General features: G+C 65.7%; 42 protein-coding genes. 17 read left to right on the top strand and 25 right to left on the bottom strand.

Annotation, left to right across the window (positions count from 1 at the left end; genetic code table 11):
* Positions 1–217: 217 nt before the first annotated feature.
* Entirely contained in the window at positions 218–1864 is a 1647-nt protein-coding gene (locus tag NTCA1_RS23345) for a Na+/H+ antiporter (RefSeq protein ID WP_201282581.1), read from the bottom strand.
* A gap of 212 nt (positions 1865–2076) precedes the next feature.
* Here NTCA1_RS23345 and NTCA1_RS23340 point away from each other — a divergent pair, with 212 nt between their 5' ends.
* Positions 2077–2784: a glutamine amidotransferase gene (locus tag NTCA1_RS23340; protein ID WP_255490582.1), complete on the top strand. Its 708-nt coding sequence runs from the start codon at positions 2077–2079 to the stop codon at positions 2782–2784.
* 37 nt (positions 2785–2821) lie between these two features.
* On the opposite strand, the gene NTCA1_RS23335 is transcribed toward NTCA1_RS23340, so the two are convergent.
* The 12 genes from NTCA1_RS23335 to NTCA1_RS23280 form a co-directional block, all read right to left on the bottom strand.
* Entirely contained in the window at positions 2822–3871 is a 1050-nt protein-coding gene (locus NTCA1_RS23335; protein ID WP_159831987.1) for a nucleotidyltransferase family protein, read from the bottom strand.
* A gap of 46 nt (positions 3872–3917) precedes the next feature.
* A complete protein-coding gene (locus tag NTCA1_RS23330; protein ID WP_133085327.1) occupies positions 3918–5153 on the bottom strand; it encodes a hypothetical protein in 1236 nt (411 codons plus the stop codon).
* 83 nt (positions 5154–5236) lie between these two features.
* A complete protein-coding gene (locus NTCA1_RS23325; protein WP_159831986.1) occupies positions 5237–5638 on the bottom strand; it encodes a hypothetical protein in 402 nt (133 codons plus the stop codon).
* A gap of 176 nt (positions 5639–5814) precedes the next feature.
* Positions 5815–7224: a cardiolipin synthase gene (gene cls / locus NTCA1_RS23320; protein ID WP_133085328.1), complete on the bottom strand. Its 1410-nt coding sequence runs from the start codon at positions 7222–7224 to the stop codon at positions 5815–5817.
* Between the two features lie 63 nt (positions 7225–7287).
* On the bottom strand, positions 7288–7629 hold the full coding sequence (locus NTCA1_RS23315; protein WP_159831985.1) for a (2Fe-2S) ferredoxin domain-containing protein: 342 nt from the start codon (positions 7627–7629) through the stop codon (positions 7288–7290).
* Between the two features lie 177 nt (positions 7630–7806).
* Positions 7807–8352 (bottom strand): VOC family protein, encoded by a 546-nt coding sequence (locus NTCA1_RS23310; protein WP_133085330.1) that lies wholly within the window; start codon positions 8350–8352, stop codon positions 7807–7809.
* A 13-nt stretch (positions 8353–8365) separates the two neighbouring features.
* Positions 8366–9796 (bottom strand): 2-oxo acid dehydrogenase subunit E2, encoded by a 1431-nt coding sequence (locus NTCA1_RS23305; protein WP_133085331.1) that lies wholly within the window; start codon positions 9794–9796, stop codon positions 8366–8368.
* Between the two features lie 13 nt (positions 9797–9809).
* Positions 9810–10823: an alpha-ketoacid dehydrogenase subunit beta gene (locus NTCA1_RS23300; RefSeq protein WP_133085332.1), complete on the bottom strand. Its 1014-nt coding sequence runs from the start codon at positions 10821–10823 to the stop codon at positions 9810–9812.
* A 16-nt stretch (positions 10824–10839) separates the two neighbouring features.
* Complete coding sequence (locus NTCA1_RS23295; protein ID WP_133085357.1) at positions 10840–11829, bottom strand: thiamine pyrophosphate-dependent dehydrogenase E1 component subunit alpha; 990 nt, start codon at positions 11827–11829, stop codon at positions 10840–10842.
* 46 nt (positions 11830–11875) lie between these two features.
* Positions 11876–13084, bottom strand: coding sequence for an acyl-CoA dehydrogenase family protein (locus tag NTCA1_RS23290; RefSeq protein ID WP_133085333.1), 1209 nt, complete (start codon positions 13082–13084; stop codon positions 11876–11878).
* Between the two features lie 5 nt (positions 13085–13089).
* Entirely contained in the window at positions 13090–14262 is a 1173-nt protein-coding gene (locus tag NTCA1_RS23285; protein WP_133085334.1) for a thiolase family protein, read from the bottom strand.
* The gene (locus NTCA1_RS23280) at positions 14259–14657 is read right to left on the bottom strand and encodes a Zn-ribbon domain-containing OB-fold protein (protein WP_133085335.1); all 399 of its coding nucleotides are present in this window, start codon (positions 14655–14657) and stop codon (positions 14259–14261) included. Before NTCA1_RS23280 ends, NTCA1_RS23285 begins: the two co-directional genes overlap by 4 nt.
* Positions 14658–14796: 139 nt before the next feature.
* On the opposite strand from NTCA1_RS23280, the gene NTCA1_RS23275 reads away from it, so the two are divergent.
* Positions 14797–16431, top strand: coding sequence for a GMC family oxidoreductase (locus tag NTCA1_RS23275; protein WP_133085336.1), 1635 nt, complete (start codon positions 14797–14799; stop codon positions 16429–16431).
* A gap of 352 nt (positions 16432–16783) precedes the next feature.
* Here NTCA1_RS23275 and NTCA1_RS23270 read toward each other — a convergent pair whose 3' ends face one another.
* A complete protein-coding gene (locus NTCA1_RS23270; protein WP_086492239.1) occupies positions 16784–17122 on the bottom strand; it encodes a hypothetical protein in 339 nt (112 codons plus the stop codon).
* Between the two features lie 76 nt (positions 17123–17198).
* Positions 17199–17972 (bottom strand): LuxR C-terminal-related transcriptional regulator, encoded by a 774-nt coding sequence (locus NTCA1_RS23265; RefSeq protein WP_086492238.1) that lies wholly within the window; start codon positions 17970–17972, stop codon positions 17199–17201.
* Between the two features lie 152 nt (positions 17973–18124).
* Between NTCA1_RS23265 and NTCA1_RS23260 the strand changes: the two genes are divergently transcribed.
* The 4 genes from NTCA1_RS23260 (at position 18125) to NTCA1_RS23245 (ending at position 22598) form a co-directional block, all read left to right on the top strand.
* Positions 18125–19243 carry an acyl-CoA dehydrogenase family protein gene (locus NTCA1_RS23260; RefSeq protein WP_133085337.1) on the top strand — a complete coding sequence of 373 codons (1119 nt, stop codon included), beginning with the start codon at positions 18125–18127 and terminating at the stop codon, positions 19241–19243.
* Positions 19244–19379: 136 nt separating this feature from the next.
* Positions 19380–20630 carry a putative DNA modification/repair radical SAM protein gene (locus NTCA1_RS23255; protein WP_086492235.1) on the top strand — a complete coding sequence of 417 codons (1251 nt, stop codon included), beginning with the start codon at positions 19380–19382 and terminating at the stop codon, positions 20628–20630.
* 2 nt (positions 20631–20632) lie between these two features.
* The gene (locus NTCA1_RS23250) at positions 20633–22060 is read left to right on the top strand and encodes a UdgX family uracil-DNA binding protein (protein ID WP_133085338.1); all 1428 of its coding nucleotides are present in this window, start codon (positions 20633–20635) and stop codon (positions 22058–22060) included.
* A gap of 298 nt (positions 22061–22358) precedes the next feature.
* Positions 22359–22598, top strand: coding sequence for a hypothetical protein (locus tag NTCA1_RS23245; RefSeq protein WP_133085339.1), 240 nt, complete (start codon positions 22359–22361; stop codon positions 22596–22598).
* A gap of 21 nt (positions 22599–22619) precedes the next feature.
* Here NTCA1_RS23245 and NTCA1_RS23240 read toward each other — a convergent pair whose 3' ends face one another.
* The 3 genes from NTCA1_RS23240 to NTCA1_RS23230 form a co-directional block, all read right to left on the bottom strand.
* Positions 22620–24335 (bottom strand): methyl-accepting chemotaxis protein, encoded by a 1716-nt coding sequence (locus NTCA1_RS23240; RefSeq protein WP_236549536.1) that lies wholly within the window; start codon positions 24333–24335, stop codon positions 22620–22622.
* 132 nt (positions 24336–24467) lie between these two features.
* Positions 24468–25553 (bottom strand): acyltransferase, encoded by a 1086-nt coding sequence (locus NTCA1_RS23235; protein ID WP_133085340.1) that lies wholly within the window; start codon positions 25551–25553, stop codon positions 24468–24470.
* Positions 25554–25557: 4 nt separating this feature from the next.
* Positions 25558–27039 (bottom strand): hypothetical protein, encoded by a 1482-nt coding sequence (locus NTCA1_RS23230; protein ID WP_133085341.1) that lies wholly within the window; start codon positions 27037–27039, stop codon positions 25558–25560.
* 171 nt (positions 27040–27210) lie between these two features.
* Between NTCA1_RS23230 and NTCA1_RS23225 the strand changes: the two genes are divergently transcribed.
* The 7 genes from NTCA1_RS23225 (at position 27211) to NTCA1_RS23195 (ending at position 36580) form a co-directional block, all read left to right on the top strand.
* Entirely contained in the window at positions 27211–28176 is a 966-nt protein-coding gene (locus tag NTCA1_RS23225) for a DUF4424 domain-containing protein (protein ID WP_133085342.1), read from the top strand.
* Positions 28177–28350: 174 nt separating this feature from the next.
* The gene (locus NTCA1_RS23220) at positions 28351–32067 is read left to right on the top strand and encodes a PAS domain S-box protein (RefSeq protein WP_201282580.1); all 3717 of its coding nucleotides are present in this window, start codon (positions 28351–28353) and stop codon (positions 32065–32067) included.
* Positions 32068–32071: 4 nt separating this feature from the next.
* Positions 32072–32461, top strand: coding sequence for a response regulator (locus tag NTCA1_RS23215; RefSeq protein WP_086492224.1), 390 nt, complete (start codon positions 32072–32074; stop codon positions 32459–32461).
* A gap of 115 nt (positions 32462–32576) precedes the next feature.
* On the top strand, positions 32577–33890 hold the full coding sequence (locus tag NTCA1_RS23210; protein WP_086492223.1) for an MFS transporter: 1314 nt from the start codon (positions 32577–32579) through the stop codon (positions 33888–33890).
* A 13-nt stretch (positions 33891–33903) separates the two neighbouring features.
* Positions 33904–34635 carry a DUF969 domain-containing protein gene (locus NTCA1_RS23205; protein ID WP_236549535.1) on the top strand — a complete coding sequence of 244 codons (732 nt, stop codon included), beginning with the start codon at positions 33904–33906 and terminating at the stop codon, positions 34633–34635.
* Positions 34632–35588, top strand: coding sequence for a DUF979 domain-containing protein (locus NTCA1_RS23200; protein WP_133085344.1), 957 nt, complete (start codon positions 34632–34634; stop codon positions 35586–35588). The genes NTCA1_RS23205 and NTCA1_RS23200 overlap by 4 nt, the downstream gene beginning before the upstream one ends.
* Positions 35585–36580 carry a DUF2891 domain-containing protein gene (locus tag NTCA1_RS23195; protein ID WP_133085345.1) on the top strand — a complete coding sequence of 332 codons (996 nt, stop codon included), beginning with the start codon at positions 35585–35587 and terminating at the stop codon, positions 36578–36580. The genes NTCA1_RS23200 and NTCA1_RS23195 overlap by 4 nt, the downstream gene beginning before the upstream one ends.
* 6 nt (positions 36581–36586) lie before the next feature.
* Here NTCA1_RS23195 and NTCA1_RS23190 read toward each other — a convergent pair whose 3' ends face one another.
* Complete coding sequence (locus tag NTCA1_RS23190; protein ID WP_133085346.1) at positions 36587–37423, bottom strand: LysR family transcriptional regulator; 837 nt, start codon at positions 37421–37423, stop codon at positions 36587–36589.
* A gap of 92 nt (positions 37424–37515) precedes the next feature.
* On the opposite strand from NTCA1_RS23190, the gene NTCA1_RS23185 reads away from it, so the two are divergent.
* A complete protein-coding gene (locus NTCA1_RS23185) occupies positions 37516–38988 on the top strand; it encodes an amidohydrolase family protein (protein WP_133085347.1) in 1473 nt (490 codons plus the stop codon).
* Positions 38985–40160 (top strand): amidohydrolase family protein, encoded by a 1176-nt coding sequence (locus tag NTCA1_RS23180; RefSeq protein WP_086492289.1) that lies wholly within the window; start codon positions 38985–38987, stop codon positions 40158–40160. Before NTCA1_RS23185 ends, NTCA1_RS23180 begins: the two co-directional genes overlap by 4 nt.
* A gap of 12 nt (positions 40161–40172) precedes the next feature.
* Here the strand turns inward: NTCA1_RS23180 and NTCA1_RS23175 are convergent, their stop codons facing one another.
* The gene (locus tag NTCA1_RS23175; protein ID WP_086492288.1) at positions 40173–41153 is read right to left on the bottom strand and encodes an aldo/keto reductase; all 981 of its coding nucleotides are present in this window, start codon (positions 41151–41153) and stop codon (positions 40173–40175) included.
* A gap of 68 nt (positions 41154–41221) precedes the next feature.
* On the opposite strand from NTCA1_RS23175, the gene NTCA1_RS23170 reads away from it, so the two are divergent.
* The gene (locus tag NTCA1_RS23170) at positions 41222–41617 is read left to right on the top strand and encodes a MerR family transcriptional regulator (protein WP_133085348.1); all 396 of its coding nucleotides are present in this window, start codon (positions 41222–41224) and stop codon (positions 41615–41617) included.
* On the opposite strand, the gene NTCA1_RS23165 is transcribed toward NTCA1_RS23170, so the two are convergent.
* The 3 genes from NTCA1_RS23165 to NTCA1_RS23155 all read right to left on the bottom strand — a co-directional run bounded on the left by NTCA1_RS23165 (position 41605) and on the right by NTCA1_RS23155 (position 44551).
* Positions 41605–42636, bottom strand: a complete 1032-nt coding sequence (locus NTCA1_RS23165) for an NAD-dependent epimerase/dehydratase family protein (RefSeq protein WP_133085349.1) — start codon at positions 42634–42636, stop codon at positions 41605–41607. The genes NTCA1_RS23170 and NTCA1_RS23165 overlap by 13 nt on opposite strands.
* 49 nt (positions 42637–42685) lie before the next feature.
* Positions 42686–43234, bottom strand: coding sequence for a TetR/AcrR family transcriptional regulator (locus NTCA1_RS23160; RefSeq protein WP_133085350.1), 549 nt, complete (start codon positions 43232–43234; stop codon positions 42686–42688).
* A gap of 162 nt (positions 43235–43396) precedes the next feature.
* Positions 43397–44551, bottom strand: coding sequence for a LysR family transcriptional regulator (locus NTCA1_RS23155; protein ID WP_133085351.1), 1155 nt, complete (start codon positions 44549–44551; stop codon positions 43397–43399).
* A 101-nt stretch (positions 44552–44652) separates the two neighbouring features.
* Here NTCA1_RS23155 and NTCA1_RS23150 point away from each other — a divergent pair, with 101 nt between their 5' ends.
* On the top strand, positions 44653–45744 hold the full coding sequence (locus NTCA1_RS23150; protein ID WP_305080997.1) for a 4-oxalomesaconate tautomerase: 1092 nt from the start codon (positions 44653–44655) through the stop codon (positions 45742–45744).
* Positions 45745–45899: 155 nt separating this feature from the next.
* Here the strand turns inward: NTCA1_RS23150 and NTCA1_RS23145 are convergent, their stop codons facing one another.
* Together NTCA1_RS23145 and NTCA1_RS23140 are read right to left on the bottom strand one after the other, a co-directional pair.
* Positions 45900–46181 carry a hypothetical protein gene (locus tag NTCA1_RS23145; protein WP_133085352.1) on the bottom strand — a complete coding sequence of 94 codons (282 nt, stop codon included), beginning with the start codon at positions 46179–46181 and terminating at the stop codon, positions 45900–45902.
* Between the two features lie 201 nt (positions 46182–46382).
* On the bottom strand, positions 46383–47285 hold the full coding sequence (locus NTCA1_RS23140) for a glycosyltransferase family 2 protein (RefSeq protein WP_133085353.1): 903 nt from the start codon (positions 47283–47285) through the stop codon (positions 46383–46385).
* Positions 47286–47432: the final 147 nt, after the last annotated feature.

Here is a 47432-nt window from a genome sequence, read left to right as displayed (position 1 = left end):
CCCCGCTTTCTTGCGATGGGGGAACAAGCTGTCCGTCTCTGTTGGCGACCGTAGCAACCAGGTGGTCCGCTGCGGTGAGAGGCCCTCTAAGACCACCCCACGATTCGGTCAACACGCTAATTTCAAAAAAATGACTTCTTTCAAAAAAATGACCGTTTTCCAACGTGCGCCTCCTACCGCCCTGCCCTCACACACTCGCCGGGGCAGGGCGGCTTTGTCAGCCTCTCAAACGCGCTTCGGAAAGATCGAGTTCGCGCGTGAGTTTGCGGATCGTTTCGCTGCCCACGTTGCGCTTGCGGATCAGTTCGCCCAACGCGGCCCGCTCCGCCTTGAGGCCGACGAGGCGGAAATCGCGGAACAGGCGTTCCTGCTCGCGCGCGGCGTCTCGCTCGTCCTCGCTCAAGCCTTCTATCCTCTCGCGGTAGAGATCCATCACCCTGCCGCCGGCTGCGGCATAGCGATCCGCATCGCCATGGCTTTCCGCAAGGCGGTGCTGATGGCGCTCGATTGCCTTGATCGCGGCTTCGGCGGTATTAACGCGCGCGGCATCCTCTTCGGCCTGCTTCGAAGGCTCGCCGGGCATGGTGAGGTCCTTGAGCAGCACTGGCAAGGCAATGCTTGCCAGGACCAGCGAGACGATGATCACGCCTGCCGCCAGGAAGATCGCCAGATCGCGCGCCGGGAACGGCGTGCCGTCGTTGAGCACCAGCGGCAGCGTAAGCACACCCGCCAGCGTGATCGCGCCGCGCACGCCCGCGAACGACATTGCCGCGACGAGCCTCCAGTTCGGGGTGCTTATCGCGGTGTCGCTAGCCTTCGCGCCGTTTGCGCGCTTGCGCAGGATGGTGAACTTCAGCGACACCCACACCCAGGCAAAGCGCAAGGCGGCAAGACCCAGTACGATCGCCACGACATAGAGCGCCAGCCAGCCCGGCTGCGTATGTCCGGTGAGCGCCACGGTCCGCTTCGCTTCGGCGAGGATGGCCGGAAGCTGCTCGCCAAGGAGCACGAAGATGATGCCGTTGAGGGTGAACTGGATCGTGTCCCATACCGAATTGCGACGCATGCGGGTGACGGCCATGGCTTCGCGCGAGATCTCGGCAAACGTCATGGTGACGCCGGCGCTGACTGCGGCGAGGATGCCCGATGCATGGAAGTGCTCGGCCAGCATGTAGGAACCGAAGGGGATCAGAAGGCTCACGAGGATCTGCGAGCCGGTATCCTCGCCCCAACGCCGCGTCACCCAGGCCTTGGCACGGGAGACGACGAGCGTGACGACCACGCCGATCACAAGACCTGCGCCCGCAACCCAGAGAAAGTTCAGCGCCGCACCTCCGGCCGAGAACGTGCCCGTCAGCGCAGCCGCCACGGCAAAGCGCAGGCAGACCAGACCGGACGCGTCGTTCAGCAGGGACTCGCCCTCGAGAATATGCATCATGCGCTTCGGGATCGGTACACGGGCCGCGATGGCGGATACCGCGATCGGATCGGTAGGCGAAACGACTGCGGCGAGCGCGAAGGCCACCGCCAGGGGCATGGCCGGAATCATCCAGTTGATGAAGAGGCCCATGCCGATCACCGTGGTCAGCACCAGCCCCAGTGCGAGTTCCACGACCGTCGAGACGTCCTTGAACAGTTCGTCCTTGGGAATGCGCCAGCCGTCGAGGAACAGAAGCGGCGGCAGAAAGAGCAGCAGGAACAGTTCGGGGTTGAGCGATACGCTGTAGGAAGTCGACAGGCCGATCACGCAGCCCAGCAGGATCTGCACGAGTGGTGTCGGTACCGACCAGGGCAGCATGCGCGATACCGCGCCGCTCACCACGACCGCCAGCAAAAGGAAAAGTACGACCGAAACTGACTCCAAACCTGAGCTCCTTCTCTTTTTCGGGCTGATGCTTCTGCCGGGGACCATGGCGGCCCGGGGCGTAGATTGCAAATCCTGCACCCGGCGTTTCCGGCCGATCAGGCCGGGCGAAACCCTTTGATACAATTTCTATCAGGCTGCCGGGAGGACTTGCTGTCATGAATGATGGGGCGCCGCGCCTCGGGCCGGAGATACTCGAACGAAAGCGAGCAGTGACGAAGACCGCCCTGATCATCCGGCATGTGCCCTACGAGGGCGTCGCCGGTTACCGCATGCCGATCGAAGCCGCCGGATACGACGTCGACCGGATCGATGTGACCGACCCCGCGTTTTCCTCGCTCGATCTTTGCTGCCCGGACCTTCTGATCATGATGGGCGGCCCCATGGGCGTCTACGAACAGGACCGTCACCCCTGGATCCCCTGCCAGATGCGGCGACTGGCCCTGCGACTGGAAGCGGAGCGGCCAACGCTGGGCGTGTGCTTCGGCGCGCAGATGATCGCCGCGGCGCTCGGGGCCGAAGTCTATGCCGGGCCGCACAAGGAAGTGGGGTTTCACAGCGTTTCCGTCCACGCCGATGCCCTTCAAGGTCCGCTGCGGCATATCGCGGAAGTCCCGGTGCTGCATTGGCACGGCGACACGTTCACTCTGCCCGAAAATGTCGAGTTGCTGGCGTCCAGCCATCTCTACGAGCATCAGGCCTTTCGCCGCGGGAGCAATATCCTGGCTTTGCAGTTCCACGCCGAGATGGGTCTGGACCCGCGCTTCGATGCCTGGATCGAGCAATGGCCCGAATCGGTGATCGAGGCAGGCGGCGACGAGGCTTCGCTGCGCGCGGCCCATGACAGGCTGGGGCCGTCCGCCGTTGCCGCGGGCCAAGCGATGATCGCGGAATGGCTGACGGGCCTGAGTATTGGTTAAGGGCGCTCACATCCGTGACGAGCTTGCGACGCAAATCTCAGACTTTCGTCGCTTTCCTTTCCAGCAACATCCGGCGCATCTCCCGGCCTCGCGCCGCCATGCCCCGTTGCTCGTAAAGGCTGAAGGGCGGGTCGATCAGCCATGACGACAGGGTAAATGCGGTTTCCCATCCCGGATGGCGCAATTGTCTGTCCCGCCTCCAGCCTTGGAGGCGTGTCCTCCAGCCCGATCTGCCCCCCGATCTGCCAATTGCTACCCGCACGCCCAGCCACTGCGCCAGACTGTCCAGTTGAACCGCCAGCGCGCGGCGGGCGCGACCATCTGGAAACAGCGCGGCGAGTTCCGCACCGTCCAGGCCTTTCGCCTCGCGATCGATCGCCGCCATGTCGGCGAGATGGCGCAAATCGATCCGTCCGCGCCAGTAGTCCCCTTCCTGCAATTGATCGTGCAGCACGAACAGTCCGGCAAGGGCGGCGGAGGACGGCATCGCGGCCTTCCCTGCGCCGATCGCGAAAGGGCGGCACCATTGCATGAGCCATCCGGCATCGCGCGCGGGGCCGACGCGTTTCAGGCGGTAGTGCAGATCCAGTCCCCCGGCATCGCATTCCCTGCCCAGATTGGCGCCCTGCTCGTCCTGATGCATCGAGAGAATGCGGCTGTAGCCCAGACCCTCCAGCACCTCCACCGCCAGAGCGTCGTCCTGCTCGCGCACCATCAGGTCGAGGTCGGTGAGCAGGCGGTTGGCGCAATCCGGCCCGCGCCGTGCCAGAAGCGCCGCGCCCTTGAGCAGGATCGGCGTAATTCCGCGTGCGTTCAGGGCAATGACGGCCTCGGTGAGCTGGGCATGCATCATCTTGTTGCGCGCCGCAGTGCGTTCGGCGATCACGCGGAGCAGGCTCGCGACCTCAGGCGGGATCGCCGGATCGCCCCTTCGGCCTATTCCGAGGGCCTCGGCCAGCGCCGGGGTCACCAGAGTGCGGTTCGCGAGAGCCAGCACGGCTTCCCAGTCCACCATAGGCGGCACGCCGCCTTGCAGGCACCGGCACAAGTCCGACAGCGCCTCAAGCTCGCTGGGGCGGTCCGGCATTCAGGTAAGGAAAAGCCGGAGGCAGAGGAGCCAAGGGCGATCCGGCCTAACCAAGCAGGGCCTCGATCCACGGCAGGGCCTGCTCCGCCTCGGCGTATCGCAAGGCGCAGGCTTCGGCATTGTCCACCATCCGCGCCAGTCCGCGCATCTGCGCCGAGGTGCAGCGGCCGCCCTGCACGAAGCCTTCTTCCAGCAGGCGGCCGAGGCATTCTATGGGAGACTGCGGAATCGCTTCGGCCGCGACATCCTCCTGGCGCCGCAAGTCGACGATGACGGCAACCCGGTGCCAGCCCGGCCCCGCCGCGCTGGAAGCACGGGGCGGCAAAGGCGCGTAGCGCAGCCATTGCCCGTCCGCGCGCAGTATCGGCGGCTGTGCCGCAAGGTTCGGCAGCACGCCGTCGAGGCGGTCCCAACTGCCGCTCTTGACGGTGAGCGGCAAAGGCACGCCCATGACCAGCCCGGTGCGCGGATCGAACAGCACGATATCGTCCCCGGCAAGCCTCAGACCGCCACCAGCCACACCGGCCATGGCCGCAAGCGTGGATTTTCCCGCGCCCGGCGCGCCTATCAGCAGGATGGCGCCCGCTTCCGGGGCATCCGGGTCGACCAGACAGGCCGCGTGAAGCGCGACATATTCCGGCTGATCCAGCACGAGATCGACGATCGCGCCGCGCAGGATCGGCGCAGCGGCGGCGCGCGCGGTGAGGGTTCCCGCACGGGTATCGAAAATACCCGCAAGATCGTCCGGCCCCTCGCCCATCGCCTCCACCGTGACGCTCGTCATGGAGCGACCGTCAGCCGGCGCCATTGCCGAAAAAGTTGCAGGCAGATGGGCGTAAGGCGCGGCGAGTTCGGCGCCCCAGGCCCCGAGAGGAAAGCGGATGGCGATCTCGCGACCGCCGGCATGAAGGGAAAGCCCTCCCACGCCCTCGGCGCAGGGTGCGAAAGCGGCGGCCACGATCCGCTGCGTGCTCCAATCCGCCACCAGGGCATCTACCTCGGCGGGCGAAAGCCCCAGAGCGGCGTGCAATTCCCGGCGCAATTCGGCAAGGCCGATGCCGTCCGCCAGCAAGGCGACCAGCATCCCCGCCGAACCGTTGAGCGCATTCAGCCGCTGCGTCGCCTCGACGAACAGAACCGGCCGATCGGCAATGACAAGGGGCAGCACGCCTTCCGCCAGATGCAGGACCGGGCCCAGATCCACGACGGAGTTGGGCGCTGCCGCCTCATCCACCGCGACATCGCCGGCTGCCTTCGCCCCAGACGCCAAGCCGCCGTGCATCGCGGCTACCTCCCCCAGCCCGTTCCGGCGCGAAACCGATCGAACCCGACACTGTCAGGACAATGGCCTCGCTGCCGAAGAGATCAATGTTTGCCGCCGGTCCTGCCGCCATCCTTGCCCTTGGGCAGGCTGGCCTGCGGGCTCACGACCCCGCCCTTGCCGTCGCCCGTTCCGGGAATGCCGGTGTCCTTCGGACCCGAACCGGAACCGCCGCCGTCCTTGACGCTGCCGCCGTCGCCGGTGGCGCCGCCGCTACCCGAACCGCTGCCCGGCATGCCGCCCGAACCGCCGCCGCTGGAACCGCCGCCACCGCCGCCGCCCCCACCGCCACCACCCGACTTCGCGATCGCGGTCGAGGTGAGCGACGTGGACAGCAGCATCGTCATCGCCGGGGGCACGAGAAGCGAATACTTCCCGCAGGCGGCAAGAAAGGAACGACGGTCATTGTGGCCGAGCCCGGCCGATTCTTCCTCCGCTAGCTTCATGGATTCGTCTCCTCGCCAAGTCGATTGAAGCTACATGAAGAGAACAAGGCGCAAACGGGCTATTTGGGCTATTCGCGGGCACATATCCCAATGCCACGCGCCGCAATTCCAAATGGGACGATGCCGATACCTCCAACGGGCCGCTTACAGGCTACCAAGGATGTAGAGGGTGAGGATCATAGCAGCGGACTGACCAGCCTTGCGCCGTTTTCGGCAAGGCGCCGCATGCGCGAACGTGCCCGCCAGGTCGCCAGGTCCAGTTCGTCGCTGCCCGCCATGTACTCCCGCTGGATGCGCGCGAGATCGTCGATCGTCGGCCGGTCGAGCAGGAGCAGGCTCACTTCCTCGTTGAGCTGGAAAGAGCGGACGTCGACATTGCTGGAACCGACGATGCCCAGGCTTTCATCGATGCGCACGGCCTTGGCGTGAAGCAGGTAGCCGCGATAGCGGTGGATGCGTACGCCGTGCGAAAGCAGTTCGTCGTAGTAGGACGATTGGGCCAGGTTGACGAGCAGCTGGTCCACCACCTCAGAGACGATGATATGGACTTCCACGCCGCGCAGGACGGCTGTGATGAGTGCGCCCAGCAGCCCTTCGTCCGGGATGAAATAGGGGGTGACGAGCACGACTTCCCGCTCTGCCCGCGCCACTTGCCAGGTCAGCAGCGTCAGGAAACCTTCCAGCGGATAGTTGGCGCCGCTGGGCAGGACCTGAAGGGCCGAGAATCCGGCCGGATCCGGCAGGGGAACGGCCGCCTCCAGCAATTCCTCGGTTTCCATGAACCAGTCCGACACGAAGATCGCCGACATCGCCGCCACGGCGGGTCCGGTGACGCGGGCGACGAGTTCGCGGTTGGTCACGCCGGGCCGGAAATCCTTTGCGACGATGTTGAGCGATCCCGCATAGCCGATCCGCCCATCGATCAGGAACAGCTTGCGGTGATTGCGCATGTCGCGCCGCGTCCGCCCGCGGATCAGCCGGAACGGCAGCATGCGGCGCACCCGCACCCCCTGCCCCCGCAGCGCCTGGAGCGTGCCTTTCAGCCAGCGGTAGGAACCGACCGGATCGACCAGCACATGGCAGGGCACGCCGCGCTCCACCGCCCGGCCAAGTGCCGCGATCACCCGGCCCGCCGTGGCATCGTCCGCGAAGATGTAGGACAGCAGGCGGACATGCTCGCGCGCGGCGTCGATATCGGCCACCAAGCGGGCGATCACGGCGTCGTAGTCGTCGAGCAGCTCGACCCGGTTGCCGCCCACCGCCGGAAGATGGCCCAGACGATCGGCCAGCGCGACGACTTCCGCCGGTGCCTCCCCGACCTTCGGCGCCCCGCTGCGCATCAGCGCGGCGGCGGTGCCAAAGAAGCCGCGCAGGCTCTCGAACCGTTCGACCCGCCAAGCCGGAAAGCGCGGACTGCCGATCGCGGCGAACAGCAGAAGGCCCGGAACCGGCAGGAAGAAGATGAGCAGGAGCCAGCTTGCGGCCGCCGCAGGCGTGCGCCGCAAGGGCACGACCGCCAGCATCGTCAATCGGATGCCCCACTCGACGATGTAGAACGCCTCGCCGAGAGTAGGCAGCGTGATCATGCCGGGATTGTTGGGCAATCCGATCGACTTGGCAAGCCCGCATGCTCGTAGCCGCCCCGAGTTTCAGGATTTCTTCTGGAGCTTTGCCCGGCGTGCGGGAGGCCCGGGCGCGAGCGTCTCGATCACCTCCGCCAGTTCCGTGCCGGGCCGCACGAGGTGAACCGTTCCCGGCACGCTCGCCTGGACCACGCAGACCGCATTCTTCGGACATATGCCGAGGCAGGGCACCGGCACTAGCTTGTAGCGCCCCTTCTCCTTCAACGGCGCCTTCAGTGCCTTTTCCAGACGCTGCTCGCCGTTCTTCCCGAAGCCACCGTCGGCCTTCTTGCCGCACTTCCGGCAGATCAGCAGGACATCATCCCACTTGGCCGCGATATCGCGAATATCTCCCTGGCTTCGGGACATTGCCGGTTTCCTTGCAGTTCATTGGGCCATCTGCCCACCGGCATCCTTGCAGGGCCCCACCGAAACCGCGAGCGCGAAATCCCGCCTTCTGTCAGAGGCAGCGACGATCAATCGCCGTCGCCAAGCCTGCATTCGCGATCGGCGTAAGCCCTGTTCCGACTGTCTCGCGCGGCGCGCTCATTGCAGCACGCGCACGGGATCGCTGCCATCCCAATCGCGCGCGGCGGCTTTCATCATTTCGAACAGGCCTTCCGATCCGGCCATGGGCTGCAGGTATTCGATCACGAAACCGGGGCCCTGGCCGGGATCGACGTAGATCACCGCGCCATCGTCGCCCACTTTGCCCTCCACGATCACTTCGGCGCCCACTTCGGCGCAGGCGCGGCGTGCCTCGGCAATGTCCTTCACGAAGACGCAAACATGGTGCAGCCGGTCGCGCACCGCATATTCGCCGGTGTAGAGCGAGGGCGCCGTGCTCTCGGTGCGGATCAGCTCGATCTGGATTTCGCCCCAGTAGCCGATCGCCATCGAGAAGGTGGCATCGGTGGGCTGGCCCTTGTACGTCATCTCGCCCAGCCGCACGTCGTTCAGCACGAAGAACGGGCCGACGCCCACGGTTTCGATCCAATACGTCAGCGCGGCATCGAAATCGCTGGGGAAGTAGGCCAGCTGGACCACTTCTCCCAGTGCTTTGAGCAGTCCCGGTTTGGCCGGACTTGTCATGGCTTGTCCTTATTCAAGCGAAGAGGCCTTGCGGCTCCTCGATGAGGGTCTTCAGTGTCTGGAGGAACTGCGCGCCGGCAGCCCCGTCGATGGCGCGGTGATCGACCGAGAGAGTCAGAGCGATCCGCGTTTCGAACGCCACGCCGCCAGCGGCCGTTTCCACCGGCTGGCGCTGTGCCGCACCGACGGCAAGGATCGCGCCCTGCGGCGGATTGATGATCGCATCGAAGTTCTCGACCCCGAACATACCGAGGTTGGAGACCGAGAACGTGCCGCCCTCCATGTCCTCCATGCCGAGGCCTTTTCCCTGCGCCTTGTCGATCAGGCGGCGGGTTTCGGCGGCAAGCTGATCGATCCGCATCCGGTCCGCCTGCCGCACCACCGGGGTGACGAGGCCCTTGGGGCCAGCCACCGCGATCGCAATGTCGGCATGGGGGAAGCGGTAGGTGTCGGTTCCGTGGACCTGCACGTTCACCTCCGGGTGGCGGACGAGCGCCATGGCGCAGGCCTTGACCACCCAGTCGTTCACCGAAGCCTTGCAGCCCAGCACCAGATTGGCGCTCCCCCGCAGATCGAGCAGCGCATCGGCGCGGGCGGAGAGACGCAAGTAGAAATGCGGGATTTCCTGCTTCGCCTGCGTCAACCGCTGGGCGACCACCTTGCGGATGCGGTCGAAGGGCACGATCTCCGGCTGGTTGGCGCCGGCGACGAAGGCAGGCGGTGCGAGTGTGTCAGAATTGGCCGGCGCAGGAACCAGCGCCAGTACATCAGCCTTGGAAATGCGGCCACGCGGGCCGGTTCCGGCCACTCCGGTGAGCACGATCCCGTGCAGCGCGGCGATGCGGCGGGCGAGCGGGGAGGCGAAGACTTTCGCGTCGTCCTCCGGCAGCGCCAAAACGCCCTTCAGCACCGGACTGGCCGGTCCGCGCATGGCCTTGACCACGTCCTGATGGGTGATGCGGCCATTGCGCCCGGATCCCTCGATCGCAGCGATATCGACGCTTTCCTCTTCCGCGAGCCTCAGCGCCTCCGGGCTGATCGGGCGATTGGTCTCGATCGGCCCGCGCATGCGTTCGGGCGTGCCGGCGATGGCGCCGACCGGCTCCGCCACCTTCGCCTTCGACGCGCCCTGGGCCACACCGCCCTCAGCCGGCGTGAAACCGGCGATGAAGGCATCGATCTCGTCATCCGAGTGCGCCCCCTCGTCGAACACCGCCAGCAGCGCGCCCACCGGCGCGGCCTCGGTGCCGCCGGTGACCATGATGCGGCGCACGGTGGCGTCGTATTCGGCCTCCACTTCGTTGGTGATCTTGGCGGTCTCGATCAGGCACAGCGTCTGGCCGCGCGTGAAGCTGTCGCCTTCCTTGACCATCCATTCGGCCACGGTCCCTTCCGTCATCTCGATGCCCCACTTGGGCATCGTGAAAGCGCGGATCCTGCTCATGACGGCGCTCCCTTCAACGGTATGCCAGCGTCTTGCGGACGGCAGCGGCGACTTTCGCGGGGCTGGGCAGATAGGCGCCCTCCAACTCGCGGGCGAAGGGCACCGGGGTATGCGGCGCGGTGACCATCTCGATCGGGGCTTTCAGGCTGGCGAAGGCCTTGTTCGCCACCAGAGCGGCGATGTCGGTGGCAAGACTGCAGCGCGGCGGCGCCTCGTCCACGATCACCAGCCGCCCCGTCGCCTCCACGGAGTCGAGGATCGCTTCCTCATCGAGCGGAGAGGTGGTGCGCAAGTCGATCACGTCGCAGCCCACGCCGTCCTGCGCCAGATCGTCGGCGGCGGTCTCCGCATAGCCGACCATCATCCCGGAGGCGACGATCGTCACATCCTCCCCCGCCCGCGCCAGTCGCGCATGGCCGAAGGGGATCGTGAAATCGGGGTCGTCCGGCACCTCGCCGGTCATCGCATAGAGAAACTTGTGCTCCAGAAAGACCACCGGATCGTCGTCCCGGATCGCCTGCCGCAGCAGTCCGCAAGCATCGGCGGGGGTCGCGGGCATGACGACCTTCAGGCCGGGCATGGACGTCACGAACTGGCTGACCATCTGGCTGTGCTGCGCGGCGGCGTTGTAGCCCGCGCCGCAGGGCATGCGGATCACCGCCGGGCAGACCGACTTGCCGCCGAACATGTAGCGGAACTTGGCGATCTGGTTCCACAGCTGGTCCATGCAGACGCCGATGAAGTCCGCGAACATGATTTCCGCCACCGGCCGCTTGCCGGCCAGAGCGAGGCCGCCCGCTGCGCCCATGATCGCGCTTTCGCTGATCGGCGTATCGATCACCCGGTCCGGCCCGAACGTTTCGTAGAAGCCGGTGGAGGTGGACCAGATTCCGCCGATCGCCTCCGGGCCGCCCGCCGTGCCCATGCCGCCCACCACGTCCTCGCCCAGCACGACGACACGCGGATCGCGCTGCATTTCCTGGAATATCGTGCCGCGAATGGCGTCGCGATACATCATTTTAGCCATGTGTTTCGCTCCGCCGTCAGTAGCTGATGTAAACGTTTTCGAGGACGTTCTCGGGGCTCGGCCGAGCCGCCGCGCGAGAGGCTGCGACAGCCTGCTCGATGGCGCCGAGGGCGTCGCTATCCACCGCGTCCAGATCGGCGTCCGTCAGCAGTTTCGCCCCGGTTACCTTCTCGCGGAACTTGCGCAGGCAATCACGCGTGGCGCGCAACCGGTCCAGTTCCCCCTCCCCGCGATAGCGCTGGGGGTCGCCTTCGAAGTGGCCGAAGAAGCGCTCGGTATCGAATTCCACCGCCGCCGGGCCGTTGCCGGGCGTGCGCACGAATTCCAGCACTTCGCCGAAAGTATCGAACACCGAGAAGAAGTCCGTCCCATCCGCCCGCCAGACTTTCATGCCGAAGGCTTCGGCGCGGCTGGCGATGTCCTGCGCGGTGCCCACGGCATAGGCATCGCCGGTATGTTCCGAATAGTGGTTGTTCTCGAAGACGAAGATCGCCGGCGCCTTGGTGACGACGGCCAGGTTCATCGCCTCGAACGTCGTGCCCTGATTGCACGCCCCGTCGCCCGAGAAGGCGATGGAGACGGCCAGCTTGCCATTCTCGTCCGGCCCGTCGATCTTGTTTGAAAGCGCCGCGCCCACCGCGATCGGCGCGCCGGCGCCGACGATGCCGTTGGCACCCAGCATGCCCTTGTCGATATCGGCGATGTGCATGGAGCCGCCCTTGCCGTTGCACAGGCCTTCCTGGCTGCCCCAGATCTCCTTCATCATCCCGGTCACGTCGCAGCCCTTGGCCAGGCAGTGACCATGGCCGCGATGGGTGGAGACGATCTTGTCCCGCTCCGAAAGATGCTCGCACACGCCCACCGCCACGGCTTCCTGCCCGCAGTAGAGGTGCGTGAAGCCGGCGATCTCCCCGGTCTGGATCTCCTCGTGAAGGCGTTCCTCGAATTCGCGGATCAGCTTCATCTGCCGATAGGCGCGCGTCAGCGCCTCGCGGTTCAGTTGCATCCCGGCTTCCTCTCCCATTGTGGTCCGCATCTTTTCACGGTTCCCTTCAAAGGCCCAATACGGACTTGGCGATGATGGTGCTCTGCACCTCGTTTGTCCCGCCGAAAATCGTCCAGGCCCGGCTGTTGAGATAGCGGGCGGCAGCGACTTGCGCGGCGCGAGAATGAAGCGGCTCCGGCGCATTGTCGCCGTAGAGCGGGCGTGAGGTTTCCAGTTGGAGCCCGGCGATGCCGAACAGGTCCACCGCAAGCAGATCGATCTCCTGCCGCAGGTTCGATGCCAGCAGCTTGGTGAGCGAGGTCTGCGGCCCGGGTTTCCGGCCCTTGGCGATTTCGGAGATGATCTTCAGCTCGATCATCTCCAGCGCCTCCACGCCGAGCCGGGCCTTGGCCATGCGGCGGCGCCATTCGATGCCCTCCGCCAGAGCCCCACCGCGCCCGTCGCTTTCCGCTTTCGCCGCCGCCTCGATCTGGGCGAGGTCGTAGCCCAGCTTGGGCGCATGGCACGATCCGCCGCGCTCGTTTTCGAGGAGGAACTTGGCGATGGTCCAGCCCTGTCCTTCCTCGCCCACAAGGTTTTCGGCCGGGACGCGCACGTCTTCCAGGAAGACCTGATTGACCTCATGGTCGCCCGCCGTCGTCAGGATCGGCCGCACCGAAACGCCGGGGCTGGCAAGGTCGATCAGCAGGAACGAGATGCCCGCCTGCTTCTTCACCTCCGGGTTGGTGCGCACCAGCGTGAACATGCCGTTGGCGTGGTGGGCATGGGTGGTCCAGATCTTCGATCCGTTGACCACGTAGTGGTCGCCCTCTCGCACCGCGCGGGTCTTCAGGCTGGCAAGGTCGGACCCCGCGCCCGGCTCCGAAAAGCCCTGGCACCAGTAATCCTCGCCGGAAAGGATGCGCGGCAAATAGCGGGCCTTCTGCGCCGCGCTGCCGAAGGTCCAGAGCACCGGGGCCAGCAGCTTCAGGCCCAGCACGGTCAGGTTCGGGGCGCCGGCCACAGCGCATTCCTTCTCGAACAGGTAGCGCTGCAGCGGCGTCCAGCCGGTGCCGCCATGTTCGACCGGCCACTGATAGCCGAGCCAGCCCTTGGCGGCGAGCACCGCGTTCCAGGCCTGCCCGATGTCCGGCTCCACGAAGACCGAAGGCGTGGCGGCGGCGCCGGCCTTCACCGCATCGGGCAGATGATCGCGCAGAAAGGCGCGCACATCCTCACGGAAAGCTTCGTCGGCGGGGGAGAGTTCGATGTCCATCCGTTCTATCGTTCCAGAATCGTCACCGCGGATACGCCCGGCGCGCCGTAAACGTGGCTGTAGGCCGTCTTGGGGCCGCCCCCCCTGTGGCCGGGCACCTGACGGCCGCCGCCGTCCCCGCGCAGTTGCACCACGTTTTCGTAGACCTGCCGCAGCCCCGAAGCGCCGATCGGCTCTCCGCAAGCAAGGCAGCCGCCATCGGTGTTGACCGGCAGGGTCCCGCCGATCTCGGTCCACCCTTCGGCCAGCCAGCGTTCCTGATCGCCATCGGCGCAGAAGCCGTTCTCCGCCATGTGCATGATCTCCGCCCCTGCCTCGGTATCCTGAAGCTGGGCCACGTCGATGTCGCCCGGACCGATCCCGGCCAGACGGAAGGCATCGGCGGAGGCGATGCGCGTGGCGGTACCGCGCGGCGCGCTGTCGTCCGCCACCACGTCCACGCTGGGCGCGAAAACCTCGAAACTGTGCGGCGGGCGAGTGCGCATGGTCGCGGCCTTCAGGCGCACCAGCGGCCTGCCCAGTTCGCGCGCCTTCTTCTCGTTGGCCAGCACGAGCGCCACGCCGCCCTCGGCCGGGGAGCAGAACATGTACTTGGTATAGGGGTCCGACACGAGCGGCGCGGCCAGGATCTCCTCGATCGACACCGGCTGGCGCCGCCAGGCGTGCGGCGCGTGGGCGCCGTTACGAAAGGCCTTTTCCGCCACGCGGGCCAGCGTCTGGTGAGAGATGCCGAACATGTGCATGTAGCGCATGATCTTCGCGGCGAAGAACTGGGTGGTGACCATATAGCCCGCCTCTCCGTACCAGTCGGGCAGGTTGTATTCGCTGGGCAGCGCATTGAAGGCGCCGCGCGGATGCTTGTCGAACCCGACCGCAAGGCCAAGCTCGAACTCCCCCGACTTGATCGCCATCTGCGCCGAAAACAGCGCCGATCCGCCCGCCGCGCAGCCGTTGCGCACATTGATGAACTGCACGCCGGTCAGCCCCAGCCGGTCAACCATCGTATCGGGGTTTCCGGCTGCGTCCGAACTGCCATAGGCGAACTGGACCTGCGGCCAGTCCACGCCCGCATCGGCCAGTGCCTGCCGCACTGCGAAGACGCCCTGATCGACGCCGGACAAGCCATCGGTGCGGCCGAAGGGATGGATGCCGATGCCGACGATGCAAACGTCGCTCATGCCCCCGCCCCCACGATCGGCGCGAAGGCCGGAATGGCCAGCGGCTCGGCCGCTTCGGGATCGAGCGGCACTTGCACGAGGCGCAGCGGCATCCCGATCTCCACCGCATCGAACTCCGCGCCCACCAGCCGCGCCTCCACGATCACCTCGCCCGGCAGCTCGACATAGGCGACGATCCACGGCGCAAAGGCCTCGGGCCCGGCATAGGGCGGCGTCTTGGGGCGATAGCGCTGCACGGTGTAGGACCAGAGGCGGCCCTCGCGCGCCAGCGGCACGGGATCGCAGCTATCGCCGGCAGGGCAGGGAAACACCACGCGCCCGGTGGTCCGCTCACGGCCGCCCAGCAGCCGGGGCGGCGTCTCGTCGGTGAACAGGCCTTCGGCAATGGCGCGCATCGTTCTCCCCATCTCTCGGCTTTCGAGTCCGTTGATGTGAATGGTTTAAGCGCGCCCGCGCCGCCTTTGTGACTCACCAAAACGCTAGGGTAGCCAATGTGCCAGTTCGTGCGACGCAATGGGGCGGGAGAACGAACTGATGGCAAAGAGCTGGGACTACATCATCGTCGGCGCCGGTTCGGCCGGCTGCGTCATGGCGGAACGGTTGAGCGCAGACGGGCGCGCGCAAGTGCTGCTGCTGGAAGCGGGCGGCACCAACGACAGCTTCTGGGTCACTTTGCCCAAGGGCGTGGCGAAGCTGGTGAAGAAGCCCGAACACATGTGGGCCTATCCGGTCAGCCAGCCGCGCGAGGAAGGCGCCAACGAGGCGGGCGATGAGGTCTGGATCCGGGGCAAGGGCCTTGGCGGCTCATCCTCGATCAACGGCATGATCTGGAGCCGGGGCGAACCGGCCGATTACGACGCCTGGGAAAGCGACGCGGGCGCCACCGGCTGGAACGGCGCGAGCATGACCGCCGCCTTCCTCGAACTGGAGGACCACGCCGCCGGCGCTTCCCCGATGCGCGGCATCGGCGGCCTCGTCCATGTCGACCCCGCCTGCTACACTTACCCCTTGGCAGAGCGCATGATCGAATCCGGCGAAGCGCTGGGTCTGCGCCGCGTGGACGACCTTAACGCAGCAGCCGGCCCACGCGTCGGCTATTACAGCCACAACATCCGGGACGGCCGCCGCGAATCCTCGGCACGGACTTATCTGGCGGCAGCGCGCGGGCGGCCGAACCTGACGGTGGTAACCGGCGCTCTGGCGGAGCGGATCGTGTTCGACGGCACCCGCGCCACGGGGATCGATACGGTGGTGAACGGCCAACCGCAGCACTTCCCCTGCTGCGGGGAGATCGTGGTGAGTGCGGGCGCGATGGAAAGCCCGCTGCTGCTCCAGCGCTCCGGCATCGGCGATTCCGAAAGGCTGAAGGCAGCGGGTATCGCCCCGCTCGTCCATTCGCCCGACGTGGGGGAGCGGATGATCGAGCACCTGTCGATCTCGATCCCCTACCGACTAGAACACGGGCGCGGCACCAACCGCAGCTTCTTCGGCATGGGCGCGGCGATGGCGATGCTGCGCTATCTGCTCCGGCATGACGGCGTACTGGCGACCGGGCCTTTCGAGGTTGGCGCGTTCTGCAATGTCGCCCATCCCGACGGGCGCACCGACGCGCAGTTCTATCTGGGCGGCTACACTTTCAAGGTCGGCGACGACAAGGATCCGGTGCCGCTCGACAAGATCGATCCGCGCCCCGGCGTCACCATCTACGGACAGTTGCTGCGCCTCACCAGCGAGAGCGCGGTGCGGGCGACGGGTCCGAACAGCGGCGATCCGGCCGACATCCGCCACAATTTCCTGACGACCGAGCACGACCGCCGTTCCGCCATCGCCTTGGTGCGCAAGATGCGCGCTTTCATGGCCGAGGCGCCGCTGGGGCAGATGGTGGGCGCGGAACTGGTGCCCGGCGCGGAAATCGACAGCGACGCGGCCATTCTCGCCGCGTTCCGCCGCCTGTCCAGTTGCGGCCTCCACGCCATCCGCTCCTGCCGCATGGGCAGCGACCCCGCCGCCGTGGTCGATCCGCGCCTGCGGGTGAACGGCGTAACCGGCGTGCGGGTGGCCGACTGCTCGGTGATGCCGGGCCACGTGACCGGCAACACCAACGCCCCCGCCATGGCGCTGGGCCTGCGCGGCGCGAAGCTGATGCTTGAGGACCGGATTACCGTCTAACGCGGTCCCTTGCGAAGGAGGTAACCCAAGTCCGCTCGGGCTGAGCCTGTCGAAGCCCCACCGCAATGCCTTGCCGCAGGGGGCTTCGACAAGCTCAGCCTGAGCGGGTGGAGGGGCCGCCCTGAATCTTCTACGGACCGACGAAACCGCTCCAAGACTCACAATTGCGAGAAAGCGGTCTTATCGTTTCCCCACCTCGTCATCCTGAACTTGTTTCAGGATCCATTCCGCCGCTCAAGCCAAAGGCCTGTAGGATAAGCCACGCCCTCGCTTATCGATTAAAGCAACAGGATTGTGGCGGGATGGACCCTGAACCAAGTTCAGGGTGACGATGGAAATTGCGGGAACGTGGTCATTCGCGCATACTTGAAAAATGCGCGCGTTGCGCGGGGTTCAAGGATTCCTCAGGCCAATCGATTTCTCGTCCCGAAGCCGGAAAGTAATCTCGTCGATGGTCGCTATCATAGAACAGAGTACCGTGTATGCCTACGACGTCTCTTTTCAGGATGGGTCGGCTCCACATCGGGCCAATGACGCGGCTGGCCTCTTCTTGGCCAAGACGCTCGAACACATCTTCGACAATTTGCATTTCACTGCCGCTTGGAAAAAGCGCCAGAAATTCATCATCGGTCACTTGAAATAAGCTAAAGGTTGCGTTTGCCGCGCCATCGATGATTTGAATGTTTTTCATGGGTCTTCACATGCGCTACGCATTTAAGATCCGCAATGCGAGCGCAGGAAATCCGCACTTCCGCCTTTCCCAACCCTCAATTATGCAGCGAAATATAGCCCAACTGCGCCGCCTTGAAGACCGTCTGGCTGCGGTTCACCGCATTCAGCTTGGTCGCCGCATTGTGGATGTGGAAGCGCACGGTGGCGCGGCTGCGGGACATGATCATGCTGATCTCAAGATCGGTCTTGCCGATCGCCGCCCAGCGCAGGCACTCCACTTCGCGCTTCGACAGGCGCGATTCCGGCGGCAGCGCCTGGGTGGAGCCCATCACCTGAATATAGGTCGCGATGAAGGTACGAGCATAGAGCCCCAGCGCGTCCGACAGGCGCAGGAAGTCTTCCGAAAGGTCGGTCCGCTCCTTGTCCAGCGGATTGAAGCTCACCGCGCCGATCTGGCCGAACGGCAGGTGTACCGGCACGGCGATGCAGGCGCGGGTCATGGCGCGCTGTTCGAAATTGGCGATGTCGATGGATTGCAGGTAGGCGTTCGGCTCACGCGTGCGGAATCCTTGCGCATTGGCCCAGAACGGCTGGCTCTCGAAGCGGCACGCCGTCGTCAGCGGGGAATCGAGCGCGATGCGCGAATTGCGCCACCACACCCGCTCGTCATCGCCCCAGCCGAACACTTCGATGGCCAGCACCTTGCCCTCGCCATCGACGGGGGTGCGCTTGTCGGCAATGTCGTGCGCGGGCGCGGCCCGGTAGCCGAGGTCCATGGCGATCTTGTGCAGAGCCTCCGCCGCCGGGCGAATGTCAGCCGGCGAGGAGATGCGCACGGCATCTATGTTTTCCTGTGACAACAGCGACATGTTTTTCCTCTCTTGGAGGGGAGCTTAACGCGCCCGATCAGGCTGCACAATTGCCCGAAAGCCGAAAAACGGTGCCTGCCGCCCTAGCCTTTTGCCCAGCGGAGACGGTCCCATGGGAGGTGCTACATCCGTGTGGCAGACGGGAGAGGCATGTGAATTTCGATCTCAGCGAAGACGAGGAAATGCTCAAGGCGCTGACCGAGCGCTTCGTCACCAATACGTACGACCACACCGCCCGCCGCCTGTTTCTGGCGGAGCCGAGCGGGTTTTCGGGCAAGAACTGGGCGCTGCTGGGCGAACTGGGCCTGATCGCCGCGCCCTTCCCCGAGGAGCTGGGCGGCCTCAGCCTCGATGCCACAGGCATCGCCACCGTGTTCGAGGCACTAGGACGCGGCATGGTGGTGGAGCCGCTGGCGGAAGCATCCGTGCTGGCAGGGCGCCTGTTCGCGCTGACCGCGCCCGAGGCGCTGCGGGGCGCATGGCTGGACGGGCTGCTCACCGGTGAAAAGCGCCTCGCGCTCGCCCATGCCGAAGCGAAAGCGCGGAACGGGCTGACCTGGATCGAAACAACCGCCATGCCCGATAACAACGGCTACCGGCTGGATGGCATGAAGCCCTATGCCATCGCAGGTGGCGGCGCGGACGGCTATCTCGTCTCCGCCCGCTTGTCCGGCGCGCCTGCCGACGCGGAGGGCGCGGCGCTGTTCCTCGTCCCCGCCGACACCCCCGGCCTGTGCCGCCGCGAATGGCCGCTGGCCGATGGCTCGATTGCCGCCTCGCTGATCCTTAAGGGCGTGTCCCTGCCCGAAAGTCACCGGCTGGACGGCGGCGTTGCCGCGATCGAGGAGGCGCAACAGGTCACCGCGCTGGCCCGCTGCGCCGAAGCGCTGGGCATCATGGAGCGCATGTTCCACGACACGCTGGACTACGTCCGCGCGCGCGACCAGTTCGGCGCGGCGCTGGGCTCGTTCCAAGCGATCCAGCACCGCATGGTCGCGCAATATGCCGCCATCGAGCAGAGCCGGGCACTGCTGAACCTGGCGCTGGTCTCCTGGGACGGCGACCGCTTTGCCGAAGCGGTCAGCGGCGCGCGGGCGTGGATCAGCGCGGCCTCCATCGAACTCGCGCACGAAATGGTGCAGTTCCACGGCGGCATGGGCGTGACCGACGAGCTTGCCATCGGCGCGGGCCACAAGCGCCTGCTGGTGCTTTCCCGCTGGCCGGAAGGGCCGGAGGCGGCGCTGGACCGCTATGCCCGATCGCTGAACTAGGGCCGATCGACATCCTCTGCAATCGATAGTACAAAAGAACACATAGAGAACATTTTCATTGCATCAGGCTGGAGGCTGCTCCATTTTGCACCTTCGAATCCGCGTCTCACTGGCGCGGACAACAAGGTCCCGACCGATGCCTGCGCTCGAAATCGCCGAAAAGCTCTCGATCCTCGCCGATGCTGCGAAGTACGACGCCTCATGCTCTTCGTCGGGCGTGAAGAAACGGGATTCGCGGGATGGCAAGGGCATAGGCTCGACGCTGGGCGGGGGCGGAATCTGCCATGCCTATGCGCCCGACGGCCGCTGCATCAGCCTGCTCAAGGTGCTGCTGACCAACAGCTGCATCTTCGACTGTCATTACTGCATCAACCGCAAGTCCTCCAACGTGCGGCGCGCCCGGTTCACGGCGCAGGAGGTGGTGGACCTGACGCTGGACTTCTACCGCCGCAACTACATCGAAGGGCTGTTTCTCTCCTCCGGCATCATCCGCAGCCCCGACTATACGATGGAGCAGATCGTCGAAGTGGCGCGCTCCCTGCGCGAGGATCACGATTTTCGCGGCTATATCCACCTCAAGACCATTCCCGATGCCGATCCCGTGCTCATCGCGGCGGCCGGCCGCCATGCGGACCGCGTGTCGATCAATGTCGAATTGCCGACCGCCAGCGGGCTCCAGCGCCTGGCGCCCGAAAAGTCGCAGGCCCGCATCGAAGGCGCGATGGGCACGATGCGGAGCGCCATCGAGGACGGCGCCGATGCCCGCCAGCGCTTCCGCTCCGCCCCTTCCTTTGCCCCGGCGGGCCAGTCGACCCAGATGATCGTCGGCGCCGATGCCGCGACCGACCGCGATATCGTTTCCCGCGCGGCCTCGCTCTATGAGCGGTTCGACCTCAAGCGGGTCTATTATTCGGCATTCAGCCCGATCCCCGACGCCAGCACGGTCCTGCCGCTGCGGCGCCCCCCACTTATGCGCGAGCACCGGCTCTATCAGTCGGACTGGCTGATCCGCTTCTACCAATATGCCCCGCAGGAAGTGAGCGCCGCCGCCGACCCCGCCACCGGCATGCTTCCGCTCGATATCGATCCGAAACTGGCCTGGGCGCTGCGCTTCCGCGACCGTTTCCCCATCGACGTCAACCGCGCCCCGCGCGAGATGCTGCTGCGTATTCCGGGCCTGGGCATCAAGGCCGTCGACGCCATCGTCGCGGCACGCCGCTGGCGCACCCTGCGGCTGGACGACGTGGCGCGCATGACGGTATCGGTGAAGAAATTGCGCCCTTTCATCGTCACCGCCGACTGGCGACCGGGCGCCCTGATCGACCGCGCGGACTTGCGCGCATTGGTCACGCCGCCCGCCACCCAGCTGGAACTGTTCGCGGCCTGACCGTGCGCGTGGTCCGCCTCGACCGGGAAGACGATTTCGACGGCTGGCGCAGCGCCGCAAGGTCGCTGGCGGGCGAAGGCGTGGCACCGGAGGACATCGTCTGGCAGATCGGCGACCGGGCCGCCGATCTTTTCGCGGACGAGAGCCTCGGCGCTCCCCCGATCGCGAGCGCGAGACCAGGCGCATCAGCAGCGCCCTTGCGCGTATCGCGGCAATTACTGGAACTGGCGCGATACGCGGCGCTCCACAGCGAACCCGAGCGCTTCTCGCTGCTCTATATCCTTCTCCTGCGCCTGCTGGACCAACCCCAGGCGCTTCAGGACGCCGCCGATCCCCTGATGCGCCGCATCGAGGGGCTGGCACGCAATGTCCGGCGAGACAGCCACAAGATGCATGCCTTCGTGCGGTTTCGCGAACTGGCCGATGACGGCGGCAAGCGCTTCGTGGCCTGGTTCGAACCGGACCATCACATCCTGCGCGCCAATGCGGGATTCTTCGTCGATCGCTTCACCAACATGCGCTGGTCGATCCTGACCCCGCGCGGCGCGCTGCATTGGGACGGCGCGATGCTTGCCGAAGGGCCGCCCGCTTCCCGCACCGATGCACCGGGCGGCGATCCGGTCGAAGCCGTCTGGAAGGCCTATTACAGCGCGATCTTCAATCCCGCGCGGGTCATGCCGCAGGCGATGCTGAAGGAAATGCCGCGCAAGTACTGGAAGAACATGCCCGAAACCGCGCTGGTTCCTTCGCTGATCGCCGGTGCGCGCAAGCGCGAACGCGCGATGATCGATCAGGCGCGCGGCGAACCACACGGCAAAACGCAGCGGAGCGGACCGGACGCACTGGTGCTTCTGGCCGAAGAGGCACAGGAATGCCGGCGTTGCCCGCTCTGGAAACCGGCAACGCAGACGGTTTTCGGCGAAGGACCCCACGATGCCGAAATCATGATCGTGGGCGAACAGCCCGGCGATAACGAGGATCTGGCCGGGCGGGTCTTCGTGGGACCGGCCGGCGCGGTCTTCGATCGCGCGATGGCCGCGGCCGGGATCGATCGCGCCCGAACCTACATCACCAACGCGGTAAAGCACTTCAAGTTCGAGCCGCGCGGAAAGCGGCGCATCCATGCCCGTCCCGGCAGCGGCGAGATCGAGGCATGCCGCTGGTGGGTGGAGCAGGAACGCGCCATCGTCCGCCCCCGCCTGGTCATCGCCATGGGCGCCACGGCAGCGCGTTCGCTGACCGGCCGCACCGTAACCGTCGGACGGGAAAGAGGGGGGGCGGTCGTCCTGCCGGACGGCACGCCCTGCTGGATCACGATCCATCCCAGCTATCTTCTGCGCCTGCCGCCCGAGGCGGACGCCGACGCCGAATTCGCGCGTTACGCAGCCGACTTGCGCCGCGCCGCAAAAAGCCTTGCGACTATTGTTTGAAAATCCGCCGCAGGCGGATTTTGGCGGCACCGGCCCCATTTGGATTTAGGCGCCCCCACCCTACCAGCCGCAAGGATACTATCGTCGGGTGGTAGGGTGGGGGCGCGGGCCGGTACCGCCAAAAATGCGCTCCCGGGCATTTTTCGAACAACCCAGAACAGTCCCATCAGCGTCACAACCGGACGGCTCTGCCGAACAACGATTTGACGCAAATCACTCCGAATCGGCGTAAAATGAACTAGCCCTTCTTCCGCAAGTGCGAATACCGAACACGGCGGCGCACCGCTGGAGGACTCACATGAAGATCTACACCCTGAGATTTTTCGAGGACGAGCACGGCCTTGCCAAGAGGCTGGAATTCAAGGCCCCGGACATTGCCGGAGCCCTTGTCATCGCACACCGCGAAGCCGCCAAGCGCAGCGCGGAACTCTGGGAAGGCGCCCTCAAGCTCTGCACGATCCGCCGGGCACGGCCAGATTCGAGGGCAGGTTCGCGGCAAGATTCGCGGGCGGAGATGACGATTCTCGTCACCTCCTGACCCCGCTTCCATTCCTGGCCCTCAGGCGACCTTGAAGCGCGAGGCCTGCGCCGCCAGCCGGTTGACTTCCTCGGTAAGACCGCGCGCTGCGGCCGAAGCCTGTTCCACCATGGCCGCATTCTGCTGCGTCGCCAGGTTCATCGCCCCGATGGCAGCGGTGATTTCGCTGACCGAGGTTACCGATGCCCGGTTGTGACGGGCCATGCCGCCCAGCAGGACGTGGACTTGCGACACGTCTCCGGCGATCCCTTCGAAAGCCCCGTCGACCCGCTCCACCGCGCCGAGCGCCGTGACGATCTCGGACTGGGTGACGGTAAGCTGCTCGCGAGCGCTGCGGGCTTCTTCTTCCGAACGCTTGGCAAGCGCCGAAACCAGATCCGCCACGACCGCGAAGCCCCGGCCCGCTTCGCCCGCGCGCCCCGCTTCGACGGCGGCGTTCATGGCAAGGACACGGGTCTGGAAGGCGATCTTGTCCAGCCCTTCGATCACGCCGTCGATATTGGTCGCGCTGTCGGATACGCGGCGCATGGCATCCACCGCCTCCGCAGCGACTGCGCGTCCACCGCTTACCGTGGCGATGGCCTCGTCGGCACGAGCGACCGTCTCGGTCGCGGCATTGGCGCCCGCCTTCAGGCCGCTGTCGATCTCCACGAGCGCTGCCGAACTCTGTTCGAGGCTGGCAGCACTGGCTTCGGTCCGGCGCGCGAGGTCTTCGGAGGCCTGGGCGATTTCAAACGAACTGCCCCGGATGACCGAAGTGCTTTCGCCGGTCGCCCCGATCAGTCCGCGCAGCCCGGCAAGGGCGGCGTTATAGTTTCCGCGCAGGGTTTCGTAAGTATGCGGGAAGGCCTGGGCAATCTCGGCCGTAAGATCCCCCGCCGAAAGATGCGCAAGACTGTCCGCGAGGCGTTCGACCACGTCGCGCTGCTCCCGGTCGGCCGCTTCCTTGGCGACGGCGGCGTTGCGGAATACCAGCAGCGCCCGCGCGATCCCGCCGATCTCGTCCTGCCTTTCGGTGTCGGCGATCTCGGTCTGGTTATGGCCTTCGGCAAGGCGCATCATCGTCTTAGCAGCCGTTTCGAGCGGCGCGAAGAGCTGGCGCGCGCCGCGCATGCAGAAGGCAGCCGCGATCACGGTGACGACGACGGCCAGCAGCAGGACATGCCAGCCAAGGCTGTCCACATTGCGATAGAAATCCTCTGCCGAGACGCCGACGAAGAGGATGCCGATCACTTTCCCGCTGGAATCCTTGATCGGGTCATAAGCGGCGAAATAACGGACGCCGAGGATTTCCGTCTCGCCGCGATAGGGTTCGCCCCGGCCGAGTACGGCATCCTTCACCGGCCCGGCGGCAAGCCGGGTGCCCAGCGCGCGGGTGCCGTCCTCCTTCTGGACGTTGGTGGCCACGCGCAAGTCGTCCATGAAGATCGTCGCGGTGCCGCCGACGAGTTCCTTCATCCGGTCCACTGCGGCGTTGTTGTCATTGAGCGGGGTGTCGCCGACGTAGAGCTTTCCGTCCCGTTTGGCATAGTTCAGGCCGCTCCATTGCAGGACGGACCAGGCCACGCGCATGTTCGTATCCAGGCGCTCCTCGCCCTGGCTGCGGGCATCTTGCACCAGCAGGAAGCGCGTGCCGATGAAGAACACGGCGGAAAGCAGAACAAGCGCGCCCACGGTCATGAGCGTCACTTTTGTCGATAGATGCTGTCTTTTCAGGAATGCACGAATGCCGGTCATGGTGAATCTCTGTTGGGGGAGACGAGAGAAAGACACCGCGCGGCACGTCCCGGATGCTGATCTTCCGGGGCGCACGCGGCTGCAATCGTTATAGAGAGATCAGGCGACCGACAGCGGAAAACTGCCGATTTTTCACGTTTTGCAACAATATTGCGCAATTCTCGGCTGCACAGCGCCACTCGGCCCTCTCGAACGCAGCCAGCGCAGCAGCGGTACTTCGATCAGGCGATGAACGGCGAGGCCCGTCACCAGCGCGCTCGTCATCAGGAACAGATAGCAGGCCGCGAGGTGCGCGGCGGTGTCGATTCCGCTGCGCAACCAGACCTGCCAGGCAACGCCGATCCCGAGCAGATGGAAGAGATAGAGGCTGTAGGACGCCTCTCCCAGCGCGGCCAGCGGGACAGGAACGGATCGTTCGCCGCCCTGCTCCCAGGCGGCGAGTCCGGCGATCAGCATGGCCGCAGGTATGCCGTAGGCCAGCCGGGCCATGTTGCCATAGCCGTCGATCCGGCCCGTCGCTTCGAACAGGGTGACCGCCAGCATGATCGCGCCGCCGACGAGCGCCAGTGCGCCGCCATGCCTGATCCGTCCGCTGGAAAGGGCAAGGGCGGCCAGCATGCCGAACAGGAATTGCAGGTTGAACAGGCTGGTGAAGCGCGGGGCGTTCCACGCACCGGGCACCATTCCACTCGCCTGGGCCAAACCCCAGCCGAGCCCCCAGCCCAACCAGAGCAGCAGACAGCAAAGGCCAAGCGCGCGATTGCAGATCAGCAGGGCGAAGGCGCCGTAGAACAGCATCTCGTGCTGCAGGGTCCAGGCGACGCCCAGCAGCGGATCCTGGGAAACCGGCAGGAGGCTGGCCGAAAGCGCCACGCGCGCGAGGGTCACGTCCTCGGCATGTCCCGGCAGCAGCGAAGCCACCGTGGCGGCCAGGGCCACCCAGTAGATCGGCATGAGGCGCGCGAAGCGCTGCCATCCATAGCGACCGAGCGCGGCAGGACGGCCGATGTCCTGGCGGTGGACGTGAAGGATGATGAAGCCCGAAAGGACGAAGAACAGATCGACGCCCGCATGCCCCGGCTGGGTCACGCGCGTAATCGCGGAAGCATCCACCGCCTGCCCGAGATGGCGGGCGGCGTGATAGGCGACCACAGCAAAGGCGGCCAGGCCGCGCAAGGCCTGGATGGAGAGGAGCTTGCGAGGGCGGGAAGCGATCATGTCTTCAACGCGTCGCCGTCGGCGGGACGATCGCAATCCAGCCGTCCTCTAGCCGTTGGAAATCCATGCCCTTCACGGCGAAGCCGGACTGCCGCAAGTGCTCCGCCACGGCAGCGGCATCGAAGCGCTGCTTGCTGTCGTGCTCCCCCCAGAACACCGTGGGGCAGGATGCCGCCGTCTCACGCGATCCCGAAGGGGCCAGCCTGAAGCCGAAACTCTTGGCAACGTAGCGATAGGCGAAAGGCACGACTTGCGCATTGTCGCGCGGCAGCATGGCCATGACTTCGGCGTTCCAGTAAGGATCGGTATGAACCACCGTGCCCGGACAGCGCTTCACCTGTTCCACGATCGCCCGCCCGGTGGCAAGCCAGCTCACGCGGTTCACCGCCTGCGGCACGTTCTGTACCAGCGCATAGGCCGAGGCGGCCAGCGCCGCGACCAGTACCAGGACCCGAAGGCGCTGCCCCAGGCTTTCGAGCAGCCGTCCTCCGGCCAGACCCAACCCGACGCAGACGGCGGCTACCAGCGCCATGAGATACTTCTCGATCAGGATCGGCCGCAGGAGGTGCAACGCCACCAGCCCCGCCGCCGCAAGCACGGTGCCGAGCGCCAGCAAGGCGAGCGCGCCGGCCTCTCCGCTCGCTTTTTTCTGCACCAGCGTATCGCGGGCCAACAGCACGGCCCCGGCCAGTCCTGCGAGAAGCACGACCGGGTTCGCTTCCAGCGTGCGCAGCAGCGCCCATTCCACCGACCAACGGGCGGAATCGAACCCCGGCTCGATCCAGAACACGCGGGTGTTGGAAAGCCAGACGGGAAGCTGGATCGCCGTCACTGCGACAAAGGTCAGTCCGCCTGCGGCGACCGGCAGGCAGATGGCCCGCGCTTCCCGCCAGTCCCGCCGAACAAGCGAGGCCAGCACGAAGGGCAGCGCAATCGCCGCTGCGGCAAGCGAGGTGATGATATGGGTGTTGAACGCCAGGAAAGTAGCCGACCAGAACGCCGTCTGACGCAGCGGCGTGCCTGCCTGACGGGTAAGCCGGATCGCACAGAGACCCAGGGCGAAGACCGTCCCGGCGCAAAGCGACAGGAAATAGGAGCGCAGTTCGCTCCCCGCAATCAGCGACCACGGGTTGGCCGAGAGTTCCAGTATTAGAACAGCCGCCGCCGGAGCGAGACGCGGCACGTCGCGAACGATGGCCAGCCCCCCTGCCAGCGCGAGCGCGCCGAGTGCGACATTGAGCAGGCGATGATGCGCGATGGAGCCCAGCCACGCTGTGGCGCGCGCCAGGATATAATAGAGCGGCGGATGATTGTCCGCCATCCAGCTTTCCCGCAGCGCGCGGCCCCAGGGCAGTCCCGGACGCGTGACATATTGGGTATAGAACTCGTCGTACCACGGCCCGCGTTGCAGACATGTCCAGACGAGCGCGATGCCCAGCAGCGCCATGCCCGCCAAAGCCACTATCCGAAGGGAGGTACGCGCCAAGCCACAAGCTCCGAAAACCGCGCCCGCCCTGCCGGTCAAAGAGACGCCGCTCATGGCATTAGTCCACCATGGCGAAGGAAGCGTTAACTCTCATTCCGTTCGATGCAAGTCCCCTGAATCCAAGCCGAAAGGCGATTGAATCCGGTGCGCCTGCCGCGCTAGGTCGGGCCGATGTGGAGAATTGCCGTCCCTGCCGCCCTCTCACTCGCCCTCGCACTCGGGTCCTGCCTGTCGCAGGCCGCCCTGGCCAACGATTCCTCGGCGCAGCTTGCCGCGGGCGGGCTGGTTCTCACCAAAAGCGACAGCATCGAGATGCAGACCGAGGACCTCGAGATATCCCGCTCGGCGGTGAAAGTGCGCTACACTTTCGTCAATACGGCCAAGCAGGACGTCGTCAGCCGCGTGGCCTTTCCGCTTCCGCCTGTCGGCGGGCGGGCGTTCTTCGAGATGGACATCGCGATCCCGCTGGACTCGCCCGACAATTTCCTGGGTTTCGAAACCCGCGTGGACGGCAAGCCGGTAAAGATGGAGATCGAGCAGAAGGCCATGCTGGGCACTGCCGACCGCACCGCCTGGCTGCGCGCCAACGCGATCCCGCTGGCGCCGCACCTCGGCCCCGCGCAGGAAGCCATGGACCGGCTGGCCCCGGCGAGGCGCGCCGAAGCCGAGCGGCTCGGGCTGCTCGACGAAGACGGCTATCCGGCCTGGAGCCTGGAGACGACCTACCACTGGCTCCAGCGCTTCCCGGCCGGTGTGCCGCTCATCGTCGAGCACCGCTACCGGCCTTCGGTGGGGGGCACCGTTGCCACCATGCTCGGCAGCGATGCCGATCCCGAGACCGTCCGCACATATTGCGTCGATGCCGCCCTGCTTTCCGCGCTGCGCCGGGCCGAGGCGAAGAACGTCGTCTATTCGGAAGGCTGGCTGGACTATATCCTGGTGACCGGCGGCAACTGGAAGAAGCCGATCGGCCGGTTCCGCCTTGTGGTGGACAAGGAGCGGCCCGAAGACTTCGTCAGCTTCTGCGCCGAGGGCCTGCGCAAGATCGGCGCTACCCGCTTCGAGATGACGAAGAGCGACTGGCGCCCGGACAGGAACCTGTCGATCCTGTTCCTGGAGCGCCGAACCGCCGAGTAGCCCGGCCAAGCCGGCGAGGCGCAAAAACCGCTTTTTGTCACCGGCATCGGTCGCGGCTGGGAACTCGGAACCGCCGAAGGTGTTTTGCAGATCGCCACGGCTGCGCGGGGAAGCCATGGTGCGCAGGGTCGCGCAAGTCTACGCGCTGACGGGGGCGCACAGGAGATGGGGTCAATGATGCACGGCGAAGGTTTTGCCGAAGGGTTCCTGTCCCACGGCGGAGACCTCGCGCGCCGCATCGCCGCGCATGACTGGGCCTCCACCGCGATCGGCCCGATCAGTGGCTGGCAATCCAGCCTGAAACAGACGGTGGCCTTCATGCTGCCCTCCCCGGTGCCGCTGGTCCTGCTCTGGGGCGAAAGCGGCGTCATGATCTACAACGACGCCTATTCGCGCTTCGCGGGCGCACGGGACAGCCGCCTGCTGGGATCCGACGTGCGCGACGGGTGGCAGGAAGTGGCCGACTTCAACGACAACGTCCTGAAAGTGGGCCTTGGCGGCGGCACGCTCAGCTACCGCGATCACGTCCTCACGCTCCACCGGGACGGCAAGCCCGAAAAGGTCTGGCTCAATCTGGACTACTCCCCGATTTCAGGGGACGACGGCGCCCCGGCAGGTGTGATCGCCGTGGTCGTGGAAACCACGGAAGCCCACGCCGCGCGTGTCGCCCTGGAGGAAAGCGAGACGCGCCTGCGTTTCCTCGACGATCTCGGCCGGGCCGTGCGCGATTGCCGCAGCGCCGACCAGATCCTGGCCATCACCACGCGCATGACCGCCCAGCACCTCGGCATGTCGAACTGCGCTTATGCCGACATGGACGAGGACGGCAACGGCTTCACCATACGCGGAGACTGGAACGCCCCCGGTTCGCCCTCGATCGTGGGGCATTACCGGCTGTCCGACTTCGGCGCTCTCGCCATCCGCGAGCTCAATGCCGACCGCCCGCTGATCATCGCCGACAACCGCAGCGAACTGGCCCCGGACGAAGCGCGGACGTTCCAGGATATCGGCATAACCGCCACGATCTGCATGCCGCTGATCAAGGAAGGCAGCCTGATCGCGCTGATGGCGATCCACGACCGCGAGGCGCACGACTGGACCGACTACGAGCTGGGCGTGATCCGCGAGGTCACCGAACGTTCCTGGGCGCATATCCAGCGGGTCGGGGCGGAAGGCCAGCTTCACGAGCGCGAGGCGTTCAACCGGCAGATCCTGGACAGCGCGATTGACTACGGCATCGTCGCCACCGACCCGGACGGCAGGATCACCCTGTGGAACGCAGGCGCCGCCGCCATGCTGGGCTGGAGCGAGGCGGAAATGCTCGGCCAGCCGATGGCCACGTTCTTCACCCCGGAAGACCGCGCCGTCGGCCGCCCCGCCGCCAAACGGCGCGAGGCGCTGGAAACGGGCCGCGCCCACGATGCCCGCTGGCACTTGCGCAAGTCCGGCGAGCGGTTCTGGGGTCTCAGCGAGATGACTCCGCTGCGCGATGCAGGCGGACGCGCGATCGGCTTCGTCAAGCTGATGCGCGACCGCACGCCCGAACACCGCGCGCAGGAGGCGCTGGACCAGAGCGAGGACCGCCTGAGGCGCGCGCAGAAGGCGGGCGGCGTCGGTCTGTTCTCGATCGACATTCCCGCCAACAGGATCAACGGCACCGACGAGTTCTGGCGCATCTTCGGGGTCGAACCCAATGCCGAACCGGGCCGTACGCCACCGGTCGAACGGATCGAGCAGCTCGTCATCCCGGACGATCAATACCTGATTTCCACCTGGGCGCGCCGCCAGCAGGGCAATACCCGGCTCGACGTCGAATATCGCATCCGCCGCGCCGATACCGGCGAGGAGCGCGTGATCGCCCGCAAGGCGGATTTCGAGTTCGATGCGCGGGGACGCGCGGTGCGCATGATCGGCGTCGTCCAAGACGTGACCGACCGCCGCCGCATCCAGCGCGCGCTGGAAAAGAGCGAGGCCCAGTTCAGCACGCTGGCGCAGAACATGCCCATCCAGGTCTGGACCGCGCGCGTGGACGGCCAGATCGACTGGTTCAACGACCGCGTCTACGCCTATACCGGCCGCACGCGCGAGAGCCTGGGCTCTGACGGCTGGAACGAAGTGATCCATCCCGACGACCGCGCGGATTCCCGCGTGAAATGGGCGCATTCGGTCGCGACCGGCGAAGTCTTCGAAACCGAATTCCGCCTGCTCGACGCCGAGCAGGGCTATCGCTGGCACTTGTCCCGCGCCCTCCCCCTGGTCGACGGCCATGGCGAGACATCGGCCTGGATCGGTACCAACACCGATATCGACGCGCAGAAACAGGCCGAAGCGGCCTATGCGCAGGATCGCGACAGGCTCTGGTCGATCAGCCGCGATCTCATGCTGGTCTGCGACCATACCGGCCTGATCACTGCCGTAAATCCTTCCGCCGAGCGCATGCTGGGCTGGCACGAGGGCGAGATGCTGGGCCGCCGCATCGCCGCTTTCGTCCACCCCGACGACCGGGCGGTGACCGCATCCGCCCTCGCCCGGCTGGCCGGCAGCGCCGAAGCAGGGCTGGCCGATGCCGAGCCTTCAGACGGCGGCGATAGCGGTCTCCTCGGCTCGGGCATGCTTGCATTCGAGAACCGCCACCGCACTCGCGACGGCGACTATCGCCTGATCGCCTGGACCGCCGTGCCGGACGGCGGCCGCATCCACGCGATCGGCCGCGACATCACCGAGCAGCGCGCGGTCGAAGAGGCCCTGCGGCAGAGCCAGAAGATGGAAGCGGTTGGCCAGTTGACCGGCGGCATCGCCCATGATTTCAACAACCTGCTGCAAGGTATCACCGGCAGCCTCGACATGATGCACAACCGGCTGGCGCAAGGCCGGACGGGCGAGCTGGAACGCTGGCTCCAGGGCGCCAAGGCCTCGGCCGACCGGGCCGCCTCGCTCACCCACCGCCTGCTTGCCTTCTCCCGCCGCCAGCCGCTGGATCCGCGCCCGGTTCGCGCCAATCCGCTGATCGCCTCGATGGAGGACATGCTGCGCCGTACCCTGGGTGAGCAGATCGATCTGGAATTAGTGCTCTCCGGCGGCCTGTGGCAAACGCGCTGCGACCCCAACCAGCTCGAAAGCGCGATCCTCAATCTCGTCATCAATGCCCGCGATGCCATGCCCGACGGCGGCAAGCTGACGATCGAGACCTGCAATGCCCATCTCGACGATCACTACGTCGCCCAGCAGCGCGACCTGAAGCCCGGCCAATATGTCTGCATCGCCATCAGCGACACCGGCGTGGGCATGGCGCGCGAAGTGTCCGAGCGGGCTTTCGAACCCTTCTTCACCACCAAGCCGATGGGGCAGGGAACCGGGCTCGGCCTGTCGATGATCTACGGTTTCACCCGCCAGTCCGAAGGCTTTGCCCGGATCTACTCCGAACAGGGCCTGGGTACCTGCGTGAAGATCTTCCTGCCCCGCCACCGCGGCGTCGAGGACCTGGAAGACAGCGCCGCGGAGGCGGGCCACCTGCCCGCCGCCGTCGAGGGCGAAGTCGTGCTGGTGGTGGAAGACGAAGCGGTGGTGCGCGGCCTCATCATCGAAGTGCTGGACGAACTGGGCTATACCGCGATCGAGGCGGCGGACGGCCCCGCCGGGCTGGAGATCCTGCAATCGGGGCAACGCATCGACCTGCTGATCACCGACATCGGCCTGCCCGGCCTCAACGGCAGGCAGGTCGCCGACGGAGGACGCGCCGCACGGCCGGGGCTGCGGGTCCTGTTCATGACCGGCTATGCCGAAAATGCCGCCCTTGCCGCCGGATTTCTCGAACCGGGCATGGCCATGATAACCAAGCCTTTCGCCATGGATGCGCTGGCGAAGCGGATTCGCGAAAGCATCGAGGATTGAGGGCATGTCGGAGGGATTTGGCGGTGAGGGGGCGTTTCAAGTGAAAGGTCTGCGCGTACTGGTCGCGGAAGATGAAGTGCTGGTGGCCATGCTGCTGGAGGAAATGCTGGGCGATCTCGGCTGCCTGGTAGTGGGCCCCCATGCCACTCTGGCAGATGCGCTGGAGGCGGCGCGTACAGATGAATTCGACGTGGCGCTGATCGACATGAACCTTGCAGGCGAGCGTGCCGATCCGGTCGTGGCGGAAGTGGCCGCGCGATCAGTGCCTTTCGCCATCGCCAGCGGTGGCGGCAACTGGGACCTGCCGCACCAGCCCGCCGTCATGCTCAACAAGCCCTATACATTCGCGCAGCTTGAGGAAGCGATGACGCTGCTGGCGCAGTCGCGCGCCTGAATTCCGCCGGAAACGCTCCCGCTTCACTGGACCTTTGCCGCCGCTTGCCATAACCCTTCCGGTCTTTCCGCCTGTCCCCGGCGGCGATAGGCCAGAAGAGAGGGCACACGTCCCGATGTCGTCAGTGTCAAGCCCTGCCCCCACCCTGCTGCCGCCGGACCGCGGCCAGCGCCTGAAGGCCATCGTCGCGGGATCCACCGGCAATCTCGTCGAATGGTACGACTGGTACGCCTATTCTGCCTTCACGCTCTATTTCGCACCGCACTTCTTCCCGGACGAGGATCGCACCGCCCAATTGCTGAGCGCCGCGGCAATCTTCGCAGTGGGCTTCCTGATGCGCCCGGTCGGGGCCTGGCTCATGGGCATCTATGCCGACCGCAAGGGGCGCAAGAGCGGGCTGACGCTCTCGGTGGCGCTGATGTGCGCGGGATCGCTGCTGATCGCGGTGACGCCTTCGTACCAGACCATCGGCATCGGTGCGCCGCTGCTGCTGGTGCTGGCGCGGCTGATGCAGGGCCTTTCGATCGGCGGCGAATATGGCGCGAGCGCCACCTACCTGTCGGAAATGGCCGGGCGCGACCGGCGCGGTTTCTATTCGAGCTTCCAGTACGTCACCCTGATCGCCGGACAACTCGTCGCGATCTGCGTCCTCCTGGTGCTTCAGGCGCTGCTCACCGAAGCACAGCTCGATGCCTGGGGCTGGCGCATTCCCTTCGTCATCGGCGGCGCGCTGGCGATCCTGGTATTCCGTCTGCGCCGGGGCATGGCCGAGACGCACAGCTTCGAGAAGGCTCGTGCCGAAGGTGCGCCGCAATCCGGCTTCCTTGAACTGATCCGCCGCCACCCGCGCGAAACGCTGACGGTGATGCTGCTGACGGCGGGCGGCACGATCGCGTTCTACGCCTATTCGATCTACATGCAGAAGTTCCTGGTCAACACCAGCGGCCTCGACCGGGAGACCGCCTCGCAGATCAACGGCATCACGCTGTTCCTGTTCATGCTGCTCCAGCCGGTTGCGGGCGCTCTTTCCGACCGGGTCGGGCGCAAGCCGCTGATGGTGGGCTTCGGTCTGTTCGGGGTTCTCTTCACATACCCGATCTTCGCGACGCTGGCGCAGACACGCGATCCGCTCGTCGCCGGTCTGCTGGTCATGGCGGGGCTGGTGATCGTGACCGGCTACACCTCGATCAACGCCGTCGTGAAGGCGGAGCTGTTCCCCGCCCATATCCGCGCGCTTGGCGTCGCCCTGCCTTATGCGCTTGCCAATACGCTGTTCGGCGGAACCGCCGAATTCGTGGCCCTTTGGTTCAAGCAGGCCGGGATCGAGCAGGCCTTCTACATCTACGTCTCGGTCATGATCGCCATATCGCTGGTGGTCTACGCACGCATGCGCGAGACGCGCAATCACAGCCTGATCCTGGAAGATTAAGGCTTAATTTCAAATGGGATCTCCGTACATGCTGGACGGTCATATCGACTATTGGCCGCTCGCAGGCATTCTCGTGGTCGTCTGCGGCTTCGCGCTGCGCTTCAATCCGCTGCTCGTCGTGGCCGCCGCCGCGATCCTTACCGGGCTTCTCGGGGGCATGGACCTGGTCGCGGTGATCTCGCTGCTCGGCAAGGGTTTCAACGACAATCGTTTCATCACCGTGGTCTATGTCGTACTGCCGGTGATCGGCCTGCTCGAACGCTTCGGCCTGCAACAACGGGCGCGCGGCCTGATCGAGGCCATGCGCGGCGCCACGGTCGGACGGCTGCTGGTGGGTTATCTCGCATTCCGGCAGGGCATGGCGGCGCTGGGCCTCGTCTCCGTCGCCGGGCATCCGCAGACCGTGCGCCCCCTGCTCGCACCGATGGCCGAAGCTGCGGCGCGCAAGGAAAATCCCGAGATCGACGAGGCGGACCTCGAAGAGGTCAAGGCCATGACCGCCGCGACCGACAATGTGGGCGTGTTCTTCGGCGAGGACATCTTCATCGCCATCGGTTCGATCCTGCTGATCCAGGGCGTACTGCGGGGCGAAGGCATAGAAATTGCGCCGATCCACCTCTCGCTCTGGGCGATCCCGACGGCGATCTGCGCTTTCGCGATCCATGCCCTGCGAATCCGCCTGTTCGGCCGCCGCCTGCGCCGCAAGGCTGCCCGCGCCGCCGCGGCCGGGAGCATTGGCGCATGATCGGCATCGCAGCGCTCTATTTCGTGGCCGGGCTGGTCTTCGCCGCCTTCGCGGTGGCCAGCGCCCGCGACCCGCACAATCCCAGGCGCTGGGGCAATGCCGCGTTCTGGGCGCTGGTCGCGGTCAGTTTCCTGCTGGGCGACCGGCTGGGCGATTTCGGCAACGGCATACTCGTGCTGCTGCTGGTCGGCCTCGCGGGGTGCCGCTGTCTCGGGCTGGGCCGTCCGCGCACGACCTCCTCCGAAGAGCGCGAGGCCTTCGCCCGCAAGCTCGGCTCGAAGCTGTTCCTGCCCGCGCTGGTGATCCCGGTAACGGCTTTCGCGGGCACCCTGCTGTTCAGCTATACGCCGCTGGGCGCAGCGGGTCTGATCGATCCGCGCTGGGTGACGCTGGTGCTGCTGGTGACGGGTGTCGCCCTGGCGCTTGCCGGAACCATGATATGGCTGAAGCCCCCGCTCTCCGCGCCCGTGGACGAGGGCCGCCGCCTGATGGATTCGATCGGCTGGGCGGCCCTGCTGCCACAGATGCTCGCTGCCCTCGGCGCGGTATTCACAGCGGCAGGAGTCGGCGGCGCGGTGGGCGCCATGAGCCTGGCGATCCTGCCGGAGGGCAACGTCTTCCTGGCGGTCGTGGTCTTTGCGCTGGGCATGACGCTCTTCACCATGATCATGGGCAATGCCTTTGCCGCCTTCCCGGTCATGGCCAGCGCGATCGGCGTACCGATCCTGATCAAGGCCCATGGCGGCGATCCGGCGGTGGTCGGTGCGATCGGCATGCTGGCGGGATTCTGCGGCACCCTGCTGACGCCGATGGCCGCCAACTTCAACATGGTTCCCGCCGCGCTGCTCGAACTCAAGGACGAGTACGGCGTGATCCGCCGCCAGATCGGCACGGCCCTGCCCCTGCTCGCCTGCAATATCCTGATCCTCTACATCGCCGGATTCCTGCTATGATCCTCACGCCCGAGACCGCCGCCCGCTTCATGCGCATCGCACTTGGCCATGTCGGCCGCGAATATCCGCACAAGCTCGACCATGTCATGAATGCCGACGAGGACGTGCTGCCCCCGCGCGTCCTGCATCCTGCTTTCTACGGCAGTTTCGACTGGCACAGCTGCGTACACGGCTGGTGGACCCTGCTGACCCTGCGCCGCCTGCACGGCGACCTGCCCGAAGCCCCGCTTGTGGCCGAGCGCGCGGACGAGACCTTCACACCGGACAAGCTCGCCGCCGAGCTGGCCTATCTCGACCGGCCCAATGCCGGCGGGTTCGAGCGGCCCTATGGCTGGAGCTGGCTGCTCTACCTCCACCTCGAAGCCTCGCGCCATGCCGATCGCCCCTGGGCCGCGCGCCTGGAGCCGCTGGCCCGCGCCCTGGCATCGCGACTGGCGCATTACCTGACGATCCTGACCTATCCGATCCGCACCGGCACGCACTTCAACAGCGCCTTCGCGCTGACGCTGTCGCTGGAATGGGCCGACGTCTTCGATCCCGCGCTGGCGGCGCAGATCCGCGCCAAAGCGGCGGCATGGTTCCAGAACGACGAGGATTGCCAGGCCTGGGAACCGGGCGGCGACGAATTTCTCTCTTCCGCGCTGAGCGAGGCGCTGCTGATGCGCCGCGCGCTTGGCGAGGCCGGTTTTTCCGAATGGTTCGCGGCGTTCCTGCCGCGCCTGTCGGAGCGCCGCCCCGCCAGCATCTTCACGCCCGCCCATGTCAGCGACCGCAGCGACGGCAAGATCGCCCATCTCGACGGGCTCAACCTCAGCCGCGCCTGGGCCTGGCGCGAACTGGCTCCGGCCATGGCGAGCGGCCGGGACCTGGCCATCGACGCCGCCGAGCGCCATCTCGAAGCGGCGATGGCCCATGTCGAAGGCGACTATATGGGCGAACATTGGCTGGCGAGCTTCGCGCTGCTCGCGCTTCTGGCCGCAGCCGATAGCTGAGAAGGCTCAGCGCGTCGCCAACACGGCCTGGATCAGTTCGACGAGCGCGCCGATCGGTTCATTGTCTTCGCGCGCATAGAGCGAGACCACCATCGGCGCCGCCTGTCCCATCCCGTCCAACCGGCGCAGGCCCTGCCCCGGCGTGACCGATAGCGGCAGGAGCGAAAGGCCCATCCCCGCCGATACCGCCGCCAGCACGCTCTGCAGGCTGCTGCCCGAGAACGCCACGTACCAGCGCAGGCCCGCCGCTTCGAGTTCGCGAAACATCGTCTCGCGGTAGAGCCCGCCGACCGGAAAGGTCACCAGCGGCAGCGGATCGCACATCTCCACCGCGCCCTCGGGCGCCGCGAACCAGCCGAGCGGTTCGGGAAAGCTGGCTCGGCAATCGGGCGCGGGCTGGTCTTCCTTGACGACCACGATGTCGAATTCGCCCTGACGGTAGCGCGAGGCGAGATCGCGGCTGAGCCCGGTGACGACGTCGAGCCGGATCCGGCTGTTGCTGGCCGCGAAGCGCGCCAGGCCCTGCGCCATGCTCCGCGTCGCCAGATCCTCCGGCACGCCGATGGAGATCGCGGCCGTCCCCGCCGGATCCTTCAGCAGGCTCTGCGCCTCGGCATCGAGCTGGAGGATACGGCGGGCATGGCCCAGCAGGCGCTCCCCCATCGCCGTCGGTCGCACCGGCCGGGCCGCGCGGTCTATCAGGGGGTGGCCGGCACTTTCCTCCAACCGCCCCAATTGCTGGCTGATGGTCGATTGCGTCATGCCCAGCCGCTCCGCCGCGCGCGTGAAGTGGCCGGTATCGACGATGGCGACGAAGCTGCGAAGAAGTCTGGGATCGAGCATCGACCATTCATATACTGAATGATATTTATATAAACATCTAATTTGCGAATTATCCGGTGCATGGGGTAAACACGCCGCGAAGGAGTTTCCCGATGAAGTTTGTCGCCCCGCTGATCGCCGCGCTCATGGCCACGACCACGCCTGCCCTCGCGGCAGACCAGGGCGACGTGATGATCCGCCACGTCACCGTCATCGATGTCGAACATGCGCGGGCGGTCAAGGAACAGGCCGTCGTGCTGCGCGGCCGCGACGTCGTGGCCGTCGGCAAGGACCGCGACATCGCCCGCGACTGGCAGGCCCGCGATGTCGTGGAGGGCAAGGACCGGTTCCTCATCCCCGGCCTCTGGGACATGCATGTCCACTTCGGCGGCGGCCCCGACCTGATCGAGGAGAACAAGGCGCTTCTGCCGCTCTACGTCGCCCACGGGATCACCACGATCCGCGACTGTTCGGGGGACCTGCCCGAGCAGGTCCTGCAATGGCGCGGCGAAATCGCAGGCGGAACCCTGTTCGGCCCGCACCTCCTGACCTCGGGCGCCAAGATCGAAGGCATCAAGCCGGTCTGGAAAGGCACGATCGAGGTCGGCAGCAAGGCCGATGTCGATGCCGCGCTCGCCCGGCTTCAGGAGCGAGACAAGGTGGACTTCGTGAAGATCACCGACAGCACGCTGGACCCGCAGCTGTTCCTCTACGCCGTCTCGCAGGCGAAAGCGCGCGGGCTGCGGACTTCCGGCCATATCCCGATGGCCCTGACGGTCGGGCAGGCCGTGGACGCGGGCATCAGTTCGATCGAGCACCTCGACTATGCCTACAAGGCGGGCGTGAAGGACGAAGCGAGGATCGCCGCGGATTTCGCCGCCGGTCGGATTGACCGCGCCGAAGCCAACCGCCTGCTCGACAATGGCTTCGATAGGGCCACGGCCATGGCCTCCTACCGCAAGTTCGCCAAGCAGGGCGTCTTCGTCACCCCGACCCTGAACGGCAGCCGCGTGATCGCCTGGCTCGATGCCGACGATCACGCCGACGACCCCTACCTCGCTTATATCGGCCCGAAGCTGCGCAAGACTTACGACTGGCGCGTCGAACGCGCCGCCAAGGCCGACGCCGCTGCGATCAAGGCGCGTCACGAGCATTTCGACCGCATGGCCGCCGTGCTGCCGCTGCTGGAAAAGGCCGGGGTCACGGTGATCGCCGGAACCGATGCGGGCTTCCTCAACTCCTTCAACTACCCCGGCATCGGCCTGCATGACGAGTTGAGCCTGTTCGTGGACAAGGGCCTCACGCCCGCCGAGGCGCTTTCCGCCGCGACTCGCGCGGGCCCGGCCTGGTTCGGGCGGCTCGATCGCTACGGCGCCGTCGCGCCCGGCAAGGCCGCCGACCTCGTGCTGCTGGACCGCGATCCGCTGAAGGACATCGCCGCCACCCGCGCGATCCGCGCCGTGGTGATGGACGGCAAGCTCTACAACCGCGCCGCGCTGGACGGCATGCTGGCCCAGACCCGGGACAAGGTCGCCGCATGGAACGCCAGCGAGAAGGGCGGCGCCGCACCGGAGGCCAGCCGATGATCGAGCGCCTTTTCACCAATGCCCTGCTGCCGGACGGCACGCCTGCCGATCTCGCCGCATCGGGCGGACGTTTCGTCGGGATCGGTAACGATCTCGTCGCGGGCGAGGGGACCGAGCGCGTGGACCTTGGCGGCAGGCTCGTCCTGCCGGGCTTCGTCGACGGCCACATCCACCTCGACAAGAGCTTCTTCGGCGAACCCTGGCAACCCCACCGCCCGGCCGCCAGCCTGCGCGACAGGCTCGCCGCCGAAAAGGCGATGCTGGCCGACGTACGCCCCGCCGCCGTCCGCGCCGACGTGCTTATCGCGCAGGCCGCCAGCCTCGGCACGGTGGCGATGCGCAGCCATGTCGATGTCGATGCCACGACCGGCCTCTCGCACCTCAATGCCGTGATGGCCATGCGCGAGAAGTGGCGCGAGAGCATGGATATCGAACTGGTCGCCTTTCCGCAGGCCGGTATTCTCACCTGCCCGGGCACGGCCGATATCCTCGATGCCGCAATCCGCGAAGGCGCCGAAGTGGTCGGCGGCATCGACCCCGAGGGCATGGACGGCAATTCCGACGGCCATCTGGACGTCGTCTTCGGCATCGCCGAAAGGCACGGCGCAAAGATCGACATCCATCTCCACGAGGCAGGCCTTCCCGGCATTGCGCAATTGCACCGCATCGCCGCCCGCACTCTGGCGCTGGGCATGGCCGGGCGCGTGACGGTCAGCCACGCCTATGCGCTGGGCGATGTCGACCAGCCCGCGCTGGATAGCATCGCCCGCGCCCTTGCCGATGCAGGCGTGGCGATCATGACCAATGCCCCCGGCGACCGCGCCTTCCCGCCGATCCTGCGCCTGCGCGAGCACGGCGTTCGCCTCTTTGCCGGGAACGACAATATCCGCGACGCCTGGTGGCCCTATGGCAACGGCGACATGCTCCAGCGCGCCATGCTGATCGGCTATCGCTCCGGCTTCTACACCGACGAGCATCTCGGCGTCGCTCTTGGCATGGCCACGACCGAGTCCGCACGGGCGCTAGGGCTGGAAAACCGGGAGCTGACGGTGGGCGCGGAGGCCACTTTCGTGGCCCTGCCCGCGCTCAATGCGGCAGCCGCCGTGGCTGCGCCTCCGTCCGAACGGCTTGTCTTCCGTCGCGGCAAGGCGGCGGATCCGGCAAGAGCCTGATCCCGCTGCCGATCAGATGGCGATACCCGCGACTTCCCGCGCCAGCGGCTCCAGCGAAGCCATCGCCTCGTCCGTGAGTGTCATGCATGCCGCCGCAACATTTTGTTCAAGGCGCATCCGGCTGCGCGTTCCGGGGATGGGGGCGATCGCAACATCCAGCTCGCGCGCCTTGCCATAGAGCCAGGCCAGTGCCACTTGCGCAGGGCTGACCCGAAGGCTCGCGGCGATATCCTCGATGGTTGCCACCAGACGCATGTTCGCGTCCAGATTCTCCGGTGAAAAACGCGGGAAATGCTTGCGCGCGTCGCCCGCGCCAATTCCGTTGGCGAAGGCCTTCCCGGTCAACATGCCGCGGCCCAGCGGGGAATAGGGCACTATCGTCACGCCCAGGCGGGCGGCGGCGGGAACGATCTCCGCTTCGATGGTCCGCGTGAAGATCGACCATTCGGATTGCAGCGCCGCGATCGGATGGATTCCGCAGGCCTCCCGCAACTCGTCCGCCGAGACTGCCGACAGTCCAAGCGCGCGCACTTTCCCGGTTTTCACGAGTTCCGCCATCGCACCGATGGACTCGGCCAGCGGCACCTCGGAACTGCGACGGTGCAGATAGTAGAGGTCGATGACTTCTACGCCCAGCCGTTGCAGGGAAGCGTCCGCGGCCCGGCGGATAAATTCGGGCCGATTATCGAGGCTCCAATCGTCCGGGTTCTCGAGGCTGCGCGCATAGCCGCATTTCGTGGCGATGACAACGCGGTCACGATGGGCTTTCACGAAGGGCGCAAGAAAGCACTCGTTCTGGCCCATGCCGTAGACGTCCGCCGTATCGAACAAGGTGATCCCCAGTTCAAGCGCGCGGCCGAGCGTGGCACGCGCCTCCGCCGCGTCCGTCTCTCCATAGAACTCGCTCATTCCCATGCAGCCGAGACCCTGAATGCCGATCTCGGGGCCACCGTCGCCCAGGACGATACGGGGAAGCGCGAAATTGCCGGTCATGATCATACTCCAAAAAATGACAGGCAGGGTCTATAAGTGTGGAGTATAGTCCATGGTCAAGGCGCTTCATGCTGATTTCACAGTTTGCCAGAGAGACCGGCCTTTCGGTCGACACGGTTCGCTTCTACATCAACAAGAGCCTGCTCAGGCCGGAGCGAAGCACGAAGGGCGGGAGCAATCCCTACCAGGTGTTTTCACGGGATGACGTTACGGCCGCGCAAATGATCCGCCTGCAGCAGTCGCTAGGCTACTCGCTCGCGGAAATTGGCGCGCTCGCCGAGGAATACCGGCGCGGCGCAGGATCGGACGAACGCACGGCGGAAATCCTGCGCACCCAGATTTCGCGCCTCGAGGAACGCCGACATGAACTGGATGCCGCGCTGGCCTTCCTCAAGGCTAAAGTGGAATGGGTGGAAGCGGGACGCCTCGGCGCCTCTCCCCAGCCGGGAAACTATGCCTGCTGAATGGCTTGGCGCAGTTCAGCAAGTCCCTGCTCGATCGAAACCAGCGGCGCGTAGCCCAGATCCCGCCGTGCCTTGGCGATGTCCAGCGTTACTTCAACCGCCATCGTTGCCAGATCCTGCCGCGTCACTGGCGGCTTAAATCTGCCCCCGCTCAGCGCGGCGATCCTCTCGCCGACACGGGCTACCGTCTGCACGATCCAGGAGGGCACCTGTCTGGTCGGCGGGGCGATACCCTGGGTTTCCAGAAGCCGCGACACGAAGTCGCGGAAGGGGATCGGCTCGCCATCGGTAACGAAATAGGCTTCACCGCTTCTGCCTCTGCGCAGGGCAAGGTCGATACCGTGGCAGGCATTGGCGACATGCGTGGCGGATGTCAGGTAATGGCCGCCATCGATCCAGGCCATCTTGCCAGACCTTGCCGCTTCCACCAGGATCGGCAGTGCCGTCGTATCGTCCCGCCCCCAAACGAAGCGCGGACGAACAGCCATCACGTCCAGACCGTCACCCGCCGACGCGAGCGCTATGCGCTCCGCCTCGGCCTTGGTGCGCGAATAAGCGCCCGGATAGCACCGGGGGAATGGACGGCACTCGTCGGCATTGATCAGGGGCCGCCCATCGAGCAGAACGGATTCGGTGCTGACGTGAACTGCGCGCGTCACTCTCGCTTCACGGGCGGCCGCAAAGATCGCGCGCGTACCCTCGACATTGACGGCCGCGTGTTCCGGCGTTTCAAGGCCGTGACCGGTATGCGCGGCGGCATGAACCAGCGCCTTGCAGCCTTTCATCACCTGCACCGGTTGCGGGCCGGTCAGTTCTCCCTCGACCGGGATCGCTCCAAGCGCACGGACGACATCCGCCGCCCGGCCCGAGCGCACGAGGGCAACCACTTCACAGCCGCCGCTCACGAAATGGCGGATGAGATTACGGCCGAGATAGCCGCTGCCTCCGGTGAGAAAAATGGGCGAACAGGGGCGAGGAGCGGAGACAAGCGCGTCCCCCTCCGCAATGCGGTCGGTCATGATCTGAAACTGCCTTTGGTTGGAGGAGTTCGGCGAAACGCCGGAAAGCTCAGGGCATTGCGGCCAGCCAGCGAATGTCGGCCAGGAGGGCTTTTCGCTCACCCTCCGGCCACTGGTGGTAATCCAGCGATTCCAGAAGCTTCATGCCTTCAAGAGCCAGATAGGCCAGCATCGGCCCGCGTGCGCCAGACGCTTCTTGGCGAACCCGGTCGATCACCGCATTCTGGTTATCCTGGATGGCCGAACGCAGCGCCAGGTCCTGCGCAAGCGCCGCGCAGATGTTGAGAGCGACCGCACGAAAGGCATCGGGGAATGGTTCCGCAGCCGCCGCTATGCGGCCTTGAAGCGTGCGATTTTCAGCAGCGTCGCAAGCTTCCGCCGCAGCCTCGTTGAACGCATTGTCACGCGAGACGGCGCGCTGCACCATCGCCTCCAGCAAAGCCTGCTTCGAACCATAGTCGTAGACGACGCTGCCTTTGCTGATCCCGGCCTGCTTCGCAACCGCTTCCAGCGTCAGGCGCGCAGCGCCAAGGGCGGCAACGACCGCCTCGGCGGCATCGAGGATATGGTCCTGGTCGATGGATTTCTTGCGGCCCACGCTCTATCTCAATTAATATCTGACCGGATGGATATAAATAGAGAAGATGCGCTTCGTCAACGGGTCCGATGCGCTAAGAGCCGGTTTGAAAAATGCCCGGAGGGGCATTTTTGTGCGGGCTGGTGCCGCAAAATTTGCGTTACGCGAATTTTCAAACAGACTCTAAGCCCCGACCCGCTTCGCCGCCCATTCAAGGTCGGCGATGAACTCCGCCTGCACTTCCGTCGGGCGCAATGAGGCGCGGGTCGTCATGCCGATATGACGGGTGAAGGCGGCCGGAAGCCGCGCCAGTTCGCAGAGCCAGCCCGCTTCCACTTCCACCGTGACCTGGTCGGGCGACAGCACGGTCAGGAAATCGCCGCCCATCATCACCTGGCGAATCATCATCACCGAACCCGACTCCACCGGCACGTCCGGCAGAGGCACGCCATGTTCCTCGAAATAGCGCTCGAAACTGTCGCGCAGGGGCGTGCCGCGCGGCGGCAGGGTGAACGGGTAACGGGCGACGTCGGCGGCGGCGGGCTGCGCGCCCTCAAGCGGATGGCCCTTGCGCCCGTAGACCGCCGGGCGGTCCTCGAAGAGTGGATGCTGCACCAGATCGCCTTCCACCAGCGGATCGCGCAAGGCGCCGACCATCAGGTCCAACGTGCCGTTGCGCAGCGGCTCGACCAGTTCGGCGCGCGATCCCTCTACGATGGTGAGTTTCACGCGGGGACGCCGCGACAGGAACCGCGCCACGGCGGCGGGCAGGATCCGCGCACGCGAAAGCGGCATGGCGCCGATGGCGATGCGCCGGGTTTCGAGACCGCGCAGGGCCTCCACTTCGGACAGGCCCGCCTCCAGTTCCACCCGCGCAAGGCGAAACTCGCGTGCGAGCTGGGTTCCCGCCTCGGTGGTGATGACGAACTTGCCCTGCCGCGCCACCAGCGGCCGACGCAGCGCCAACGCCAGATCATTGACCGCGCGGTGGATCGAGGGGAGCGACAGGCCTGTCTCCTGCCCGGCCCCGGCATAGCTGCCCGTCTCCGCCAGCGCCAGCAGCGCACGCAGCCGTGACATGGTGACATGCGGGCTCTGGATATGGGCGAGCGCGGCGCTGATGCGGGGCGCCAGGATTTCGCCGGCGCGAGTGGGAATCATGCCGTCGTGACGGCGCTCGAACAGCGGCAAGCCGATCATGCCTTCCAGCCGCCCCAACGCCTGTGTTATCGCAGGCTGACTGAGGTTTACGGCCAGAGCGGCAGCGTTGACCGTCCCCAATTCGGCGATCTTGGCCACGGCGCGCAAGTGCCGGAGGTTGAAATTCCAGATGTCCATGGAATCACTCTTAGCCAAATCCTATCACGCGTCCAAAGTTTCTCTTTCCCCCTGCGCAGACGCTGCGGCAGGACGCCCAATGCGGGAAAAGGAGAATTGCGATGACTGCCACCGATGCCAACCAGGACGGCGCCAACCAGAACGGCGTGCCCTGCATGTGGATGCGCGGCGGCACTTCCAAGGGCGGCTATTTCCTCAAGAGCGACCTTCCCGCCGATACGGCCGCGCGCGATGCCTTCCTCCTCTCCATCATGGGCTCTCCCGATCCGCGCCAGATCGACGGCATGGGCGGCGCCGACCCACTGACCAGCAAGGTCGCGGTCGTCAACAAATCCGAGCGCGAGGGCATCGACGTCGACTACCTGTTCCTCCAGGTCTTCGTCGATCAGGCGCTCGTCAGCGACCAGCAGAACTGCGGCAATATCCTTGCCGGGATCGGCCCCTTCGCCATCGAGCGCGGACTGATCGCGGCAAAAGGCGAGGAAACCTCCGTCGCCATCTTCATGGAGAATACCGGCCAGGTCGCCGTCGCCACCGTGCAAACCCCTGACGGTACCGTGTCCTACAAGGGCGAAGCCGCGATCGACGGCGTTCCGGGCACGCATGCTCCGGTGCCGCTGGAGTTTCGCGATACCGCCGGCTCCTCCTGCGGCGCGCTGCTCCCCACCGGCAACGCGGCCGACGAAGTGAACGGCGTGCGCGTGACGCTGATCGACAACGGCATGCCCTGCGTGGTCATGAAGGCCGAGGACGTGGGCGTGACCGGCTACGAGGACCGCGAGAGCCTTGACGCAAATACCGAACTCAAGGCGAAGATCGAGGCCATCCGCCTGGCCGTGGGCGAACGGATGAACCTGGGCGACGTCAAGGACAAGTCGGTTCCCAAGATGATGCTGGTCGCCCCGCCCCGTAATGGCGGCGCCGTGACCGTGCGCAGCTTCATTCCCCACCGCGCCCACGCCACGATCGGCGTGCTCGGCGCAGTCTCGGTAGCGACGGCCTGCCTCATCGAAGGCTCACCCGCCGCCGAAGTGGCCAATATCCCCGAGGGTCGCCGCAAGACATTGTCGGTCGAGCATCCGACCGGCGAGATGTCCTGTGTCCTCGACACGGACGAGGGCGGCGCCGTAACCAGCGCCGCCCTCCTTCGCACCGCGCGCAAGCTGATGGACGGGGTCGTTTTTTCGGCCTGACGCCCGAATGCGGCACCGGCCGCACCATGCCGGAACTCCTGAAGCAGGATTTCCCGACTGGGTGGTCGGGTGAAGCTTATGTCGGGAACCAGGGTGGGCCGGGTGCCTTCAACGGTGGTCGGAAGTGCACCAGTCAGGAACAATCTGAATGAGTGTCAGGCTAACGCCGGTAAAATACACGGCGGAGCGGAAGTCAGCTTGCTATTGTACTTGTCGAGGCAGGACATGATGCTGCCATCAGCGACCTCGACGAAGGTAGTCGAGCAACCTTCGCCAGATGCGCTGCTCCAATACCGCTTACTGAGTTGCTCGCGCTCTTGGCTGAAATTTCCGAGACACCCCCTTGCCACGCGCACGAAAACGCTGACGGAATGCAGCGGCGGCTTTTCGACGAAACCCTTGACCATGATCGCGAGCGCCCAATTCAAAACCATCATCAGCTCAGACCTTCCAGAACCCCCAGTTGAAAGACTTTATAAGCGCCTTTCACCGATAATACGGTGGTCAAACGAGATTCGTGACGACTATTCTTGTGACGCATAAGTTACGGGGATGCAGTCGAGACCATCGCCGAAGGCAATATCTGAACGAAAATTAGAGGAAGCCCCTTCGATAAGAACCCCAATTAATTGAATCTTTCAAAGCACTTCGATCCGCTCCGGCAGAAGACGGCCAAGCAAAAGATCGCGGGCAGCAATCCAATTTCCCCTTACCCGTCCGACCCGATCGATCCAGGGTTCAGGCTTGAACACACGTATGTGGTTCGCCACGACGTTCCGAACGATCAATCGCGTAGCAAAACTGGTAGACATTGTCCCCTTCCGCACGAGGTAGATGGGATTGATCACTTGCGAATACCCAAGGCGAACACCAGACGTGCGGCCATACTTCACCCCCTGATGGACACCCGAAAATGCGAACGTCTTGACGATGCGCCCTCGAGAAGAAAGAGACGATGCAAAGTCTACATCTTCTTGCCAGCCGTAAAGGCTCAGCCGTTCATCGAATCTGGATGTTTCGATGGCCGATGCGCGATAGACCATGTTGCAGCCGTAAAGGCCCTCCAAACTGGTGACGATGCAGTTGGGACTGAACTTCCGGCTTTCATGGTCCGCAATCAACTCCCGAGCTATTTCGAACGGTATGCCAGGTCCTCGCGCCCCGTCGCCAATCACGTTGCCAGTTGCACCCACCACTTCCGGGTGAGACGCAAAGAAGCGCTTGATTCCTTCGAGACTGCCTCGAGAGGGAACAAAGTCGTCGTCGTAGAAAACGATAAGATCATAAGTGTTCCCCAGCGCATCTAATGCCCGGTTTCTTTGTGAGCAAAGGCCCTTCTGCCCGATGATAACCTGAACTCCATGGCGATCGGCATAATCTTCGGGAACGTCGCTATCGCTAACGACTGAAAAGACCAGAGCATCCGGCTCGACAGTCTGTTCCTGCATCAGCTTGTACATCTGCGCCAAAAGCTGAGGGCGTCCAAAACTGGCAATGACAACAGCCACGCTCAAAGGCACGTCATTCGTCAAAGCGCTCATTATGATCCCCGGGTTAAGCCGTCATTTTGTGACGGCATACGTCAACGCACTGTCGATCCGTAAGCACCGAACGCCCCGCTGAAGGCCTAGGCCGTGTTGACAAAAGGGATTCCCAAGCGGGCCGGGTTCTGATTCAAGACTGCTTTT

It is taken from the genome of Novosphingobium sp. TCA1, from assembly GCF_009811895.1.
Lineage (GTDB): Bacteria > Pseudomonadota > Alphaproteobacteria > Sphingomonadales > Sphingomonadaceae > Novosphingobium > Novosphingobium panipatense_A.
This window is presented reverse-complemented; position numbering and strand designations above follow the sequence as displayed.

Coding starts and splice junctions, on each gene's coding strand:
- NTCA1_RS23335 (WP_159831987.1), bottom strand. CDS start 3,871: ATGCCGGACCGCCCCAGCGAGCTTGAGGCGCTGTCGGACTTGTGCCGG.
- NTCA1_RS23330 (WP_133085327.1), bottom strand. CDS start 5,153: ATGCACGGCGGCTTGGCGTCTGGGGCGAAGGCAGCCGGCGATGTCGCG.
- NTCA1_RS23325 (WP_159831986.1), bottom strand. CDS start 5,638: ATGAAGCTAGCGGAGGAAGAATCGGCCGGGCTCGGCCACAATGACCGT.
- cls (WP_133085328.1), bottom strand. CDS start 7,224: ATGATCACGCTGCCTACTCTCGGCGAGGCGTTCTACATCGTCGAGTGG.
- NTCA1_RS23315 (WP_159831985.1), bottom strand. CDS start 7,629: ATGTCCCGAAGCCAGGGAGATATTCGCGATATCGCGGCCAAGTGGGAT.
- NTCA1_RS23310 (WP_133085330.1), bottom strand. CDS start 8,352: ATGACAAGTCCGGCCAAACCGGGACTGCTCAAAGCACTGGGAGAAGTG.
- NTCA1_RS23305 (WP_133085331.1), bottom strand. CDS start 9,796: ATGAGCAGGATCCGCGCTTTCACGATGCCCAAGTGGGGCATCGAGATG.
- NTCA1_RS23300 (WP_133085332.1), bottom strand. CDS start 10,823: ATGGCTAAAATGATGTATCGCGACGCCATTCGCGGCACGATATTCCAG.
- NTCA1_RS23295 (WP_133085357.1), bottom strand. CDS start 11,829: ATGCAACTGAACCGCGAGGCGCTGACGCGCGCCTATCGGCAGATGAAG.
- NTCA1_RS23290 (WP_133085333.1), bottom strand. CDS start 13,084: ATGGACATCGAACTCTCCCCCGCCGACGAAGCTTTCCGTGAGGATGTG.
- NTCA1_RS23285 (WP_133085334.1), bottom strand. CDS start 14,262: ATGAGCGACGTTTGCATCGTCGGCATCGGCATCCATCCCTTCGGCCGC.
- NTCA1_RS23280 (WP_133085335.1), bottom strand. CDS start 14,657: ATGCGCGCCATTGCCGAAGGCCTGTTCACCGACGAGACGCCGCCCCGG.
- NTCA1_RS23275 (WP_133085336.1), top strand. CDS start 14,797: ATGGCAAAGAGCTGGGACTACATCATCGTCGGCGCCGGTTCGGCCGGC.
- NTCA1_RS23270 (WP_086492239.1), bottom strand. CDS start 17,122: ATGAAAAACATTCAAATCATCGATGGCGCGGCAAACGCAACCTTTAGC.
- NTCA1_RS23265 (WP_086492238.1), bottom strand. CDS start 17,972: ATGTCGCTGTTGTCACAGGAAAACATAGATGCCGTGCGCATCTCCTCG.
- NTCA1_RS23255 (WP_086492235.1), top strand. CDS start 19,380: ATGCCTGCGCTCGAAATCGCCGAAAAGCTCTCGATCCTCGCCGATGCT.
- NTCA1_RS23245 (WP_133085339.1), top strand. CDS start 22,359: ATGAAGATCTACACCCTGAGATTTTTCGAGGACGAGCACGGCCTTGCC.
- NTCA1_RS23240 (WP_236549536.1), bottom strand. CDS start 24,335: ATGACCGGCATTCGTGCATTCCTGAAAAGACAGCATCTATCGACAAAA.
- NTCA1_RS23235 (WP_133085340.1), bottom strand. CDS start 25,553: ATGATCGCTTCCCGCCCTCGCAAGCTCCTCTCCATCCAGGCCTTGCGC.
- NTCA1_RS23225 (WP_133085342.1), top strand. CDS start 27,211: ATGTGGAGAATTGCCGTCCCTGCCGCCCTCTCACTCGCCCTCGCACTC.
- NTCA1_RS23220 (WP_201282580.1), top strand. CDS start 28,351: ATGATGCACGGCGAAGGTTTTGCCGAAGGGTTCCTGTCCCACGGCGGA.
- NTCA1_RS23215 (WP_086492224.1), top strand. CDS start 32,072: ATGTCGGAGGGATTTGGCGGTGAGGGGGCGTTTCAAGTGAAAGGTCTG.
- NTCA1_RS23210 (WP_086492223.1), top strand. CDS start 32,577: ATGTCGTCAGTGTCAAGCCCTGCCCCCACCCTGCTGCCGCCGGACCGC.
- NTCA1_RS23205 (WP_236549535.1), top strand. CDS start 33,904: ATGGGATCTCCGTACATGCTGGACGGTCATATCGACTATTGGCCGCTC.
- NTCA1_RS23200 (WP_133085344.1), top strand. CDS start 34,632: ATGATCGGCATCGCAGCGCTCTATTTCGTGGCCGGGCTGGTCTTCGCC.
- NTCA1_RS23195 (WP_133085345.1), top strand. CDS start 35,585: ATGATCCTCACGCCCGAGACCGCCGCCCGCTTCATGCGCATCGCACTT.
- NTCA1_RS23190 (WP_133085346.1), bottom strand. CDS start 37,423: ATGCTCGATCCCAGACTTCTTCGCAGCTTCGTCGCCATCGTCGATACC.
- NTCA1_RS23185 (WP_133085347.1), top strand. CDS start 37,516: ATGAAGTTTGTCGCCCCGCTGATCGCCGCGCTCATGGCCACGACCACG.
- NTCA1_RS23180 (WP_086492289.1), top strand. CDS start 38,985: ATGATCGAGCGCCTTTTCACCAATGCCCTGCTGCCGGACGGCACGCCT.
- NTCA1_RS23175 (WP_086492288.1), bottom strand. CDS start 41,153: ATGACCGGCAATTTCGCGCTTCCCCGTATCGTCCTGGGCGACGGTGGC.
- NTCA1_RS23170 (WP_133085348.1), top strand. CDS start 41,222: ATGCTGATTTCACAGTTTGCCAGAGAGACCGGCCTTTCGGTCGACACG.
- NTCA1_RS23165 (WP_133085349.1), bottom strand. CDS start 42,636: ATGACCGACCGCATTGCGGAGGGGGACGCGCTTGTCTCCGCTCCTCGC.
- NTCA1_RS23155 (WP_133085351.1), bottom strand. CDS start 44,551: ATGGACATCTGGAATTTCAACCTCCGGCACTTGCGCGCCGTGGCCAAG.
- NTCA1_RS23150 (WP_305080997.1), top strand. CDS start 44,653: ATGACTGCCACCGATGCCAACCAGGACGGCGCCAACCAGAACGGCGTG.
- NTCA1_RS23145 (WP_133085352.1), bottom strand. CDS start 46,181: ATGATGGTTTTGAATTGGGCGCTCGCGATCATGGTCAAGGGTTTCGTC.
- NTCA1_RS23140 (WP_133085353.1), bottom strand. CDS start 47,285: ATGAGCGCTTTGACGAATGACGTGCCTTTGAGCGTGGCTGTTGTCATT.